At 69.2% G+C, this 47,418-nt stretch carries 38 protein-coding genes, 2 tRNA genes and 3 pseudogenes; 25 read left to right on the top strand and 18 right to left on the bottom strand.

Annotation, left to right across the window (positions count from 1 at the left end; genetic code table 11):
• Positions 1-202 precede the first annotated feature (202 nt).
• Positions 203-334 (top strand): hypothetical protein, encoded by a 132-nt coding sequence (locus tag ACIPEK_RS37515; RefSeq protein ID WP_402005795.1) that lies wholly within the window; start codon positions 203-205, stop codon positions 332-334.
• Between the two features lie 420 nt (positions 335-754).
• Here ACIPEK_RS37515 and ACIPEK_RS37510 read toward each other — a convergent pair.
• Both ACIPEK_RS37510 and ACIPEK_RS37505 read right to left on the bottom strand, forming a co-directional pair.
• Positions 755-827, bottom strand: a tRNA-Arg gene (locus ACIPEK_RS37510).
• Between the two features lie 264 nt (positions 828-1,091).
• A complete protein-coding gene (locus tag ACIPEK_RS37505; protein WP_402005792.1) occupies positions 1,092-3,167 on the bottom strand; it encodes a SpoIIE family protein phosphatase in 2,076 nt (691 codons plus the stop codon).
• 372 nt (positions 3,168-3,539) lie between these two features.
• On the opposite strand from ACIPEK_RS37505, the gene ACIPEK_RS37500 reads away from it, so the two are divergent.
• Positions 3,540-3,800, top strand: a complete 261-nt coding sequence (locus tag ACIPEK_RS37500) for a hypothetical protein (RefSeq protein WP_402005789.1) — start codon at positions 3,540-3,542, stop codon at positions 3,798-3,800.
• An 86-nt stretch (positions 3,801-3,886) separates the two neighbouring features.
• Positions 3,887-5,662 carry a class I adenylate-forming enzyme family protein gene (locus ACIPEK_RS37495; protein WP_402005786.1) on the top strand — a complete coding sequence of 592 codons (1,776 nt, stop codon included), beginning with the start codon at positions 3,887-3,889 and terminating at the stop codon, positions 5,660-5,662.
• A 93-nt stretch (positions 5,663-5,755) separates the two neighbouring features.
• Here the strand turns inward: ACIPEK_RS37495 and ACIPEK_RS37490 are convergent, their stop codons facing one another.
• Positions 5,756-7,033: a M6 family metalloprotease domain-containing protein gene (locus ACIPEK_RS37490; RefSeq protein ID WP_402005783.1), complete on the bottom strand. Its 1,278-nt coding sequence runs from the start codon at positions 7,031-7,033 to the stop codon at positions 5,756-5,758.
• Between the two features lie 320 nt (positions 7,034-7,353).
• Here ACIPEK_RS37490 and ACIPEK_RS37485 point away from each other — a divergent pair, with 320 nt between their 5' ends.
• Positions 7,354-8,016 carry a TetR/AcrR family transcriptional regulator gene (locus tag ACIPEK_RS37485; RefSeq protein ID WP_383067247.1) on the top strand — a complete coding sequence of 221 codons (663 nt, stop codon included), beginning with the start codon at positions 7,354-7,356 and terminating at the stop codon, positions 8,014-8,016.
• 187 nt (positions 8,017-8,203) lie between these two features.
• A complete protein-coding gene (locus tag ACIPEK_RS37480; protein ID WP_402005780.1) occupies positions 8,204-9,736 on the top strand; it encodes an MFS transporter in 1,533 nt (510 codons plus the stop codon).
• A 110-nt stretch (positions 9,737-9,846) separates the two neighbouring features.
• On the opposite strand, the gene ACIPEK_RS37475 is transcribed toward ACIPEK_RS37480, so the two are convergent.
• Positions 9,847-10,359: a MarR family winged helix-turn-helix transcriptional regulator gene (locus tag ACIPEK_RS37475; protein ID WP_402005777.1), complete on the bottom strand. Its 513-nt coding sequence runs from the start codon at positions 10,357-10,359 to the stop codon at positions 9,847-9,849.
• 136 nt (positions 10,360-10,495) lie between these two features.
• On the opposite strand from ACIPEK_RS37475, the gene ACIPEK_RS37470 reads away from it, so the two are divergent.
• Positions 10,496-11,278 (top strand): dioxygenase, encoded by a 783-nt coding sequence (locus ACIPEK_RS37470; RefSeq protein ID WP_382952671.1) that lies wholly within the window; start codon positions 10,496-10,498, stop codon positions 11,276-11,278.
• An 18-nt stretch (positions 11,279-11,296) separates the two neighbouring features.
• Here the strand turns inward: ACIPEK_RS37470 and ACIPEK_RS37465 are convergent, their stop codons facing one another.
• Both ACIPEK_RS37465 and ACIPEK_RS37460 read right to left on the bottom strand, forming a co-directional pair.
• On the bottom strand, positions 11,297-12,379 hold the full coding sequence (locus ACIPEK_RS37465; protein WP_402005774.1) for a questin oxidase family protein: 1,083 nt from the start codon (positions 12,377-12,379) through the stop codon (positions 11,297-11,299).
• Between the two features lie 72 nt (positions 12,380-12,451).
• A complete protein-coding gene (locus ACIPEK_RS37460) occupies positions 12,452-12,991 on the bottom strand; it encodes a GNAT family N-acetyltransferase (protein WP_383067257.1) in 540 nt (179 codons plus the stop codon).
• A 148-nt stretch (positions 12,992-13,139) separates the two neighbouring features.
• On the opposite strand from ACIPEK_RS37460, the gene ACIPEK_RS37455 reads away from it, so the two are divergent.
• On the top strand, positions 13,140-14,138 hold the full coding sequence (locus ACIPEK_RS37455; protein ID WP_402005771.1) for an RNA polymerase sigma factor RpoD/SigA: 999 nt from the start codon (positions 13,140-13,142) through the stop codon (positions 14,136-14,138).
• Between the two features lie 171 nt (positions 14,139-14,309).
• Here the strand turns inward: ACIPEK_RS37455 and ACIPEK_RS37450 are convergent, their stop codons facing one another.
• Positions 14,310-15,272 (bottom strand): helix-turn-helix transcriptional regulator, encoded by a 963-nt coding sequence (locus ACIPEK_RS37450; RefSeq protein WP_402005768.1) that lies wholly within the window; start codon positions 15,270-15,272, stop codon positions 14,310-14,312.
• 92 nt (positions 15,273-15,364) lie between these two features.
• Between ACIPEK_RS37450 and ACIPEK_RS37445 the strand changes: the two genes are divergently transcribed.
• A complete protein-coding gene (locus ACIPEK_RS37445; protein ID WP_402005766.1) occupies positions 15,365-16,918 on the top strand; it encodes an MFS transporter in 1,554 nt (517 codons plus the stop codon).
• A gap of 89 nt (positions 16,919-17,007) precedes the next feature.
• Here the strand turns inward: ACIPEK_RS37445 and ACIPEK_RS37440 are convergent, their stop codons facing one another.
• The 3 genes from ACIPEK_RS37440 to ACIPEK_RS37430 all read right to left on the bottom strand — a co-directional run bounded on the left by ACIPEK_RS37440 (position 17,008) and on the right by ACIPEK_RS37430 (position 20,285).
• The gene (locus tag ACIPEK_RS37440; protein WP_402005765.1) at positions 17,008-17,772 is read right to left on the bottom strand and encodes a DUF6227 family protein; all 765 of its coding nucleotides are present in this window, start codon (positions 17,770-17,772) and stop codon (positions 17,008-17,010) included.
• A gap of 134 nt (positions 17,773-17,906) precedes the next feature.
• The gene (locus tag ACIPEK_RS37435) at positions 17,907-19,067 is read right to left on the bottom strand and encodes a P1 family peptidase (RefSeq protein WP_402005762.1); all 1,161 of its coding nucleotides are present in this window, start codon (positions 19,065-19,067) and stop codon (positions 17,907-17,909) included.
• 69 nt (positions 19,068-19,136) lie between these two features.
• Positions 19,137-20,285, bottom strand: coding sequence for a low temperature requirement protein A (locus ACIPEK_RS37430; protein ID WP_402005804.1), 1,149 nt, complete (start codon positions 20,283-20,285; stop codon positions 19,137-19,139).
• Positions 20,286-20,569: 284 nt separating this feature from the next.
• On the opposite strand from ACIPEK_RS37430, the gene pflB reads away from it, so the two are divergent.
• From pflB to ACIPEK_RS37390, 8 genes and pseudogenes are all read left to right on the top strand, one after another.
• The gene (gene pflB / locus ACIPEK_RS37425; protein WP_402005759.1) at positions 20,570-22,828 is read left to right on the top strand and encodes a formate C-acetyltransferase; all 2,259 of its coding nucleotides are present in this window, start codon (positions 20,570-20,572) and stop codon (positions 22,826-22,828) included.
• 133 nt (positions 22,829-22,961) lie between these two features.
• Complete coding sequence (gene pflA / locus ACIPEK_RS37420) at positions 22,962-23,774, top strand: pyruvate formate-lyase-activating protein (RefSeq protein ID WP_402005756.1); 813 nt, start codon at positions 22,962-22,964, stop codon at positions 23,772-23,774.
• Positions 23,775-23,880: 106 nt separating this feature from the next.
• Positions 23,881-24,362: pseudogene (locus ACIPEK_RS37415) on the top strand (MFS transporter); the annotation flags it as partial.
• Positions 24,361-25,272: pseudogene (locus ACIPEK_RS37410) on the top strand (molybdopterin oxidoreductase family protein); the annotation flags it as partial. The pseudogenes ACIPEK_RS37415 and ACIPEK_RS37410, both read left to right, overlap by 2 nt.
• 7 nt (positions 25,273-25,279) lie before the next feature.
• Positions 25,280-25,882, top strand: a complete 603-nt coding sequence (locus ACIPEK_RS37405; protein WP_114245025.1) for a 4Fe-4S dicluster domain-containing protein — start codon at positions 25,280-25,282, stop codon at positions 25,880-25,882.
• Positions 25,879-26,543 (top strand): annotated as a pseudogene (locus tag ACIPEK_RS37400) (ubiquinol-cytochrome c reductase iron-sulfur subunit). Before ACIPEK_RS37405 ends, ACIPEK_RS37400 begins: the two are co-directional and overlap by 4 nt.
• On the top strand, positions 26,540-26,926 hold the full coding sequence (locus ACIPEK_RS37395; RefSeq protein WP_402005753.1) for a hypothetical protein: 387 nt from the start codon (positions 26,540-26,542) through the stop codon (positions 26,924-26,926). The pseudogene ACIPEK_RS37400 and the gene ACIPEK_RS37395 overlap by 4 nt, the downstream one beginning before the upstream one ends.
• 21 nt (positions 26,927-26,947) lie before the next feature.
• Positions 26,948-27,157: a hypothetical protein gene (locus tag ACIPEK_RS37390; RefSeq protein ID WP_266360861.1), complete on the top strand. Its 210-nt coding sequence runs from the start codon at positions 26,948-26,950 to the stop codon at positions 27,155-27,157.
• A gap of 217 nt (positions 27,158-27,374) precedes the next feature.
• Here ACIPEK_RS37390 and ACIPEK_RS37385 read toward each other — a convergent pair whose 3' ends face one another.
• The 5 genes from ACIPEK_RS37385 to ACIPEK_RS37365 all read right to left on the bottom strand — a co-directional run bounded on the left by ACIPEK_RS37385 (position 27,375) and on the right by ACIPEK_RS37365 (position 32,810).
• Positions 27,375-27,866, bottom strand: a complete 492-nt coding sequence (locus ACIPEK_RS37385) for a hypothetical protein (RefSeq protein ID WP_402005750.1) — start codon at positions 27,864-27,866, stop codon at positions 27,375-27,377.
• A gap of 259 nt (positions 27,867-28,125) precedes the next feature.
• The gene (locus ACIPEK_RS37380) at positions 28,126-28,959 is read right to left on the bottom strand and encodes an S-methyl-5'-thioadenosine phosphorylase (protein WP_383068450.1); all 834 of its coding nucleotides are present in this window, start codon (positions 28,957-28,959) and stop codon (positions 28,126-28,128) included.
• An 81-nt stretch (positions 28,960-29,040) separates the two neighbouring features.
• On the bottom strand, positions 29,041-29,409 hold the full coding sequence (locus tag ACIPEK_RS37375; protein ID WP_402005747.1) for an FmdB family zinc ribbon protein: 369 nt from the start codon (positions 29,407-29,409) through the stop codon (positions 29,041-29,043).
• Positions 29,410-29,637: 228 nt separating this feature from the next.
• Positions 29,638-30,924, bottom strand: a complete 1,287-nt coding sequence (locus tag ACIPEK_RS37370) for an MFS transporter (protein ID WP_402005744.1) — start codon at positions 30,922-30,924, stop codon at positions 29,638-29,640.
• Positions 30,925-31,271: 347 nt separating this feature from the next.
• On the bottom strand, positions 31,272-32,810 hold the full coding sequence (locus ACIPEK_RS37365; protein ID WP_402005801.1) for a potassium/proton antiporter: 1,539 nt from the start codon (positions 32,808-32,810) through the stop codon (positions 31,272-31,274).
• A 289-nt stretch (positions 32,811-33,099) separates the two neighbouring features.
• Here ACIPEK_RS37365 and ACIPEK_RS37360 point away from each other — a divergent pair, with 289 nt between their 5' ends.
• Positions 33,100-35,850, top strand: coding sequence for a penicillin acylase family protein (locus ACIPEK_RS37360; protein WP_402005741.1), 2,751 nt, complete (start codon positions 33,100-33,102; stop codon positions 35,848-35,850).
• Here the strand turns inward: ACIPEK_RS37360 and ACIPEK_RS37355 are convergent.
• Positions 35,840-36,439: a 5-formyltetrahydrofolate cyclo-ligase gene (locus ACIPEK_RS37355; RefSeq protein WP_402005738.1), complete on the bottom strand. Its 600-nt coding sequence runs from the start codon at positions 36,437-36,439 to the stop codon at positions 35,840-35,842. The two genes, ACIPEK_RS37360 and ACIPEK_RS37355, sit on opposite strands and share 11 nt — an antisense overlap.
• 93 nt (positions 36,440-36,532) lie before the next feature.
• Between ACIPEK_RS37355 and galU the strand changes: the two genes are divergently transcribed.
• The 8 genes from galU to ACIPEK_RS37315 all read left to right on the top strand — a co-directional run bounded on the left by galU (position 36,533) and on the right by ACIPEK_RS37315 (position 43,267).
• Positions 36,533-37,435: a UTP--glucose-1-phosphate uridylyltransferase GalU gene (gene galU / locus ACIPEK_RS37350; RefSeq protein WP_402005735.1), complete on the top strand. Its 903-nt coding sequence runs from the start codon at positions 36,533-36,535 to the stop codon at positions 37,433-37,435.
• Positions 37,436-37,439: 4 nt separating this feature from the next.
• Positions 37,440-38,750 (top strand): gephyrin-like molybdotransferase Glp, encoded by a 1,311-nt coding sequence (gene glp, locus ACIPEK_RS37345; RefSeq protein WP_402005732.1) that lies wholly within the window; start codon positions 37,440-37,442, stop codon positions 38,748-38,750.
• Between the two features lie 123 nt (positions 38,751-38,873).
• A complete protein-coding gene (gene moaC, locus ACIPEK_RS37340) occupies positions 38,874-39,374 on the top strand; it encodes a cyclic pyranopterin monophosphate synthase MoaC (RefSeq protein WP_383068435.1) in 501 nt (166 codons plus the stop codon).
• 104 nt (positions 39,375-39,478) lie between these two features.
• Positions 39,479-39,979 (top strand): molybdenum cofactor biosynthesis protein B, encoded by a 501-nt coding sequence (locus ACIPEK_RS37335; RefSeq protein ID WP_402005798.1) that lies wholly within the window; start codon positions 39,479-39,481, stop codon positions 39,977-39,979.
• Positions 39,980-39,996: 17 nt separating this feature from the next.
• Positions 39,997-40,608 carry a GNAT family N-acetyltransferase gene (locus ACIPEK_RS37330; RefSeq protein ID WP_402005729.1) on the top strand — a complete coding sequence of 204 codons (612 nt, stop codon included), beginning with the start codon at positions 39,997-39,999 and terminating at the stop codon, positions 40,606-40,608.
• A 158-nt stretch (positions 40,609-40,766) separates the two neighbouring features.
• Complete coding sequence (gene glpR / locus ACIPEK_RS37325; RefSeq protein WP_402005726.1) at positions 40,767-41,891, top strand: gephyrin-like molybdotransferase receptor GlpR; 1,125 nt, start codon at positions 40,767-40,769, stop codon at positions 41,889-41,891.
• A gap of 97 nt (positions 41,892-41,988) precedes the next feature.
• A tRNA-Ala gene (locus ACIPEK_RS37320) sits at positions 41,989-42,062 on the top strand.
• Between the two features lie 143 nt (positions 42,063-42,205).
• On the top strand, positions 42,206-43,267 hold the full coding sequence (locus ACIPEK_RS37315) for a hypothetical protein (protein WP_402005723.1): 1,062 nt from the start codon (positions 42,206-42,208) through the stop codon (positions 43,265-43,267).
• Positions 43,268-43,483: 216 nt separating this feature from the next.
• On the opposite strand, the gene ACIPEK_RS37310 is transcribed toward ACIPEK_RS37315, so the two are convergent.
• Both ACIPEK_RS37310 and ACIPEK_RS37305 read right to left on the bottom strand, forming a co-directional pair.
• Positions 43,484-43,930 (bottom strand): hypothetical protein, encoded by a 447-nt coding sequence (locus tag ACIPEK_RS37310; RefSeq protein WP_402005720.1) that lies wholly within the window; start codon positions 43,928-43,930, stop codon positions 43,484-43,486.
• A gap of 33 nt (positions 43,931-43,963) precedes the next feature.
• Positions 43,964-47,418, bottom strand: a 3,455-nt coding sequence (locus ACIPEK_RS37305; protein ID WP_402005717.1) for an RHS repeat-associated core domain-containing protein, incomplete at its 5' end; no start/stop codon positions are given.

Here is a 47,418-nt window from a genome sequence, read left to right as displayed (position 1 = left end):
CCCGATCTCCAATCAAGATCAGGTTCGTATGGATGCCACGAAGTGAGTCAGATTTGATCCGCCGCCAGAGGGTCACGGTTCAAACGACGCCGACACACTGACCCGTTCCCCATGAACTGCCGGACCTGCTCGACACCGATGCACCTGCTGCTGACCATCGACAGCTCGGAATGGGACGGCGGCAGCGGCAGCTGGAAGCCACTTGGAAGAGCAGGACCTTCCCACGCACAGGTCCGCTACACCGACCGAGGTCACCGTGGGCCGCTGGGGCGAACTCAACATCTTCGCCTGCCCCGAAGAGCCCAGCCACCCGCACCGCTGGAGCATCCAGTAGGCCGCTCGGTCATGATCAGTGCACGTGTTGGAGGGAGTCCGTTTCCCCGGACCGCGTCGTCCGAGTGGCGCAGCTGTGGCTGACGGCCGAGTGCTGTCGTTTCTCGTGAACATCGAACGTGGCACAGTCCGGGTGCCTCCCAAACCACTGAGCAGCTGCTGCCCAAACCCGTGAACAAAGCCACCGAGGCCGCCGCCCGGCTCGTGCCGCGCGCACGAGCCACCTCTGGACACCGGGCCCGGGACGGACGCCCAGGCCGGCGAGGCCGACGAGTCCGTGCCGGATGATGGTGATCCGTTAGGAGATATTCGGGAGAGCAACTCCCCGTCCGCTCACGCAAACGGCCCCGGACGAGGGGTCTGAGGCCGAATAGAACGCCTCCCTGGGGGAGAAACCCCAGGTCAGCGGCGTAATGCGTTGTGCCCCCGGCAGGATTCGAACCTGCGACACCCGCTTTAGGAGAGCGGTGCTCTATCCCCTGAGCTACGAAGGCTGGGATCTGTCGAAAGATGTGTCTGAAGCCCGGCCCGAATGGGCGGTGGGTTGCAGGTCAGCTAGCCGACAGGGTTGTGGTGGTCCGGCCAGTGAAGGCTGGGCCACCGCGGACAGTGTAGCGGGTGGGATGCGGTTGGTACCTGGGGTTCTTGTTCGGCTGCGTCTGTGGCCGTGAGCCCGGCCCGAGTGGCGGAGGTGGAGCCGGGCAGGGGCGGTGGTGCGTGTGGGAGTCGGCCGGGTGGGCGGTGAGGGGGTGGGGGTGTCAGGGGCTCGGTCGGGGGCGGGCGATGAGTATGGCCACGTCGTCGTGATCGTCCGGGTCGCGCAGCGAGGCCAGGAGGCGGTCGCAGGTTTCTTCCAGGGAGCGGTCGGGGCCGTCGAGTACGCCGAGGAAGACGTTCAGGCGATCGTCGATGGTGTCGCGGCGTGTTTCGACCAAGCCATCGGTGTAGAGGACCAGTTGATCGCCGGGGCGCAGGGGGACGGTGGTCGTCTCGAAGGGGACGCCGCCGACACCGAGGGGTGCGCCGGGGGGCAGGTCGAGCAGTTCGGGGGGTTCGCCGGCGCGTGTCAGCGCGGGGGGCAGGTGTCCGGCCGCGGCGATGCGGCACTGGTTGTTGTGCGGGTCGTATTCGGCGTAGATGCAGGTGGCGATGTAGGGGTCCAGGCCGGCTGTGATCTTGTCGAGGTGTCGCAGCACCTGGGCGGGCGGGAGATCGAGCTCGGCCAGGGTCGCGGTGGCGGTGCGCAGGCGGCCCATCGTGGTGGCCGCATCGATGCCGCTGCCCATCACATCGCCCACCACGAGCGCGGTCCTGTCTCCGGAGAGGGGGATGACGTCGAACCAGTCGCCGCCGACCTCGGTCGAGGTTCCCGCGGGTTGGTAGCGAGTGGCGAGTTCCAGTCCCGCGGGCGGTGTCGGACACGGCAGCAGGCTGCGCTGGAGCTTCACCGCGATGTTGCGGACGCTCTGGTACAGGCGCGCATTGTCGAGGGACACCGCAGTCCGGCCGGCCAGCTCGCAGGCCAGGGTGGCGTCGTCCGCGTCGAAGGGGAGCGGATTGCGGCCGCGCATCAGGGTCAGGAGTCCGAACGTCCCGCGCTGGGCGGTCAGTGGTATCGCGAGATAGGAGTGGATGCCGGCACTGGCCAGGACGGCGGCGGCCCTGGCGTCGTGGGCGATGCGTGCCAGATCCCATTCGTCCACGTGAGCCACCATGATCGGTTGACCGGTACGCACGCATTGGGCGGGCAGCCGGTCGGCGTCATAGCTGACCAGGTGATCGGCCGTGCCGACAGCGGGGGCCACCTCCGTGAAGGAGGCGGTCTTCACAGCGAGGGTGCGAACGAGCGCCGGGCCGCTGCCGGGTGTCGCGGGGCGGCGATCGTCCAGGGCGGAGTCGAGTACGTCCACCACCGCGACGTCGGAGAGCTCGGGCACCACGACGTCGGCCAGCTCGCGGGCCGTCCGCTTGATGTCCAAGGTGGTGCCGATACGGGCAGAGCCCTCGGCGATCAGGGCCAGCCGCTGCCGGGCCTGGGCCGCCGCTGCGATCGCACCGTACCGGTCGGTGACTTCCACCACCGATGTGGCGACCCCCAGGACCTGACCGCCGGGGTCCTCCAGTCGGTAGACGGAAACGGACCAGGCGTGATCGTTGTCGGGGTCGGCCGGGGTGCGGCCGATGGTGTACTTGTCGACCTGGGGGCGTCCGGTCGCAAGCACTTCCCTGACTGCCGCCTCCGACGCGTCGACGCTGACGGAGGGCAGGACCTCGCGGAAACCCCGGCCGAGGTGCTCCTCGGCGGACAGACCATGCATCCGTTCCATCGTCGGATTGACGGCCACGTAACGCAGTTCGGTATCCAGGAGTTCCAGCCCGATCGGCGACTGGACGATCAGCTGCTTGGACAACGCCACGTCCCGTTCCATCTCACGCAGCGTCGACGCGTCTGTGGCGATGCCCAGCGCGTACAAGTCCCCCTGCTCGTCCGGCAGTCGCGTGCAACGGAATTCCACCGGCCGCGTACTGCCGTCCCTGTGCCGGGCGGGAAGGACCCCGGCCCAGCCCTCGCCGGTCTCCCTCATCCGCTCGCATTCGCCGGCCACCAGGTCCATGTACTGCTCAGGGATCAGTAGCCGCGTCGCGTGCCGACCCAGTGCCTCCTGCGCGGCGTGGCCGAACAGCTCCTGTGCCTGCGGGCTCCACAATGCGATCTGCCCGGAGGCGTTCAGCCCCACCACCGCCACGCCGAGTGCGTCCAGCAACCCGCTCGGCCGCTCCGGCAGGGGGCCCGACGAGTCGCTGTCGGCACCGAAAGTTACGGCCTCACTCATCCCGGGCGCCCCTTCCTCCTGCCGACGCGACGCGCTGGTGACGCCGGCCCTGCGAGGCTGGATGATTCCCGTGTCTCCTGGTCCTTCCATGGTCTCCTGCGGTGGCTGGTGACGCATTGCGTCGACTGGGGCAACCGCAATGAAATGGTCAATGAAGGGTGAAGTCGGTGGAGGAGGGCATCGGCTGGAGGGGGTGGGCGAGGGGGACCCCTGCGTGGGGACGATGTTCTCGGCGACATCGCCGCGGGCTCGGCACGCGCTGATGTGGGAGGTCACGTCGTCGGCCGAGCTGCCTGCGAAGGCCCGCGAGCGGGGGGTGCGCATTGCTGTCAGGACTGTGGAAGCGGCACGGCCTGATCTTCGGTGCCGGGGGTGCTGTGCATCCTGGTGAACAAGCAGGGCCTGGGCCCTCTCTGGTACACCGGCGTCGCGCTGCTCGCCATTGGCGGGCTCATGCGCTGGACCCTGGCGCGCAGCCGGCGCCCGTCCGGGGAACGGTCGCCGGTGCCGGCCCAGGTGCCCGTGGCCGGGCGCTGGACGGTGCTCAATGGCCCCGGCACCTTCGGCTCCCCCTCCGACTGGACGAGCGGGCAGGTCACGTGTGCCCCGCGCAACCTCCCCGTGGGCTGGTGAGGCGGGGCGGGACGGTTGTCTTGACGAGGGGCGGGGGCGGGCATACCGTCGCGAATGTACTGAGCAAGCGCTTAGAGAGGTCGTTCGTGCCGCACACCGACCCGACCCCCGCCACCCCCGACCCGGACGCCCAGGCATCGGCCGCTGCCGCAGAGGCCGCGGCCGCGGAGGCTGTCGCTCGTATCGAAGCCGCGCTCACCGGTCCGGGAGCCCCGTTCGCCGTGGTGCGGGTGGAGGACGGGGTGCATGCGGGCTCGCTCGTGTACGCGGACGGGCCCAGGACGCTCCGTGAGTTCGTGGAGACCACCTGGGCCTTCGGGGACCGGCCGTTCCTGATCGCGGGGGAGCGCAGCTGCTCCTACGCCGAGTTCTTCGCCGCCGCGTCCGCGCTGGCGTGCCGGATGGCCGGGGCGTACGGGCTCCGCCGGGGTGACCGGGCCGTTGTCGCGATGCGTAACCACCCGGAGTGGCAGATCGCCTTCTGGGCCGCGCAGCTGGCCGGTCTCGTCGCCGTGCCGCTCAATGCCTGGTGGACCGAGGACGAGTTCACCTACGCACTGGACGACTCCGAGCCGCGGGTGCTCCTGGTGGACGGCGAGAGGCTGCCGAAGGTCGCCGGGTGGGCGGCGGAGAACGGGGCGCGCGTGGTCGTCTTCCACGCGGAGGGGGCGGTTCCGGACGGCGTCGAGCGGTACGAGGACCTGTCCGCGCCCGATCCGCTCGCCGCGCCCCCCGAGGTCGAGATCCGGCCCGAGGACGACGCGACGATCATCTACACCTCCGGCACCACCGGCCGGCCCAAGGGCGCGGTCGCCACGCATCTCGCCCAGGTGGGGGCCGCACTCAACCCGCGCTACCACGCGGCAGCCTCCATGCTCGGGCGCGGGATCATCCCGGGGCAGGGGCCCGCCCCGGTGTCGCTGCTGACGTTCCCGTTCTTCCATGTCGCCGCGTTCACCGGTTTCTACGCGGCCATGGCGGCGGGCGGCACGCTTGTCCTGATGCGGAAGTGGGACGCCGAGGACGCGCTGCGGCTGATCCGTGAGCACCACGTCACGCACTACGCGGGCGTCCCGGCGACCGCGCTCCAGTTGCTCGCCGCGGCCGAGCACGCGGGTGACGGCCTGGAGAGCCTCCAGATGCTGAACACCGGCGGGGCCGCCGCCCCGCCCGACCTCGTCGCGCAGCTGACCGCCCGCCACGGCGACCGGATCGAGCCCCGCAACGGCTACGGCCTGACCGAGACCAGCGGTGGTGTCCTGGCGAACTTCGGCGCCGAATACAGGCTCCATCCCGGCAGCGTCGGCCGTCCGACGCCCACCACCGAGGTGCGGATCGCCGGTCCTGCGGGCGAGGCGCTGCCCGAGGGCGAGGTCGGTGAGCTGTGGCTGCGCGGCCAGTCCCTGGTCCGCGGCTACTGGCGGGACGAGGCGGCGACCGCGCAGGCGTTCACCGACGGCTGGTTCCGGACCGGTGATCTCGCGGTGGTGCACGAGGGGCGGGTCGGTGTCGTCGACCGGATCAAGGACATGGTGATCCGGGGCGGGGAGAACGTGTACTGCGTGGAGGTCGAGGCGGCGCTGCACGACCATCCGGACGTCGAGGACGCGGCGGTGCTGGGGGTGGCGCACCCGGTCCTGGGTGAGGAGGTCGCCGCCGTCGTCCGGCTGCGGTCCGGTGCCACGGTCACGGTCGAGGAGCTGCGGGCGCATGTCGGGCGGAGTCTGGCCGCGTTCAAGGTGCCGGCCCATGTGCTCGTACGCGATGAACCGCTGCCCCGGAATCCGACCGGGAAGATCCTCAAGCGGGAGTTGCGCGGGCCTGTCGAGGCCGAGGTGCGGCGGGCGGTCGGGGGCGAGTGATCGCGGGCGGTCGGACGAATGGACTCCGGTGGGCGGGCGAGGGTGATCACGGGCGGTCGGGGCGAGTGATCATTGCGGTCAGGGGCATTGTGGTCAGGGGCGGGTGATCCGGACGCGGTAGTTCCCCTTGTCGTCTTTGCCGATCACGGATATGCGTATCCCACTGGCCCGGTCGGTGAAGGTCTCGCCCGGCTCGTAGGGGGCGTCGGAGAGCTCGGCGTGCACATTGGGCAGCCGGGTGCAGCCGTTGCTGTCCTTGGTGCTGTCCGCCACGGACACCGGTCCTTGACCGGTGTCGACGTCCGAGCTCACCTTGTAGATCAGCACACCGGGCCGGCAGACCGCCTGGTCGTTCCCCGCCCGGGTCCGTACCTCCACCGCGTAGCCGGACTCACTGCTCAGCGGTATGAACGCCAGCTTCGTGCCGCCCTTGGTGGCCAGCGGTTCCAGGACGTGGTCGCTGGTGCCGGGCTTGGAGGCGCAGCTGATCTGCTTGTTGTCCAGCCAGCCGAGCTTCCATTTGTGCCAGCCCAGCAGATCGTTGTTGACCCCCCAGTCCTCGGACATGATGTCCCAGTGCCCCACCGAGCCGCCTCCGTCCAGGGTGTAGAGGTCGGGAAGCCCGAAGATATGGCCGTTCTCGTGCGGCAGGACGCGGTATCCGGTCTGTGCGTACGACCCGGAGCCGTCGTCCTGGCGGCTGTAGATGAAGGACGCGTTGGTGAGCGGGACGCCGTCCGCGCGCGGGGCGTCGTCATTGCCGGAGAACGTCACGGACAGGACGGTGTCCAGGGCGGAGGGCCCGGCGTTCGGGGTGACCAGGATGTTGACCAGGTCGTACGTGCTGAAGTCGACCTTCGGGTCGGCTGCGGCGACTATGTCCTCGGCGAGGCGGTGGTAGCCCGGCTCGTACGGTGATCCGCGGCCTATCCCGTACTCCGAGAAGGGCAGTGGCATCCGCAGCCAGGACTTCACGGGAGCGTCGGGGATGTAGGTGAGCCGCCCGTACGAAGCGGTCCGGAACCACTTGGTGGTCTGCGGGAAGAATTCGGCGTACCGGTCCATCGCCGGCTCGGGGCCCGGCGCGTCCGGGAAGTCGATCATCAGGTTGAGGGCGTGAATCCTGCCCGTGGAGCGGGCGTAGCCCGCCGGAGTCGGTATGCCTTCCGACATCTGTACGCCCATCGTCACCGGTATCCGGCACGGGACGATCCCCGCCGTACGGGCCGTGGCCACCGGGCCGGCCGAGGCCCGGCCGGGTATCGGGAGATTGCTGCTGGCCGTGGTCGTTGCGGCAATGACCAGTACTGTTGCCGAGCCGAGAGCGATCGGGTGACGGTGCCTGCGTATCCGGTGGCGGGTCTTCTGCATATAGGCGCCTCGGGGTCCGCGGCAGCCGGCCGACCCCGACTGCCCTCTGCGGATCAGCCTGTGACGGGTGGTGCGGCACCGCTCGTTGGGTGCGCCGATCGGTTGGTTTTCCCGTTCTGGGGGTGTGGCTCAGGTCACATTGTGCTGGGAAATAACCGGGGATCCTTTCCCCGTTTAGACCTGTGTCCTCGCGAAAACGGGGAGGCGGTCCCCGGTTATGGGAAGGGGGCGCCATGAAGAACGAAGAGCGTCGCAGTGACCAACAGCGTCGTAATGAGAGCCGGAAGAGCCGCAAGAGCCGGAAGGCAGGGACAGCCGTCGTGGATACCGTCACCCGAACCGCCACGGGAGCAGCGCAGCCCCGGACGACCCGTCCGCGGGCCGACGCGCTGCGCAACCGGGAGCGGATCGTGACGGCCGCACGCGAGATGTTCGTCGAGTTCGGGCCGGATGTGCCGCTCGACGAGGTCGCCCGCCGCGCCGGCGTCGGCAACGCCACGCTCTACCGGAACTTCCCCGACCGGGCCGCGCTGACGCACGAGGTCGTGCTCGCGGTCACCTCCCGCACCACCGACCGTGCGGAGGAGGCGACGGCCGAAGAGGCCGATCCCTTCGCCGCGCTCAGCCGCTTCGTGCACGCGGCGGCCGACGAACGGATCGGGGCGCTGTGTCCGATGCTGTCCGGCGGCTTCGACAAGGACCATCCCGAATTGCTCGCCGAGCGTCGGCGCCTCGAAGAGGCCGTCGAAGGGCTCGTGGCGCGCGCCATGTCCGCGGGGCGCCTGCGTACCGACATCGCCGTCGGTGACGTGCTGGTCGCCCTCTCCCAGCTCACCCGGCCACTGCCCGGCACCGGTTGCCTGGACATCGACCGGTTCACCCACCGTCATCTACAGCTGTTCCTGGACGGGCTGGAGGCTCCGGCCCGGTCGCAACTGCCCGGAACGGCTGCGACCTTGGAGGACCTGCGGCGCCGGCCGTGACGCCCGCACCGGGCCCCTGAACCGGGTGCCCGGTGGCGCGCCCGCCACGCCTTGACCATCCCTTCCCTTTCACCGCGCCCCCTTTCGCCGGCGGTCGTCTCGCCGACCGTCCTCGACCGACTGCCCGTTCACCGACCTCTCGGTTCACGACTTCGCGCGCCGTGCGCGTCCTTAGGTGGATACCTCCATGTCAAAAACAGCTGATATACGACTCCCGGACCCCAGTCGCTGGAAAGCGCTGGCGTTCATCGCCCTTGCGCAGCTGATGGTCGTGCTCGATGCCACGATCGTGAACATCGCGCTGCCGCACGCCCAGACGGCCCTGGGTATTTCCGATGCCAACAAGCAGTGGGTCATCACGGCCTATGCCCTCGCCTTCGGCGGCCTCCTGCTCTTCGGGGGCCGGATCGCCGACCTCTGGGGCCGCAAGCGGACCTTTGTCGTCGGCCTGATCGGCTTCGCACTGGCCTCCGCGCTCGGTGGTGCGGCGCAGAACCAGGGCATGCTCTTCGGTTCGCGCGCGCTCCAGGGTGTCTTCGGCGCGCTGCTCGCCCCCGCGGCCCTGTCGCTGCTCGCCGTGATGTTCACCGATGCCAAGGAGCGCGCCAAGGCGTTCGGTATCTACGGTGCGATCGCCGGTGGCGGTGGCGCGGTCGGCCTGATCCTCGGCGGCTTCCTCACCCAGGCGCTGAACTGGCGCTGGACGTTCTTCGTCAACATCCCGTTCGCGATCGTCGCGGCCGCGGGTGCGTACTTCGTGATCCGTGAGCCGGCCGGCAGCCGTAACCGCTCGTCGCTCGACATCCCGGGCGTCGTCCTGTCCGCGCTGGGTCTGGTCTCCCTGGTGTACGGATTCACCCGCGCCGAGTCCGCCGGCTGGTCGGACGCGCTGACCATCGGCATGTTCGTCGCGTCCGGTGTGCTGCTCCTGGCATTCGTCCTGACCGAGACCCGGGTCAAGTCGCCGCTGCTGCCGCTGCGCGTCGTGCTGGACCGCAACCGCGGTGGCATCTACCTCTCGCTGGGTCTGGCCATCATCGCGATGTTCGGGCTGTTCCTCTTCCTGACGTACTACCTGCAGGTCGTGAAGGGCTACTCGCCGATCAGGACGGGCTTCGCCTTCCTCCCGATGATCGCGGGCATGATCACCGGCTCGACGCAGATCGGTGCCCGGCTGATGACCCGGGTTCCGGCGCGCAAGCTCATGGGCCCCGGCTTCCTGACCGCTGCCGTCGGCATGCTGCTGCTGACGCAGCTGGAGATCGGCTCCTCCTACACCACGCTCATCCTGCCCGCGCAGCTCCTGCTGGGGCTGGGCATGGGTACGGCGTTCATGCCGGCCATGTCGCTGGCCACGCACGGTGTCGAGCCGAGGGACTCGGGTGTCGCCTCCGCGATGGTCAACACCTCGCAGCAGGTGGGCGGCGCGATCGGTACGGCGCTGCTGAACACCATTGCCGCGTCGGCCGCGACGGCGTACGCCACCTCGCACGCCGCACTCGGCGCCACCGACCCGGAGCTGCTGAAGCTCCAGTCGATGGTGCACGGCTTCACCGGTGCCATCTGGTGGGCCGTCGGCATCCTGGTGGTGGCCTCCGCGATCGCGGTGACCTTCATCAACGCCGGGCGTCCCTCGATGACCGCGGCGACCGGAACCTCCGGTTCGGGTGACGCCGACGGTGTCGAGGACGAGGTCAAGGTCCCGGTCGTCGCCCATTGAGGACTGAACACGGACGCGGGTCGCGTAACGCGTGACGTGAAGTGATGTGAACGCGGCTCTGCCCCGGTTCCGTTCGACGGAACCGGGGCAGAGCCGCGTTCGACGACCGCTCAGCGCAGCCAGGGCAGGTCCGCGTCCGTGCCTTCCGGCTGCAGTCCGGTGGCGACGACCTGCATGATCTCGCCGAGCGAGCGCATCTGCTCGGGTGTGAGCCGGTCGAACATCGCCTGGCGCACGGCGCTGACATGGCCCGGCGCGGACCGCCGGAGCATCTCGTAGCCCTCGTCGGTGAGGACCGCGTTCTGGCCGCGCTTGTCGGACGGGCAGTCCTCGCGGCGCACCCAGCCGCTCTTCTCCAGCCGCGCGACGGCATGCGAGAGCCGGGAGCGGGTGATCTTGGCGTCCTTGGCGAGCTCGGTCATCCGCTTCCGGCGACGGGGCGCCTGGGAGAGCTGGACGAGCAGTCCGTAATAGATGTGCGGCATACCGGCATCGCGCTGCAGCTGGCGGTCGAGGTGGTCCTCCATGAGCGTGGTGGCGTGCAGATACGCACGCCAGACGCTCTGCTCTTCGTCGGAGAGCCAGCGGGGCTCGCCAGGGGGTGCCGTGGTCATGTACTCCACTGTACGACCTTTTCTTGAAAGTTTAACTAGATAGAGCTAAGGTCTCCGGAGGTAGGAGCTTGAAGATTAAAGAACCCTTCCTTTTCAAAGAGACCTGTAAAAGACTTACCTCGATCAACAGCGGATGGGGAGTGCCATGACTGTCACCGCGGAGCGCATGCCCGCCCTCTATCTCTCCCACGGCGCACCGCCGCTGGCCGACGACCCGGTCTGGCCCGGCGAACTGGCCGCCTGGTCCGCGCAGTTGCCCCGCCCCCGCGCGATCCTGATGGTCTCCGCGCACTGGGAGGAGGCCCCGCTCGCCCTCGGTGCGACGGAGGCCGTCCCGCTCGTCTACGACTTCTGGGGCTTCCCCGAGCACTACTACCAGGTGCAGTACGCCGCCCCGGGCGCCCCGGCGCTGGCGGAGAACGTACGCAAACTGCTGCGCGGAGCCGGTACGCCGGTCCAGGACATCCCGGACCGCGGGCTCGATCACGGGGCGTACGTCCCGCTGGTCGAGATGTTCCCCGGTGCCGACATCCCCGTACTCCAGATCTCCATGCCGACGCTGGACCCGCAGAAGCTGATGGACATCGGGCGCAAGCTCGCACCGCTGCGCGACGAGGGTGTCCTGATCGTCGGCAGCGGCTTCTTCACCCACAACCTGGCCGCCCTGCGGCATGCGGGCGGCGGTACCCCCGGCTGGTCGGCGGAGTTCGACGACTGGGGGAACCGGGCGCTCCAGGCGCGGGACATCGACGCGCTGCTGGACTTCGAGCGCAAGTCCCCGGCCGGCCGGCTGGCCCACCCGCGCACCGAGCACTTCGCGCCGCTCTTCGTGACGCTCGGCGCCTCGGAGGGCGAGCTGGACCGGGGCCGCAGCGTCATCGACGGTTTCTGGATGGGACTCGCGAAGCGGTCGGTGCAGTTCGGCTGAGCTCTGTCCAAGGTCCTGTCACAGGGCCGGCGGGTTCAGCTCGATCGAGCGGAGTGCGGCGGCGAGGGCCGTCGCGTCGCCGATGTCCAGTGCGGTGTCCGTGAACTTGATGGTGTGATCGTCGCCGTGCGCCGCCGCCCGTGCGAAGAGCTCCTCGGCGGACGCTGTCGCCGGTGTGTAGGGGGCCGGCTCGGCCGGGCCGTACGCGGCGGTGACTGCGGCGCTCGCCGCCCAGGCGGCCTCCAGGCTCGGCACCCACAGCGCGCGGGGGAGCGCGGGCAGCGTGCGCAGCACGGCATTGGGTGCGGTCGCGGCATGCACCAGCATGATCGGTTCGCCGTGCCCGTGCGTGGCATAGCGGTGGGTCGCGGCCCGCACCAGTTCCTGCAGCCGGGCCCGCGCCTCGTCCGGGTCGTCGGTGAACCGCTGCGGCCACACCGGGAACGCGGTGAGCTGTGCCAGCCGGTCCCGGATACCGCCGCTCTGCTCGGGCACCGGCGGTACGGCGTCCAGCGCGGCCGCGGCGCTCGGTGCGGGCGCCAGTGGTGTCAGCGTGGCAAGCGGCTGGTGGCGGGCGGCCCAGTAGCCGAGGCCGTGGGCGAGCTCGGTGATCCGGGGCGCGCTCGCCTCGCCGGCGAGCAGAGTGCGTACGGAGTGGCCGACCCGGATCACGGGGTGGGTGGCGCCCGCCGCGATGCCGGGCAGCAGCCGTGGCCACCACTCGGTCAGGACGTCCCGCCAGGGGCGCCCGGCCGTCTCCCGCTCGAAGTACACAGTCCAGTCCGCGATCCGGCGCGGGTCGCCCAGGGCCTCGCGCCAGTTCTCCGCGGTCACCCGGGACGCGGTGTCCGGCATGTCCTCCAGCTTGTGGCTGTAGTGGTCGAGCCACCGGTGGACGGCCGGTGCCTGACCGTGCCGGACCAGCGCCTCGACGGCCATCGGGCCGTGATTGCTCAGCCAGCCGTTCCGTTCGGGGCCCGCGGTGTGGAGACGTTCCAGCGCCTCGTCGAGCGTGCCCGTGGTGTCGTCGGTGGCGCGGGTGGTGGTGTCAGGTGTGCCATTCGGGCTGGTTGTGCCGTCGCTGCTCGTTGTGTCGCTCATACGGCAGCACGCTAGGCGCGGCGCCCGTGGTGCGTAACGGGCCGTGGACCTAGGCCGCGACCGGGCCGGGCCCTAGGACTGTGGCCCCAGCCGCTTCTCGTACCAGGCCACGTCCCAGTACGTGCCGAACTTCCGGCCCACCTCGGCGTACGTACCGACATGGCGGAAACCGAAGCGCTCGTGCAGCCGGGCCGAGGCGTCGTTGGGCTGGGTGATGCCCGCGTACGCGCGATGCAGGTCCTCGCCGGCGAGCGCCTCGAACAGGGACGAGTAGAGGAGCGTGCCGATGCCTCGGCCGGTGGCCCACGGGGCGCAGTACACGCTCACCTCGACCGAGGTCGCGTATGCCGCCTTGGGACGGAAAGCGCTGCTGGTGGCGTACCCCAGGATCGAGGCGGGGCCGACAATGCGGACATCCTGAGCAACCTGAAGACGGTGCGGGCCGTCTTCAGGATGGGAACGAAGCCACGGCAGCCGCTGTTCGGGTGTAAAGGGGGCCGTATCGAATGTGAGCGCGGTCTCACGTACGTAATGGTTGTAGATGTCCGTGAGCGCCACCAAATCACCTTCGGTGCCCGGCCTGACCTGCACTTCTGTCTGGATGCTCGGCATGTGCAATCCCTTCGCGGCGGCACAGGGTACTGCATGATCACGAAAATGAATGCCAGGCATGGGAATTCTGTCCGGATTCCAGTCGTTGTTTCCATCGGATGCAGGGCACCCGAGAGGGTGTCGCGACCTACTCAGCAAGGGAGCACGCATGGCAACCCGTGCCGTCGCCCGTCGTTCGTCCGCCACCGGCGGGACCAGCCGGGCAAGCAGTGTTCGCGCCTCGGGCGGAGAGATCGCCGATCGCGACCTGGTCGGCATGTACCTGGACGAGATCGCGCGTACGCCGTTGCTCGATGCCGCAAAGGAGGTCGAGCTGTCGCAAACCGTCGAGGCGGGTGTTTACTCACGGCAGATTCTCGACGGCGCGGTGGAGAGCGAAGCCGGTGGAGCCACGCGCGAGGAGCTGGAGGCGCTGGTCGCCGAGGGCGAGCGCGCCAAGGACATATTCATCCGTTCCAACCTCCGGCTCGTCGTTGCCGTCGCCCGCCGCTATCCGCGGGCCGGGCTGCCCCTGCTCGACCTGATCCAGGAGGGCAATGCGGGTCTGGTGCGCGCGGTCGAGAAGTTCGACTACGCCAAGGGCTTCAAGTTCTCCACGTATGCGACGTGGTGGATCCGTCAGGCCATCACCCGGTCCATAGCCGACCAGTCCCGTACGATCCGGCTCCCCGTCCACCTGGTGGAGGAGCTCGGCCGGATCCGGCGGGTGCAGCGTGAGTTCAACCGTGAGCACGGGCGGGAGCCGGAGCACACGGAGATAGCTGCCGAGCTGGACTCCACGCCGGAGCGCGTGGGCGACGTCCTGGACTGGGCCCGTGACCCGGTCAGCCTCAACATGTCCGTGGACGACGAGGGCGAGACGCAGTTCGGTGACCTGCTGGAGGACACCTCCGCGGTGTCGCCCGAGCAGTCGGTGATGACGCTGCTGCGCAGCGAGGAGCTGGAGGACCTGATCGGCAAGCTCGACAACCGCACCGCATCGATCATCCGTATGCGGTACGGCATCGAGGACGGCCGTGAGCGGACCCTCACCGAGGTGGGCAAGCAGCACGGGCTGACCCGTGAGCGGATCCGCCAGATCGAGAAGCACGCGCTGCTCGAACTGAAGCGAATGGCCCACGACACGGGTTTTGACGCTGCGGCGTGAGCCTTCGTCCAGTAACCTCCGAAATAGGTCGCTTCGTGTGACCCCCTGAACCGAGTCCCGGCGCCCACCCCCCCCTGGCGCCGGGGCTCATTCTTTTTGCGCGCTCGGTGGAGGCAGACCTTCTGCGCGTTCGGTGGCGGCCGGGTCGGCCGTCGTTCGGGCGGCGACGTGTCAGTGTGCTGTCGCGCGGGTCAGCCGGGCGCCCAGACGACTCAGGTACTCCACCAGCTGTGGTGGCTCGTGTGCGGTGAACTCGCAGTCCACCAGCGCCAGTCGGAGCGCCACCCACTCCAGCGAGTCCGAAAGGACCGCCCGCAGCCGGCAGCTGTTCTCGCTGGTCCGCTCCAACGGGCCGATCGAGGCCGGCAGCCGCGCGGACACGAAGTCCGCCGGGGCCGCGAAGCTCACATCGACCGCCAGCTCCGGCTGCCGCCGGGCGATGGAGCTGCTGAGGAACTCCGCCGCATCACCCGTAGGCAGCTCGCGCGGTGTGAACCGGGCCCCGGTCGCGAACGGCTCGCTGACCCGGTCGACCCGGAACGTACGCCAGTCCTCGCGCCCCAGGTCGTACGCGACGAGATACCAGCGCCACCCCGTGCTCACCAGCCGGTACGGCTCGGCCTGCCGCTTCGTCTCGGCGCCGTCGCCCGCCCGGTAGGCGAACCGCAGTCGCTCCCGCCCGGTGACCGCCGCCGCCATCACCGTCAGTGTGTGCGGATCGATGGTCGAGCCGTCGCCCCGGGTCAGCGGCATCGTCGCGTTCTGCAGGGTCGACACCCGGTGCCGCAGCCGCGACGGCAGCACCTGCTCCAGCTTCGCCAGCGCCCGTACGGACGCCTCGTCCACCCCCTCGATGGCATGCCCGGCCCCCGCCCGCAGGCCCACCGCGATGGCCACCGCCTCCTCGTCGTCGAGGAGCAGCGGCGGCATCGCGGTGCCCGCGACGAGCCGGTAGCCGCCCACCGATCCGCGCGAGGCCTCGACCGGGTAGCCGAGCTCGCGGAGTCGGTCGATGTCGCGACGGATGGTGCGCGGGCTGACGTCGAGCCGCTCGGCGAGCTCGCTGCCCGGCCACTCGCGGGGCGTCTGGAGGAGCGACAACAGATTCAGCAGTCGTGCCGGGGTGTCGGTCATGGGCTCAGCCTCGTGCCGGGGTGTCGGTCATCTCATCAGGATGCCCGGCCATTGGGTCATGATCTGACCTAGTGGCTGTTTAGCTTCCTCATATGACTTCTTCCTCATCTCTGTCGTCCACGGCATCCGGGCCCACGGTGTCCTCGGACCCGTCGGACCGGCGACGCTGGTTCGCGCTCGCCATCGTGATGACCGCGGCATTCATGGACCTGGTCGACGTCACGATCGTCAATATCGCCATTCCGAGCATCCGCGAGGACACCGGCGCCTCGTTCAGCTCGATCCAGTGGATCACCGCCGGCTACTCCCTGGCCTTCGCGGCCGGTCTGATCACCGGCGGCCGGCTGGGCGACATCTACGGCCGCAAGCGGCTGTTCCTCATAGGTATCGCCGGCTTCACCGTGGCCTCCGCGCTCTGCGGCTTCGCCGCCAACCCGGAAATGCTGGTCGCCTCCCGCATCCTCCAGGGCGGCACCGCCGCGCTGATGGTCCCGCAGGTGCTGTCGATCGTGCACGCCACCTTCCCGGCGCACGAGCGCGGCAAGGTCTTCGGCCTCTTCGGCGCGATCGTCGGTCTCGGTGCCGTGCTGGGGCCGCTGCTGGGCGCGCTGCTCACCGAGTGGAACATCGCCGGTCTCGAATGGCGGCCGATCTTCCTGATCAACCTGCCCGTCGGCATCGCGGGCCTGATCCTCGGCCGGAAGTTCATCACCGAGTCCAAGGCCCCGAAGGCGCTCCGGCTCGACCTGGTCGGCGTCGCCCTGGTGACCCTGGGGATGCTGATGCTGATCTACCCGCTGACCCGTGGGCATGAGCTGGGCTGGCCGCTGTGGGGCCACGTATCGATGGTCGGCAGCCTGCTGGTGTTCCTGGTTCTGGTGTTGTTCGAGCGGGCGAAGGCGCGCAAGGACGGTTCGCCGCTCGTCGAACTGTCGCTGTTCCGGGTCAAGAGCTTCGCGGCGGGCATCGCCGTGCAGCTGACCTTCGGCATCGGGCTCGGCATCTTCTTCCTGGTCTGGACGCTCTACATGCAGATGGGCCTCGGCTGGAGCGCGCTGCGGGCCGGCACGACCGGTATCCCGTTCTCGATCGCCGTGTCGTTCGCCGCCGGGATCTCCGTACAGAAGCTGGTGCCCCGCTTCGGCCGCAAGGTCCTCCAGACGGGCGCGCTGCTGATGATCGTCGGCCTGCTCCTCTACATCTGGGAGTCCGACCGGTACGGCATGGGCATCACGTCCTGGCAGATGGCGCTGCCGCTGGTGGTCATGGGCATCGGGATGGGCCTGATCGTGGCGCCGCTGACGGACGCGGTGCTCTCCGAGGTGCCCAAGGAGCACTCCGGTTCGGCCTCCGGGCTGATCAACACCGTGCAGCAGATGGGCAATGCGCTCGGGCTCGGACTGGTCTCGGTCGTCTTCCTCGGCGCGATCGGTGACCGGCTGGCGCCGCAGGAGGTGGGCCCGGCGTTCGCGGAGGCGTTCCAGCACTCGCTGTGGTGTGTCGCCGGGGTGCTCGCGGTGATCTTCCTGGTGATGTTCGCGCTGCCCGCGCGGCAGCGGCAGCACGTGGAGGGAGGCGACGAGGGTATGGACACCGTTGCCGAGCCCGAGGTCGAGCTCGGCAAGGAGCCCGCGCTGACGCCGTGATGACCTGAAGCGCGACGGTGCCCGCACCCCTCGGGGGTGCGGGCACCTGCGTGTGCGGGGAAGGACATGGGCCCACGCCCTCCCCATGGTCAGCAGATGCGTGTGCGGCTCTCCATGGCTCCGCGCGCGGCGTCCTCGTCGCCGTACACCTCGCACATGTGGCGGCCGTCCGGCGTGGCCGTGTGCTCGACCTCCCACAGGCTCGTCTCGCTGCCGTCGAGGAGCAGGAAGGCGTGCTCGTAGAGCGTGAATCCGGCGTCCCGCCCGTCCACCTGGCACTGCCGGCCGAAGACCTGGGTGATGTGGTGGGCGAAGGCGGCGCGCAGCAGCCGGGCGGTCTCCTCGCCGGGGCCGTCGCTGTTCTCCGCGCGGCGCAGGACGCGGCGGGCGTGGTCGGCGGAATTGTCCGGGGCGTACATCCGGGGCAGCGGGACCGGGGGAGCCGCCATCAGAACCGTGAGTATCTCCAGGTCGGCATGCGGCCCGTCGTCCCCGAACGACGGGACCTCACCGAAGCCGCCGGTCAGCCGGGCAGCGGCGATATGGATATCGGCCTCGTCGTCGTAGAGCTCGTGGTGCCGGAGGTCGGGCTCCGTCCCCGGGCCCCTCGTGCTCCGCGGACCTCCGTGCACCAGCTCCCACAGGGTGAAGGGGGTGCCGTCGGACAGCAGATACGTATGCCGGTAGGTCTCGCGGTGAAGTACGGAACTGTGGTGCGAGGAGTGCAGGGAACTGCTGTGGGCGAGTGCGGTACCGAGTCTCTCGACCGTGCTGTCGGGCAGGTCGAAAGAGTTGAGTGCCCGTCGCAGGAGTCGCTCGAGGTGCTGCTCGGTTGTCTCGTACGGATCGCTCAAGGTGCTGTCTCCAGGCCGTCGCCGCGTGTTACTTGGTGCGTGCTTAACGTAGTCCCTGGGTCCGACATCGTGACCGGGGTTCAGGAAAACGTATGACACACGCAGATGGTTCCTGGCGGTTCGTCCGAACTTCCTTACCCGGGAGGCGAGTCGGGGTCCGGGTGGCTGTGCGGCGACGGTCGTGAGGGGCGCCCGTGTGCGCCGTAGAGATCGCTGTACGCGGGAAAGCTGCCGCCGCCGGGGCGGCCGTTGACGCTCCGAGCGGCGCGGACGGCCTTCACGATGGCACGGGTCAGGGCGTCCGCACCGGCCGCCAGCAGGTCGTTGAGCGCGATCGGGTTCTGCGGATCCAGCGGCCGGGCGCCGGTGGCCAGCGTGAAAACCGTGTCGCCGTCGGTCAGCAGATGCACGGGGCGGACGGCGCGCGCCAGTCCGTCGTGCGCCGTACCCGCGAGCTTCTGCGCCTGGGCCCGGGTGAGACCGGCGTCCGTGGCGACGACGGCGAGCGTGGTGTTGAGCGGGGGGCGCGCGTTCGCCTCCCGTGCCTGGGCCAGGCGCTGCTGCGCCGCCCGGTGGACCTCGGGCGCGGGGTACACCGGCGGTTTTGCGGCGCCGTACTCCCCGTACAGCACTCCGGTACGCGGATCGACGACCGAGCCTGCCGCGTTCACCACGACGAGTGCGCCCACCGTGATTCCGGACGCCAGCCGCACGCTCGCCGTGCCCACCCCGCCCTTGAACTGCCCGGCGACCGCGCCCGTACCGGCGCCGACACCTCCCTCGACGACCGGCGCCCCCGGCTCCGTACCGGCCGCGTCCTCCACTGCCGCGCGGCCGGTCGAGGCGTCCGGGCGGGCCCGCCAGTCACCGCCCCGCCCCAGGTCGAAGATGCATGCGGCGGGGACCACCGGCACCACTTGCGCCGGATCGGGGCCGACCCGCACCCCGCGCCCCTGTTCCTCCAGCCAGGCCATCACGCCGGACGCCGCGTCCAGGCCGTACGCGCTGCCGCCCGTCAGGACGACGGCATCCACGCGCTGCACCAGATTGCGCGGATCGAGCGCGTCCGTCTCCCGGGTGCCGGGGCCGCCGCCGCGTACGTCGACGGCCGCGATCGCACCGCCCTCGGGGGCGAGGACCACGGTGGTGCCGCTCAGTGCGCCCGCGCCCGCCACCTGCGCATGGCCGACGCGCAGCCCGGCGACATCGGTCAGCGCGTCGAGCGGCCCTGACGATAAGGGCGATGTGCGCTGTGGTGCTGAGTACTCTGCCGGCTCCCGTGGTTCTTCCGTCATTGCGTGCTCCTCACTGGATTCACCACTTACGACGTGCCACTCGCCACTCATCGCGTACCGCCCATGTGCTCATCCCGTCACAGCGGGCCGCCGGGACAGTGCCACCCCCACGGCCACCGTCACCGCCGCCACCAGGCCGGCCGCGAGCACCGCCCACTCCCCGGCGAACGTACAGGCCAGGATGGCCAGCGCGGCCACGGGGAGCGGCAGTTGCTCCGCGAGATCGCGTGTGAAGTGGCGGGCGTGCAGCGCCCACACCGTCAGCAGGAAAAGTGCGGAGGGCACGGTCACCGCGGCGGCCGCCACCGTGTCCGAGACATGGGCCTTGCCCACGGCCCCCTCCACCGCGACCTCGAGGCCCGAGCCGATTGCGGCCGCGGAGCCGAAGATCAGGTAGTGCCCGTATCCCCAGACGAACGCTTCCCTGCTGCCGCGGAGGTAGTCATGGATCGGCACGGTGAAATAGATCCACCAGGCGGAGAAGACGATCAGCAGCCCGCCCGCGGCGATCGGCAGCAGCTCGCCGAACGCCTGGTGCTCGTCCACCGCCTTCTGGACCGCGACCGTGGCCGCCGCGATCGTCTCGCCCAGCACGATGATCGTGAACAGGCCGTACCGTTCGCCGATATGGCGCGGATGCCAGCTCGTCGGGCGGTCGCGCTCGGCGATCGCCGGAACGGACATCTCGGCGAGCGCGAGCACGACGAAGACCGCGGCACGCGCTGCGCCCGTGTTGTCGGTCAGCAGCAGCATGCCGATCCAGCCCAGCTGCACCACGGTGATCCCGACGGCGTACCGCAGTGCGACGCGCCGCTCGGCGCCCCGGGTGCAGTACGCGGCGCGCAGCCACTGGCTGGTGAGGGCGAGCCGCATCACGACGTAGCCGACGACGCCGACTGTCCAGTCGCCCGCGTCGAAGGCGCGCGGCACCCCGGAGGCGAAGATGAGTACACCGGTGATCTGGACGAACGTGACCACGCGGTACAGCGGGTCGTCGGTGTCGTAGGCCGAGGCGAACCAGGTGAAGTTGACCCAGGCCCACCAGATCGCGAAGAAGACAGCCGCGTAGCTGACGATTCCGGTGGCGGCGTGGCCCTCGGTGACGGCATGCAGCAGCCGCCCGCCGGCCTGCGCCACGGCGACGACGAAGCAGAGGTCGAAGAAGAGTTCCAGCGGGGTCGAAGCGCGATGTCTCTCGGCGCGGCTGCGGGCAGTCATTCCGGGCATGGGGACCAGCACACCAGACGAGGACCGGCGGCGTCCGGGGGGACGCGCCCCGGACGCGGGTCGGGAAAAACTTGTGAAAGCATTCACAAGCGAACGAGGGTCCAAAGTCCTGGGAGAAACCACAGGTCAGCACGGCTGTGTCGGACCGGGTCCGATATCTGACGGGACCTTGGGCCCTTCGACGGGGACCATTGCGGGCCCGGGACTGCGGAAATCGGGAGTGCAATGGACGCAGCGGCAATGAGGCGCACGGACGATCTCGGAAGGTGCGGGCCATGACGGCGACTGCGGCAGAGGCGACGACGGACAATGGGGCCTGGGACGGCTTCAGGGGCGGGCTGTGGCGCGACGCGATCGACGTCCGTGACTTCGTCCAGCAGAACTACACCCCGTACGAGGGCGACAGCTCCTTCCTCGCCGGCCCCACTGCCCGGACCACCGCGGTCTGGGAGAAGCTCCTTTCGATGTTCCCGGACGAGATCGCCCGCGGCATCCACGACGTGGACGCGAAGACTCCGTCCCGGATCGATGCCTTCGAGCCGGGTTGCATCGACGCCGACCGCGAGCTGATCGTCGGGCTCCAGACCGATGCCCCGCTCAAGCGCGCCATCATGCCGAACGGGGGCTGGCGGATGGTCGAGGGTGCTCTGAGCGCGTACGGCTACGAGGCCGACCCCGAGGTCAGGGAGATCTACACCCGTCTCCGCAAGACCCACAACGAGGGCGTCTTCGACGCGTACACACCCGAGATCCGGGCCTGCCGCTCCTGCGGCATCATCACCGGACTGCCGGACGCCTACGGCCGCGGCCGCATCATCGGCGACTACCGCCGCGTCGCCCTCTACGGCGTCGACCGGCTGATCGCCGCCAAGGAGGCCGACAGGGCCGCCCTCGGTGAGCAGTGGCCGACCGAGCACGTCATCAGGGACCGTGAGGAGACCGCCGAGCAGATCAAGGCCCTGAACGAGCTCAAGACGATGGCGATGTCGTACGGCCACGACATCTCCGGGCCCGCCCGCACCGGTCGTGAGGCCGTGCAGTGGCTGTACTTCGGCTACCTCGGTGCCGTGAAGGAGCAGAACGGCGCGGCCATGTCGATCGGCCGCATCGACAACTTCCTCGACATCTACCTCCAGCGCGACATCGAGCGCGGACTCATCACGGAGGAGCGGGCACAGGAGTTCATCGACGACTTCGTCATCAAGCTCCGTATCGTCCGCTTCCTGCGCACCCCGGAGTACAACGAGCTGTACTCCGGCGACCCGACCTGGGTCACCTGGTCGATGGCCGGCATCGGTGAGGACGGCCGCCCGCTCGTCTCCCGTACGACCTTCCGGGCCCTGCAGACCCTCTACAACCTGGGCCCGGCCCCCGAGCCGAACCTCACGGTCTTCTGGTCGCAGCGACTGCCCGCCGGATTCAAGGAGTTCGCCTCGAAGGTCGCCATCGACACCTCGGCGCTCCAGTTCGAGTCGGACGAGCTGATGCGCCCGAAGTACGGCGACGACACGGCGATCGCCTGTTGCGTCTCCGCGATGGCGGTGGGCAAGCAGATGCAGTTCTTCGGCGCCCGTGTGAACGTCGCCAAGGCGCTGCTGTACGCGATCAACGGCGGCCGTGACGAGAGGACGGGCAAGCTCGTGGTGAGCGGCTTCGAGCCGGTCACCGACGAGTACCTCGACCACGCGACCGTCGCCGAGCGGTACGACGCGATGCTCGACTGGCTGGCCAGGACGTATGTGCACGCGCTCAATGTCATCCACTACATGCATGACAAGTACGCGTACGAGCGCCTGGAGATGGCCCTCCACGACCAGGAGATCCTGCGCACCATGGCCTGCGGCATCGCAGGTCTGTCGGTCGCCGCCGACTCGCTCTCCGCCATCAAGCACGCCCGGGTCAGGGTGATCCGGGACGAGACGGGTCTCGCGACGGACTACGAGATCGAGGGCGACTACCCTGCGTACGGCAACAACGACGACCGTGCCGACGCCATCGCCCGCGGCATCGTCCACGACTTCATGGAGAAGGTCCGCAAGCACCCGACGTACCGGGGCGCGGTGCACACCCAGTCGGTGCTGACCATCACCTCCAACGTCGTCTACGGCAGGAAGACCGGCAATACCCCGGACGGCCGCCGCTCCGGCGCCCCGTTCGCCCCGGGTGCCAACCCGATGAACGGACGCGACGAGCACGGCTACATCGCCTCCGCACTGTCGGTCGCCAAGCTGCCGTACGACGACGCCGAGGACGGCATCTCGCTGACCAACACCATCACGCCGGACGCACTCGGCCGCACCCCCGAGGAGCGGATCCGGAACCTCGCCGGCGTGCTCGACGGATTCATGGCGAGCGGCGGCTTCCATATGAATGTCAACGTGCTCGACAAGGCGACTCTCGAGGACGCCATGGAGCACCCGGAGCACTACCCGCAGCTGACCATCCGGGTCTCCGGATACGCGGTCAACTTCGTGCGGCTGACCCGCGAGCAGCAGCTCGACGTCATCAACCGCACCTTCCACGGCTCGCTCTGATCCTCCCCGATCGTTCCGAGCCCCCTGAACCGCGCGGCGTCGGGAGCCCGTCCCCCGCAGGACCCCGGCGCCGCGCGCTCCGCACCCGTCGCACCCGGCCACCGAACGCCCCGGCCGCACAGGAGGCCCTGCCATGGCCACACTCCTCGACAACATCGACAACATCGACAACATCGGCACCTCCGTCACTCCTGCGGGTGCGGCCACCCGTCGGCCGGTCTCCGGAGCGGTCCACTCCTGGGACCTGTCGACGGGCGTCGACGGCCCCGGCACCCGCTTCGTCACCTTCCTGGCCGGCTGTCCACTGACTTGCCTCTACTGCCACAACGTCGACACCCTGCGGATGCGCAGCGGCACCCGGATGTCGGCGGACGACCTCGTCGCCGAAGCGGGCAAGTACACGACGTTCATCCGGGCTGCGGGCGGCGGTGCCACCATCAGCGGCGGCGAACCACTGCTGCAGCCGGTCTTCGCCGGTGAGCTCTTCCACCGCTTCAAGCACGGGCTGGGGCTGCACACCGCCCTGGACACCTCCGGCTTCCTGGGCGCCCGCGCCACCGACGCCCTGCTGCGCGACGTCGATCTGGTCCTGCTCGACATCAAGTCCTGGGACCGAGCCACGTACCGCAAGGTCACCGGCCGACCGCTGGAGCCGACCCTGGACTTCGCCCGCCGCCTCGCCGACCTCGGTAAAGAGGTGCACGTCCGCTTCGTACTGGTGCCGGGACTGACCGACGACCCGGCCAACGTCGACGGTGTCGCCTCCTTCGCCGCCTCCCTCGGCAATGTCTCCCGTGTCGATGTCCTCCCCTTCCACAAGCTCGGCGAGGCGAAGTGGCAGGCGCTGGGCAAGCCCTTCACCCTGCACGACACCCCGTCACCCACCCCCGAGCAGGCCGCCTCGGCCCGCGAGATCTTCACGTCCCACGGACTGTGGGCCGTCTGACGCACTGCGAGCCGTCCGACGGGTTTCGAGCCGGTCGGACGAACGGGCTCACCCCGCCGAGCCGTAAAACGGGACCAACCACCTCATACAGCCCTACGGTGACGGAGTGACCGAGCCTCCAGATGCCTTTGCCGCGCAGCCCGCCCCGGTGCACACACTGTCTCCGCCGGAGTGCTCGCCGCCCCGACGCCCTCCGGGGCCACCGGGCCCCGGGCTGCCGCGCCCCGGTCCGTCACCGCCCGCGCGACTGCGGTCGGCGCCATCGTCTCCGCCCTTCTGATCCTCGCGATCGTGTTCGGCAGCCGGCTTCTGGAGAACTTCGACTCCGCCCTTCTTCCGTACGCCGTCGCCACCGTCTTCCTCGCCTTCGGCGTCGCCTACCGCTACACGGTCTGGGTCTCCGCGCCCGGTGCCCGGCGCCTGTTCAAGCAGGGGTGGCGGAGCTTCTTCTCCGTGGCCAACTTCCGCCAGGCCCCCACTGCCCTGCCCAGGATGATCGCCACCTATCTGGGCTTCCAGAAATTCCTCGGCGCCCGCTCCTACGCCCGCTGGGCCGCCCACCAACTGATCTTCTGGGGCTGCGTACTTCTTCCTTTCCGAGACCGCTGCCGACGCACATGTCGTCTTCCCCGTCACCACCTGGGCCGAGGACGAAGGGGTGATGGCCAATGCCGAGGCCCGGGTGGTCAAGCACAACAAGGCCCAGGACCCGCCCCCCGGCGTACGGACCGACACCTGGGTGATGTGCGAACTCGCCAAGCGCCTGGGTGCGGGCGACAAATTCGCCTTCGCCGAGTCCCGCGAGGTCTTCGATGAACTGCGGACCGCCTCCGCCGGCACCGGCAACGACTACTACGGCATCACCTACGAACGGCTGGAGGAGACCGGCGGGATCGTCTGGCCCTGCCCCTCCTCCGACCACCCCGGCACCCCCCGGCTCTTCGAGGACGGGAAGACCTACCACCCCGACGGCAAGATCCATCTGCAGGTCGTCGAGTGGCACCCGCCGATGGACCCGTACGACGACGAGCACCCCATGTCGCTGACCACCGGACGCACCGTCGCCCACTTCCTCTCCGGCAACCAGACCCGTCGGCTGGGCGGCCTTGTCGAACAGACCCCGCGCCCCTGGGCCGAGCTGCACCCCTCCCACGGCTTCCGCAACGGCGAACCGGTCCGCGTCGTCACCCGGCGCGGCAGCGAGGTCTTCCCTGCCCTGGTCACCGAGGCGATCCGCCCCGACACCGTCTTCATCCCGTACCACTGGCCCGACCCCACCGCGGCCAACGCCCTGACCATCGACGCCCTCGACCCCCGCTCCAAGATCCCCGAGTACAAGGTGTGCGCCTGCCGTATCGAGCACGCCGAAACGATCGACGAGGTCCCCGCACATCCTGTCGCGCCGGGCCATGTCGCCTACCCGGAGGCCCAGGTCTCCCGTACCGACCCGCTGCCGCCCACGTCCCCCCAGGGCCGTGGCACCTCGGAGAGGGGCTGATCGCCCCATGATGGGCAGAACGATCTTCATCGACCCGGGGCGCTGCATCGGCTGCCAGGCCTGTGTCTCCGCCTGCCGGGAATGCGACTCGCACCGCGGCAAGTCGATGATCCACCTCGACTACACCGACGAGGGCCAGTCCGTGGCCTCCCTTCCCACAGTCTGCATGCACTGTGAGGACCCGGTCGCTCCGTGCGCCGAGGTCTGCCCCGCCGACGCGATCCTGGTGACCGCCGACGGTGTGGTGCAGCAGGCCGACACCACCCGCTGCATCGGCTGCGCCAACTGCGTCAACGCCTGCCCCTTCGGCGTTCCGAAGATCGATCTGCAGGCGAAGCTGCAGATGAAATGCAACCTCTGCTACGACCGCACCGCCTATGGCCTCGCCCCCATGTGCGCGACCGTCTGCCCGACGGGAGCGCTGTTCTACGGGACCGTCGAGGAGCTCCAGGCCGAGCGCCCCGGCGTCCAGGTCGCCGACACCTTCGTCTTCGGCCGGAGCGAGGTCCGCACCGGCGTCGCCATGGTCGTACCCGCCGACAAGGTCCAGTGGCCGGTGCCCGGCGGCCTTCCTGTCGTCGAGATCAACGGGAAGGACGTCCGCCGATGAGCGCCACCGACCAGCCGCCCTCCGGGGATCCGTGTGAAGCCCTGCACGACCGGATCGCCGCCGACTCCCTCACCACCCGGCGCGACTACCTGCGGATCGTCGCGACCGTCTCGGGCGGACTCGCCGTCGGCAGCCTCGGCGTGGCCGGCGGAATCCTGCCGCGTCACGGCGACCCCGACGACGCCAAGGCACCCGCGCCGAAGAAGATCACCGCTCAGCTTCTTCCCGGTGAGTCCATCGCCTTCCGCTACCCGGACGAAGAGGACCGGGCGGTCGCCGTCCGGCTCGACGACGGCACCCTCGTCGGCTACTCCGCGATCTGTACCCATCTCGCCTGTGCCGTGCTCTGGCGCAAGGACAAAGGCTCCGAGGGTGAGCTGTACTGCCCCTGCCACGAGGGCGTCTTCGACGCCCGCACCGGCGAGGTCACCGCCGGGCCACCGCCCCGCGCACTGCCCAAGGTGGTGCTCACCGAGCAGACCGACGGCAGCGTCTGGGGGGTCGGCGCGACCCGCTCGGGCGCATCGAACACGGCCTGTGCCGCCAGCTCAGCACCGACCGCCCGGACCTCGCGTCCCGCATCGGCTGCCCCGCGGTCAGAGGCACAGGCGCGGAGGCGCCCCGGGCCGCCGAGGCCGAGACCCTCGGCAGGCGGCCGTGACCGACGCCCGGCAGCCCCGTGACCAGGAGTCCCCCGACTATCCGGAGTACCGCCCGGGCAGCGCCCGCCCCGAACTGAACCGCCCCGTCCACGAACGCTATCCGCAGATCCGTGCCACCAGCGGCTACGGCGACCCCCGGGTCCGCCACACCGGTCCCGGCCCGGGTGCCGGCACCGACCACGAACCCGAACGCTCCTCGAAACTGACGGCCCGGCTGGCTCTGGCGATGACCGTCGTCATCGGACAGCTCTGGGGCCTGACCGTCATCGTCGACGCGTGGATGGAAGGCAACACCGGCACGGCCTGGTGGGGTGCCGGCTTCCTCTGTCTGTCGTTCCTCGTCGTCCTCGGGCTGTGGGCGCTCGACCCGAAGGATCGCTGACCACGGCCGTACCCTTGAGATATGAGCACCGCCCCCGCCCCCGGCCCGCGCGATTCGAAGCCGACCCAGCCGGAACAGACGAAACCCAAACCGGCTCTGATCTTCGACGATCCGCTGGACCAGCAGTCCGCGGACGATACGGACCGAGGGTGGGGCGAGCGGGCCCCGGCCGGAGGCAGCGCCGCCGATCTGGCGCGCTTTCTCGACGAGAAGCCGCCCCACCACATCTGAGCCCCCGCTCCGTGGTGGTCCGACGACGCTGCTGCCGGTCTTCCTGCGGCGCGTCCCGCTACGGGTCGTGACCTCGGCCCGGGTCCTGCCCGAGGGTCCCGCCTCCCGGGCCGCCGCGCTGCGAGACGAGTGCGTCGCGGATCTCCTTCAGCACTTGGGCCGGTAACTTGACAGCTCAAGCACTTGGGCCGGTGACTTGACAGCTCATCAGTACCCGTCAGCACAGGGTCACCGCCAGCCTGGCCGAGATACCCGCACCGGCCAGCGATGCGGCGGTGTCCCGGGGGACCGACAGCACGATCAGCGCACCGTCCTCCGCGGGACCCTCGGCCGAGGTCTGCGGCACATCTGCCACCCGCGCGCCCTTCGCCAGCACCCGGGCATCGGCTCCGGCACCCTCGGCGGCGATCACGTCGACGCGGTCCCCCGGCCGTAACAGCCGCACCGCCCCCGCATCCGCGATCCGGACCGGCGCGGACACCAAGGGGACCGGCTGCCGCGCCCGCTCCGGTGCCGACCCGGCCGTACCCCCCGCCCCTGCCCCATGCGCCGCATCGCCGCCCGCGCCGCTCCCGCCCAGCCCCGTCGCGGCCAGCGCGGCAGCAGTCAGGGCCAGCCCGGCGGCCAGCGCGCGGCGCTGCCGCCACAGAGCCCGCCGCAGCCGGTGCTCACCACCTCCGCGCACCCGCAACGGCTCGAACGCGGGCACACCACAGGGCGGGGGAGCCGACGCCGGAGGCCCCGGAGCCATGGCCGGAGCGGATCGTTCAGAGGGCACACACGGGGACGGGTACGACGGGGACGGGTACGACGGGAACATGGCCAACACCACCTGCCGTGAGGAGTTTCGGACGAACACCCCTCACGATGCACCGTCCACAAGTTTCCCGCCGACGCCTGTGGACGGCCCCGGCGTTGTGGACAACCCCGTCACCCACCCACGCCGCGACCGTCACCCACCCACCCCGCTAAGGAAGCTCGATCCCCGTCTCGAGCCCGTCCAGCGCATGCGAGCACGGGCAGTCGCGGTCCGCCTCCGCGGGCAGCGCGGCCACCAGATCGAAGAGCACCGCGCGCAGCCGGTCCACGTTGGCCGCGAACACCTTCAGCACCTCCCCGTGCGAGACGCCCTCCCCGGCCTCCGCGCCCGCGTCGAGGTCCGTCACCAGCGTCATCGTCGTGTAGCAGAGGCCCAGTTCACGGGCGAGGACCGCCTCAGGGTGCCCGGTCATCCCGACCACCGACCAGCCCATCGCCGCATGCCAGCGCGATTCGGCCCGGGTCGAGAAGCGCGGCCCCTCGACCACCACCAGCGTCCCGCCGTCCACCGGCTCCCAGCTCTTCGCGCGAGCCGCCGCCAGCGCGGCCCTGCGCCCATCGGGGCAGTACGGATCGGCGAAGCCCAGATGCAGGACGTTCGGCTCCGCGCCATCGGCCCGGATCTCCCCGTCGTAGTACGTCTGCGTCCGGGCCTTGGTGCGGTCCACCAGCTGGTCGGGCACCAGCAGGGTGCCCGGCCCGTACTCCGGACGCAGGCCGCCCACCGCGCACGGGCCGAGCACCTGACGTACACCGACGGAGCGCAGCGCCCAGAGGTTGGCCCGGTAGTTGATGCGGTGCGGCGGTAGATGGTGGCCGCGTCCGTGGCGGGGCAGGAAGGCGACCCGGCGGCCGCCGACCTCGCCGAGGAACAGGGAGTCGCTCGGCTGTCCGTACGGGGTGTCCACACGCACCTCCGTGACATCCTCCAGGAAGGAGTACAAGCCCGAGCCGCCGATGACACCGATCTCTGCGTTCGCCATGCGGTCACACTAGCGGCGCGGGAAAACGCCGAGGACCCCGCCGAACTGATCGGTGGGGTCCTCGGGGAAGTGCGGTTCGGCTCAGGCGGCCGACGTGCCGCTCGTCGAGGACGACGAAGAAGACGCGGCGGACGAAGAAGACGCGGCGGACGAGGAGGAAGCGGACGACTTCGTGTCCGAACCCGAACCCGAACCCGACCCCGTCGACGAATCGGACGAACCGGAACCGGACGCCTTCGCCGAGGCCGACGCCGGCGTGCTGCTCGACGAGGAGCCACGGCTGTCGTTCCGGTAGAAACCGGAACCCTTGAAGACAATGCCGACCGCCGAGAACACCTTCTTCAGGCGTCCTTCGCAGCTCGGGCACACGGTCAGGGCGTCATCGGTGAACTTCTGCACCGCCTCAAGGCCCTCGCCACATTCGGTGCACTGGTACTGATAGGTCGGCACTTGTCTTCCTCCTGGCACTCTCACTCGATGAGTGCTAACAGTCGTCAATGGTATCTGCTACGGGCCGCTGTTTGCAGTAATGTCTGTCACCTGCTGTCTGTCACCTGCCCGGAGAGCAGCGGTCAGGGCTTGGCCGTCATGAGGGCCGCCGGCCTGAGTGAAAAGCTGCCACATCATGTGGCGGAGGAGTCAGACTGACGTGTTCCGCTGATGCGAGCGCATGAATCGTCACTCTCTGACCGCGACAGGATCGCGGTGAACCGCGCCGCGTGCGGCCGTGATGGTCGCGCGGGCCGGTGCCAGTCTCGAACGCAGTGACACCAAGGTGACCAGCGCCAGTACGGTCCCCACCAGCGGCACCACAAAACCGGTGCTCGCGCCGTGGGCGTCGGCGAGCCGACCGGCGACCGTCACCGCGGCCGCCTGGCCGAGGGCGACCGAGCCCGTCAGCCAGGTGAACGCCTCGGTCCGGGCGGACCCCGGAACCAGAGCCTCGACCAGCGTGTAGCCGCTGATCAGGGCCGGGGCGATGGAGAGTCCGACCAGCAGTCCGAGTCCGGCCAGCAGGGGCACGGAGTGCACGGCCCACAGTCCGGACGCGGTCAGGGTCAGGGCCGCGTATCCGACGATCAGACGCCGCCGCGGCCCGCTCCTCCAGGCGATGGCGCCGCAGGCGATCCCGGCCAGCATGTTGCCGGCCGCGAAGACCCCGTACAGCAGACCGTTCGCCCCGGGCCGGCCGATCTCCTCAGCGAAGGCGGTCAGGGAGACCTGCATGCCGCCGAATACCGCGCCGATGCCCAGGAAGGCCACTGCGAGCACCCGTACGCCCGGTACGGACAGGGCGGACGCGTGCCGCTGGGAGGTGCCGGACTCGGTGCTGCGCACCGCGGGCTGCGTGCGGCGCTGCGCGGCGAAGAGCAGTCCGCCGACCAGGGTCAGTCCGGCCTCCGTGATCAGACCGGCCGCCGGGTGTACTCCCGTGCACAGTGCGGTGGCGAGTACCGGTCCGATGACGAAGGTGAACTCGTCCGTCACCGATTCGAAGGCGGCCGCGGTGGACATCAGCGGTGAGGCCTTGCGGCCCGGTGCCGCGCCCAGTACGGCCGCCCAGCGGGCCCGTACCATCGGCCCGATCTGCGGAACGGACGCACCGGTCGGCACGGCCGCCGCGAACAGGGCCCACAGGGGCGCGTCCGCCAACGCCAGCGCCGTCAGCGCCGATACGGACGCCGTGTGCACCAGGACACCGGGCAGCAGCACGGCGCGCTGGCCGAAACGGTCGGCGAGTTTGCCGGTCTGCGGTGCGAACAGGGCCATGGAGACACCCGTCACCGCGGCGACGGAGCCCGCGTTGCCGTAAGAGCCGGTGGTGTGCTGAACCAGTAGCACGATGCCGATCGTCAGCATCGCGAAGGGCTGCCGTGCGGCGAAGCCCGGCAGGAGAAACGTCCACGCACCGGGGGTGCGCAGCAACTGCCCGTAACCGGAGCGGTCGGAGACCGTGGACGCCACGGTCCATGCCTTTCTGCCGCCTGGTGGCCGAGCTCCCGCAGGTCCGGGCCGGCACAGGTGGTGCGGGCTCGTGCGGGTGCTGCCGAGAGCTGTCCTCTTCGCGCGGAACTGCGGTAGATGCCGGGCGCTCAGCAGAGGCGGAGGACGCCACGACCGCCATACGGTCGCGCCAGCTCTGCATCAGGCAGAGTTGGTCGTTCGGGTTGGTCGATCGGGTTGGCCGACCCCACTGCGGAGGCCGATCAGGTTTCCTTCATGATACAGGCGGGCGTCCTTGCGCACCTCTGATTGTGCGCAAGGCCCCCGCCCCCGCCTCGGATCGGCAGTGTGCAGCCTCCGTGGCCCTCTCAGCGGTGCGCTTTCGGCCCGTCGGCCTTCCCCGGCTTCTTCACGGCCTTCAGAGCGTGCGCCACCTCATGTGCCACATGAGGTCCGGCGAGGCTCTTGCCACCGCTGCCGCTCGTCCCCAGCCAGCCCGCGAGCTTGCCGCCCTCGCCGACCGCACGCAGCCGTTCCTCCGCCGCGTCGCGCACCGGGTCGGTGGTGACCACCAGCAGTTCGTCGCCGCGGCGCAGCACGGTCGACGGCGCCGGTACGAAGCTCTTCTCGTCCCGTACGACCAGGGTGACCGCGGCCCCGGCGGGCAGCCGCAGCTCCCCGACCTCCACGCCGTGCATCTTCGACTTCCCGGGGATCGCCACCGACAGCAGATGGCCGCGCAGCCGCTCCAGCGGCGCCGACTCGATGCCCAGGTCGGCGGCCTCGGCCGGGTCGTCGGCGATCTTCAGGGCCTTCGCCATCCAGGGCAGCGTCGGCCCCTGGATGAGGGTGTAGACGACGACGAGCACGAAGACGATGTTGAAGACCCGGGTGGATCCCTCGATTCCGGACACCATCGGAATCGTCGCCAGGATGATGGGTACGGCGCCGCGCAGCCCCGCCCAGGACATGAAGGTCTTCTCCTGCCAGGGCAGCCGGTACGGCACCAGCGAGATGAAGACCTCCAGCGGACGTGCCACCACGGTCAGTACCAGTCCCACGATGACCGCGGGCCAGAAGTCGTCGTACAGATCGTGCGGCGTGACCAGGAGTCCGAGCAGCACGAACATGCCGATCTGGGCCAGCCAGCCGAGTCCGTCGGCGAAGCCGCGGGTGGCGGGCCAGTGCGGCAGTTTGGCGTTGCCGAGGATCATCGCGGCCAGATAGACGGCGAGGAAGCCACTGCCGTGGGCCAGGGCGCCCGCCGCGTACGCGGACACCGCGATCGCCATCACGGCGATCGGATACAGACCGGACGCGGGCAGCGCCACATGACGCAGTCCGAAGGAGCCGAGCCAGCCGACGGCGAGACCGACGGCCGCACCGATCGCGAGCTCCAGTGCTATCTCGCCGACCAGTACGTACCAGCTGTCCACCGGTCCCCTGGTCGAGAAGGCCACCACCAGGATCACGACGGGGGCGTCGTTGAAGCCGGACTCGGCCTCCAGCACACCGGTGACCCGGGCGGGCAGCGGCACCTTGCGCAGCACGGAGAAGACCGCGGCGGCGTCCGTCGACGAGACGACCGCGCCGATGATCAGCGACTGCCGCCAGTCCAGGCCGACCAGGTAGTGCGCCCCGGCCGCGGTGACGCCGACGCTCACCGCGACGCCGACGGTCGAGAGCATCGCGGCGGCCGGCAGCGCGGGCTTGATCTCTTTCCACTTCGTGCCCAGGCCACCCTCGGCGAGGATCACGACCAGTGCGGCATAGCCGATCACCTGGGTCAGTTCCGCATTGTTGAACTTGACGTCGAAGATGCCGTCCTGCCCCATGACGACCCCGATGCCGAGGTACAGGAGCAGGCTGGGGAGCCCGCTGCGGGACGAGACGCGCACCGCCGCCACGGCGACGAGCAGGACGAGTGAGCAGACGAGCAGGAGTTCGTTGAGCGTGTGGACAGTCAGTGGCCGTTCCTTCCCTGCGTACGCCTGCCGAATTCGACCCTCGGCATCGGCCGTTGGCGGCCGGTACTTCATTACCTTACCTAATCTTTAACGCTTTCTTGACGCGGTCGAGCGTTCGTACGATCGCTGCGCAATTCGAACCATGCCGATGCCGCGTCAGAGCCGCCCGGGCGCTGCGCCTATGGTTGCTCCTGCACTCCCAGGACCACCTGCCCCTCGAAGGACAGCGATGCCCGCCAACACAACCGCCTCTTCCGGCACCACCGGTTCCGCCGGTGGGAAGACCGGCAGGAAGAAGGGGCGACGTGCCCGCCTGATCGTGATCGTTCTGGTGCTGGCGCTTGTCGCGGGTATCGGTTACGGCGCGTTCTGGTCCGTATCGACCGTGCGGGCCTCGTACCCGCAGACGACCGGTTCCATCAAGCTCGACGGCCTCGACGGCAACGTCGACGTCAAGCGCGACAGCTACGGAATCCCGCAGCTGTACGCGGACTCCGATGCCGATCTCTTCCGCGCCCAGGGCTTCGTCCAGGCGCAGGACCGCTTCTGGGAGATGGACGTCCGCCGCCACATGACGGCGGGCAGGCTCTCCGAGATGTTCGGCTCCGGACAGGTAGAGACGGACTCCTTCCTGCGCACGCTCGGCTGGCGCAAGGTCGCACAGGAGGAGTACGACAACGTCCTGTCCGCAGACACCAAGAAGAACCTCCAGGCGTACGCGGACGGCGTGAACGCCTACCTCAAGGGGCGCGACGGCAAGGACATCTCCGTCGAGTACGCCGCCCTCGGCTTCACCAACGACTACAAGCCGGCCGAGTGGACCCCGGTCGACTCGGTCGCCTGGCTCAAGGCGATGGCCTGGGATCTGCGCGGCAACATGCAGGATGAGATCGACCGCTCGCTGATGACCAGCAGGCTCGACGCGAAGCAGATCGAGGACCTCTACCCGCCCTATCCGTACGACAAGCACAAGCCGATCGTCGGCGGGGGCGCGATCTCCTCGGTCACCGGAAAGTTCGACCCGGACGCGACACCGTCGACGAGCATCGGCTCGAGCACCATGACGGGCGCCACCGAGGGCCTGAACACCCAGCTCTCCTCGCTCTCCGACACCCTCGACCAGATCCCGGCGCTGCTCGGCCCGAACGGCAACGGCATCGGGTCCAACTCCTGGGTGGTCTCCGGCAAATACACGACGACCGGCAAGCCGCTGCTCGCCAACGACCCGCACCTGGCGCCCCAGCTGCCCTCGCTCTGGTACCAGATGGGGCTGCACTGCCGCGAGATCACGAAGACCTGCCAGTACGACACCGCCGGCTACACCTTCGCCGGAATGCCCGGCGTGATAATCGGTCACAACCAGGACATCGCCTGGGGCTTCACCAACCTCGGTGCGGACGTCACCGACCTCTTCCTGGAGAAGGTCTCCGCCGACGGCTATCTCTACGACGGCAAGGTCAAGCCGTTCACCGTCCGCAAGGAGACCATCAAGGTCGCGGGCGGCAAGAGCCGGGAGATCACCATCCGCGAGACCAACAACGGTCCGCTGGTGTCCGATCGCAGCAGCGAGCTGGAAAAGGTCGGCCAGAAGGCCCCCGTCGCCGGCGAGGCTCCGGACCGGGCCGACGGCTACGCGGTCGCCCTGAAGTGGACCGCGCTGGAACCCGGCAAGTCCATGGACGCGGTCTTCGAGCTCAACCGCGCCAAGGACTTCCCGTCCTTCCGTAAGGCGGCCGAGCACTTCGAGGTTCCCTCGCAGAACCTGATCTACGCCGACACCAAGGGCCACATCGGCTACCAGGCGCCCGGAAAGATCCCGGTTCGCGCCAATGGATACGACGGGTCGGTTCCGGCACCTGGTTGGGACCCGAGGTCCCAGTGGAAGGGGTACATCCCATTCCGTGAGCTGCCGTATGAGGAGGATCCCCAGCAGGGCTACATCGTCACCGCCAACCAGCCCGTCATCGACGAGGAGAAATACCCCCACCTGCTCACCAAGGACTGGGGCTACGGCACTCGCAGCCAGCGGATCAACGACCTCATCCAGTCGAAGATCAAGGGCGGCGGGAAGATCTCGACCGAAGACATGCAGAAGATGCAGATGGACAACACCAGCGAGATCGCCAAGCTGCTGGTGCCCGAGCTGATGAAGATCAATATCTCGGACAAGAGCGTCCGAGAGGCACAGAAGCTCCTGGAGGGCTGGGGCTACACCCAGGAGCCCGACTCGGCCGCGGCCGCGTACTTCAACGCGGTCTGGCGCAACATTTTGAAGCTGGCCTTCGGCGACAAGCTGCCCAAGGAGCTGCGGGTCAAGGGCGAGTGCCTCAATGTGCCCCGGGCCGACAGCTCGGGCCCGGTCGACGAGCAGGGCAAGCTGGTGCGCGAGTGCGGACGGCGCGACGCGGACACGGCGCAGCCGGACGGCGGTGACCGCTGGTACCAGGTGGTCGCCAACCTGATGGACGACCAGAACAGCGACTGGTGGAAGTCGCCGAAGAGCGGCCGGGACGAGGCGACCGGGAACCGGGACGAACTCTTCGCCCGTGCCATGGAGGACGCCCGCTGGGAGCTGACCGCCAAGCTCGGCAAGGACATCACCACCTGGAGCTGGGGCCGGCTGCACCAGCTGACCCTGAAGAACCAGACCCTCGGCACCGAGGGCCCCGGTCTGCTCCAGCGGGTCCTCAACCGCGGCCCGTGGAACATCGGCGGCGGCGAGGCCGCGGTGAACGCCTCCGGCTGGAACGCGGCGGGCGGCTACGAGGTCGTCTGGGTTCCGTCGATGCGGATGGTCCTCAACGTGGGGGACTGGGACAAGTCCCGCTGGATCAACCTCACCGGCGCTTCCGGGCACGCGTTCAGCGCGCACTACACCGATCAGACCGACAAATGGGTCAACGGTGAACTGCTCGACTGGTCCTTCGGGACGAACGCCGTCGCCAAGTCGACGACCGACACCCTGACCCTCAAACCGTAGGGCCCATCCGGCGGGTCACGGCCGGTGTCACCACCACGTCGACGGGGTGGTCGTGCGGTTCCTCAGGGACCTGCGCGACCACCTCGTTGTCGTACAGCAGGACGACCAGCGCCGGATGCGCGCCCGCCGCGGCGAGCCGGGCCAGCACCCGGTCGTAACTGCCGCCGCCACGACCGAGCCGCATGCCGCGCGCGTCCACCGCGAGGCCCGGCAGCAGGACCGCGTCGGCGTCCAGGACCGCGTCGGGGCCGAGGCGCTCCCCGTCCGGCTCCAGCAGCCCGCGGCCGGCCCGGACCAGATGACCGGCTCCTTCGTAAGGCGCCCAGTCCAGATCGTTGTCCGCGAGGAGCACCGGCAGCAGCACCCGTACGCCCCGCTCGCGCAGCGCGTCCAGCAGGGCGCGGGTGCCCGGCTCGCTCCCCACCGAGACGTACGCGGCGACGGTTCGGGCCCCGGACAACTCCGGAAGATTCAATGCGCCCCGGGACAGAACCAACGCGGCGTTTTCCACGTCTTCTCGAGGCAGAAGGCGTCGCGCGGCCAGTAGTTCACGTCTGAGAAGCGCCTTTTGGGGCATATTGTCGTTCATTGGGTACCTTGAATCTCTTGTATGCACATATAGGCGTACAAAGTTAACCGGAGCCTCATCTTCCGCCCATACGCACCGGTTATGGTTCTGCGCATGACTCAGTCGCACACCAGGATCAGCAAGGCTGTCATCCCGGCCGCAGGCCTCGGTACCCGCTTCCTGCCGGCTACCAAGGCCACTCCCAAGGAGATGCTGCCTGTCGTCGACAAGCCTGCGATTCAGTACGTCGTCGAGGAAGCGGTGGCCGCCGGCCTCTCCGACGTCCTGATGATCACCGGCCGCAACAAGCGCCCCCTTGAGGACCACTTCGACCGCAATTACGAACTGGAGTCCGCGCTCACCCGCAAGGGAGATGCCGAACGGCTCCAGAAGGTCCAGGAGTCGAGCGACCTGGCCACCATGCACTACGTCCGGCAGGGCGACCCGCGCGGCCTCGGCCACGCCGTGCTGTGCGCCGCACCGCACGTCGGCGACCAGCCGTTCGCGGTCCTCCTCGGCGACGACCTGATCGACCCGCGCGACCCGCTGCTGGCCCGCATGGTCGAGATCCAGGAGCGCGAGGGCGGCAGTGTCGTCGCGCTGATGGAGGTCGCGCCGGAGCAGATCCACATGTATGGCTGCGCGGCCGTCGAGCCCACCGCCCAGGGCGATGTGGTGCGCGTCACCGGCCTGGTCGAGAAGCCCGACACGGCCGAGGCGCCCAGCAACCTCGCCGTCATCGGCCGCTATGTCCTGGACCCGGCCGTCTTCGACATACTGCGTAAGACCGAGCCGGGCCGCGGCGGCGAGATCCAGCTCACCGACGCCCTTCAACTCCTCGCCGAGGACGAGAAGATCGGCGGACCCGTGCACGGCGTCGTCTTCAAGGGGCGCCGCTATGACACCGGTGACCGGGGCGATTACCTCCGTGCCATTGTCAGACTCGCGTGCGAACGTGAAGACCTGGGCCCGGACTTCCGGACCTGGCTCCGCAGTTACGTCACCGAGGAGATGTAGCACTTTGAGCAGCACGATCTGGTCGGTGGACGAGCACCTGGAAGACATTCTCGGCGCGGTGCGGCCGCTCGAACCCATCGAGCTGCAACTGCACGACGCCCAGGGCTGCGTCCTCGTCGAGGACGTCATCGTGGAGATCGCCCTGCCGCCCTTCGACAACAGCTCGATGGACGGATACGCGGTCCGTGTGGCCGATGTCGAGGGCGCCGACGAGGAGTTCCCCGCGGTGCTCACCGTCATCGGTGATGTCGCGGCGGGCAGTGACGGGCTGCCCGACGGCCGGAGCGTGGGCCCGGGCGAGGCCGCCCGCATCATGACCGGCGCACCGCTGCCGGCCGGTGCCGAGGCCGTGATTCCGGTCGAGTGGACCGACGGCGGTACGGGCGGCGGCCCCGCCGACGCCATGCGCGCCCACCGCGACGCCCCCGAGGGCGCGGGCGGCGAGGTCCGCGTCCACTGCCCCGTCGAGGCCCGCGCCCATGTCAGGGCCCGCGGCAGCGACGTCAAGCCGGGCGATCTGGCCCTGCGCGCCGGATCGGTGATCGGCCCGCCGCAGATCGGGCTGCTCGCCGCGATCGGCCGCCCGACGGTGAAGGTACGGCCCCGGCCGCGCGTTGTCGTCATCTCGACCGGCAGCGAACTGGTGCAGCCCGGCGAGGAGCTGACCGGCGGCCGGATCTACGACTCGAACAGCTTCGCGCTCACGGCCGCCGCCCGGGACGCCGGCGCGATCGCCTACCGGGTCGGCGCCGTCACCGACGACGCCGACACGCTCCGCGCCACGATCGAGGACCAGCTGATCCGCGCCGACATCGTCGTCACCACCGGAGGCGTCAGCGTCGGCGCGTACGACGTCGTCAAGGAAGCCCTGTCGCCGGTGGGCGACGAGGACGAGCCCGGCAGCGGCATCGACTTCCGCAAGCTCGCCATGCAGCCCGGCAAGCCGCAGGGCTTCGGTTCGATCGGCCCCGAACACACGCCGCTGCTGGCGCTCCCGGGCAACCCCGTCTCGTCGTACGTCTCCTTCGAGCTGTTCGTACGCCCCGCGATCCGTGCCCTGATGGGACTTCAGGACGTGAACCGCCCCACCGTCCGGGCCAAGCTGAACACCGACAAGGCACTCACCTCGCCGTCGGGCAGGCGCCAGTTCCTGCGCGGTACGTACGACGCGGAAGCCGGCACCGTCACCCCCGTCGGCGGCTCCGGATCTCATCTGATCGCTGCTCTCGCCCAGGCGGATGCGCTGATCGTGCTGCCCGAGGACGTCATCTCCGCCGAGCCCGGCGCGGACACCGAGGTGATCCTGCTCGGCTGATCCCCGGGCGGTGGCGGTACGGTATCTGCCGCTGTGCCTTCCCGGGGACACCCCCGGGCCCCCGGCCCGCACCCCGGTGCGGGCCGAGCGGGCAACCGGCGCCCTACCGCGAGGCGGAGTTAGTTGAGTACGCAGAACAGGCTGACGCACATCGACGAGGCGGGCGCGGCCCGTATGGTCGACGTCTCGGAGAAGGACGTCACCGCGCGGGTGGCCCGCGCGAGCGGCCGGGTCCTCGTCTCGCCGCGCGTCGTCGAGCTGCTCCGCGGCGAAGGAGTCCCCAAGGGCGACGCCCTGGCCACCGCCCGTATCGCCGGGATCATGGGCGCCAAACGCACCCCCGACCTGATCCCGCTCTGCCACCCGCTCGCCGTCTCCGGCGTCGAGGTCGGCCTGAGCGTTGCCGACGACGCGGTGGAGATCACCGCCACGGTGAAGACCACCGACCGCACCGGCGTCGAGATGGAGGCCCTGACCGCCGTCTCGGTCGCCGCGCTCACCGTGATCGACATGATCAAGGCGGTCGACAAGGCGGCAGTCATCACGGACGTACGGGTCGAGTCGAAGTCGGGCGGCAAGTCCGGCGAGTACCGGCGCACCGCATCGGACGGGGCGGACACGTGACCGCGCCCGGCGCGGTGGCCCCCGGCGGGCCGGACGAGAACGCGGCGTCCGGAACCGGGCAGTCCGGTGACGCCCGGCAGGCCGAGCCTCCGCTCGGCGGCGCACTGACCGCCCCGTACGCCGCTCTCGTCGTCACCGCATCGAACCGGGCCTCCGCCGGGGTCTACTCGGACAAGGGCGGCCCCCTGATCTCCGAGGCGCTCACGCAGCTCGGCTTTGCCGTCGACGGCCCCCGGGTCGTGCCTGACGGCGACCCGGTGGAACAGGCGCTGCGCGACGGGGTGGCCGCCGGGTACGACGTCGTCGTCACGACCGGCGGTACGGGCATCTCGCCCACCGACCGCACCCCCGAGGCCACCCGCCGCGTCCTCGACCACGAGATCCCCGGCATCCCCGAGGCGATCCGCGCCGAGGGCCGCGACAAGGTGCCCACCGCCGCGCTCTCCCGCGGCCTCGCGGGCGTCGCCGGCCGCACACTCATCGTGAACCTGCCGGGCTCCACCGGCGGGGTGCGCGACGGCCTGGCCGTCCTCGCACGTCTTCTGGTGCACGCCGTCGACCAGCTTCGCGGCGGCGATCACCCCCGACCCGGGAGCCCGAGCTGAACGTCCCGACCTGGCCGGTGGTCCTCAACGACGGCGAGATCACCCTCCGTCCGGTAAAGATGCGCGACCAGCGCATCTGGCGCGAGGTCAACCGGCGCAACCGTGAATGGCTGCGCCCCTGGGAGGCGACCGTGCCGCCGCCCGCTCCGGGCGGCCCGGTGGCCCAGCGCCCCACCTACCGCCAGATGGTCCGTCATCTGCGCTCCGAGGCCGCCGCGGGCCGGATGCTGCCCTTCGCCATCGAGTACGAGGGCCGTCTGGTCGGTCAGCTGACGGTCGCCGGGATCACCTGGGGCTCGATGTGCTCGGGTCACATCGGCTACTGGGTCGACCAGGACGTGGCGGGCCGCGGCGTGATGCCGACCGCGGTCGCCCTCGCTGTCGACCACTGCTTCGGCAGGGTCGGACTGCACCGCATCGAGGTGTGCATTCGGCCGGAGAACGGGCCCAGCAGAAGGGTCGTCGAGAAACTGGGATTCCGTGAGGAAGGTCTGCGTCCGCGCTATCTCCACATCGACGGGGCCTGGCGGGACCATCTGATCTACGCGCTCACCGCGGAGGAAGTACCCGACGGTCTGCTCCGGCGCTGGCACCAGGCACGACCCGGAACGCCACGGGAAATAAAATAAGTGTTCGATATTGATCGGCGTGGGGCCGCAAACGGACGTGCAAACACCCACTGCCGATCTGAACAATCACAAAAAAAGTCCTTGATATCAGCCGGATCGTGCGACACACCGGGCCAATTGGCGGATGCCCCCGCGCAAACCCCTCTACGGTGTGAGATGTGAGCAGCAGCGGCCTCATCTACGCAGTCATCGTCGGGGCCTGGGCCGCCTACTTGGTGCCGATGTGGCTCCGCAGGCAGGACGAGCTCAATGAAGCCCGTCCGACGGAACGCTTCAGCACGGCCATCCGGCTACTGTCCGGACGGGCGGCCATGGAGCGCCGGTATGCCAAGGAGCTGCGGGAGCGCACCATCGAGGAGGCGGGGCCCGACGCCGACCCGGACGTCGTCACGGACCGAATGGATTCCGTGGACGTCCGGGCCTTCGCCGCGCCTCCGGCGCATACCGAAGCCCGGGTGTACGACCCGGCGCGCACGCCCGAGCGCCCGGACCGGGAACGCCCCGAACCTGGACCCGCGCGGCGCGCGCGCCCGCGCACCGGCGGGACGGACGCCGAGCGTGTCCGGCGTGCCCAGCGACTCCAGGTCCTCGCGCGCCGTCGGCGTACCACCGTCGTCCTCTTCCTCGCCTTCACCCTCGGCGCGGTCGTCGCGGCGGTCGGTGGCCTCGGCTTCCTCTGGGCACCCGCGGTTCCGGCGGTGCTGCTGAGCACGTACATCGTGCATCTGCGCGCCCAGGAGCGACGCCGGTTCGCCTTCACCATGGACCGGCGCCGGGCCGAAGTGGCGGCGCAGCATCTGCGCGAGAGCCGTCCCCGCAGGCACCAGCCGGCCGCGGCGGCCCCCGCCGAGGCCGACGAGGAGCCCGAAGCGCGCCGCCCCGAGCCCGAGCCCGCACCGGCGGTCTCCCCGCAGGAGGCCGGCCGCCGCGCCCTGGTCGAGCAGACGGACCATGCGGAATGGGTCGACCAGCAGCGCGAACGCGGCCGGGTCCAGGGCGATAGCTGGGAGCCGGTCCCGGTCCCCCTGCCGACGTACGTCACCGCGCCGGTCGCCCCGCGCGCCACGGGCGGCGTCGAGGTCGGCAACCCGGAGACCTGGAGCGCGGCCCGCTCCAGCACCGCCGAGCCCACCCAGACGGGTACCTCGCACCCCGTGGCACCCTCCGTCGACCCGGCGCCGCGCCAGCGCACCAACCAGTCCCGCCGCACCCGCGACCGCGGCCGGACCCCGCTCTTCGACCAGTACGAGGACGGGGAACGCCCCCGTGCCGCCAACGAGTGAGCCCCTTCGGGCCCCGCTGCGACACCGACTCGGCTGACCAGCACGGACCGGATTTCCGAGCACCCCCGTGGGGGTGCTAAAGTTTCACTCGTTGCAAGGGCCTGTGGCGCAGTCTGGTAGCGCACCTCGTTCGCATCGAGGGGGTCTGGGGTTCAAATCCCCACAGGTCCACCGCACACACAAGATCCCGGTTCGACGATTTCGTCGGACCGGGATCTTGTCGTTTCAGGCGTGGTTGGTACGCAAGTCTGCTCACCCACTCACTGGGGCGATGCTCGTGGAGCCGGCTTCTTCGTCCCGCTTGCGGGCCCCGGGTGACGGTGCTGCGGGAACTCCGCGCGGTCGATCCACCCGAGGGCGTGATCCCGCTGGCCGACACCCGGCTCGTCGACCTGGCTGCTGCCATGGCACGGGGCGTCGGTGTCTCTCCGCGACTGGAGCTCTACCCGCTGGGCCTGGATCTGGTCCAGGCGCTGCGCATCTCGCAGGCCGCCGCAGGGGTGCGGCCCGACACCGGGATCGGCACCGACGACCTGCCGGCCCGGGTCCGTGCCCGTTTCCCCGCGCTGGCGGTGCTCGCCGACACCACGTACGTGGAGTTGGAAGAGGCCCTGGACCGGGCCGGCTTCCCGCTCGCCTACGACCAGCAGCGCAAGCGTTTCCTGCCGCGCGCCCGGGAGACCGTCACCTGGCACACCGAGCAGACGGTCTCCGCGCTGGCCAGTACTCGGACGCTGATCGAGGACGCGCAGAGCGAACTGGCGCTCGGCCGCGATCCTCAACGGGTCCGGGCTGCCCGCCTCCAGGCGGCACGCCGACGGGGCGGATTCGTCGCTCTCACGGTCAAGGGGCCCGAACTCCCCGGTGTGGCAGAACGCTTGGCGGAGCGCTTAGATGTGACGCCGCTCGCCCTGGACGAGCTCCTCCTCACGATGCTGCGGGAGCTGACTCAGGAGCAGCGGGCGCCCTGGCAGGCGCTACTGAAGGCGGATGCCGCGCTCGCCGCCTCGGGAACCATCGGCGCGGGCCTCGCCTCCTACACGCGGCTGGCGTTGAAGCGGGTCGTGGCCCGTGTCGCGGAGCTGGCGGCGGCTTCGGGCCCGCGCACCGTGCTGCTCGCTCACCGGGCCGGGCTGGTCGCCCGCTACTGGGAGGTGGGGGGACGGGAGTTGCTGGTCGCGTTGCAGAACGCCGCAGGGCGCCCAGCCGCTCCCCCGCACGGCCTGTGGCTCCTCGTCCCCATGGGGGACCCCGAGGCCTCGCCCGCCCTGGACGGCCGGACGGTGGACGTGGTGGACCGGGAGGCCCAGCGGGTGGTGCTTGACGGGTTGTTTCTGAAGGAGCTGAAGTCGGGGACGTGGGAGAAGACGGACTGACAGGGTTTCCTGGTCTGGCAGCCCCGTGCCGGATGTGAAGCGCCCCGGGTTCGGCAGAGACCTTACAGGTCGTGTTTGGACCTGGGGTTTCGCGGTGGCGAGATAGTAGTTGGTCTCGTATTCGGAGGATGGGATGCGCCCTTCACAACTCCTCTTGGGTCTCCTCGATTTACTTCAGATGCCAATTTCGGAAACGGTTGATGAGGCTCAGTGTAATCATGTCGCAAGCCGGCGGACGACGATCCAGTACTCGTCGTCCTCCTCGGAAACCGCAAACAGGTATTTTCCGTCTGCTGACAAGCTCAGGAACTCCGGTGAACCAGTTGCTGCGGCGATGCGGGAGGGGAGGTTTACTCCGTTGGTGTCTCTCACCCGAACCCAGCCGATAGAGGCGCCCCCGCCTCCAGGTGGCAGGATAATGAATTCACCGGATCCTGAAGGATCGAGTCGATCGGAAGTCTGAATTTGCCATTGGTGGTCGACCTCACCGAGGACGGAGGGTCGCGCCTGTGCAATGGTATTTGTCGGCTCTACATCTACTCCTGCCACGAAACGAATGGCTGTTACGGGAGAGGGTGCCGAAGCGGGCACTTCTCCCTCGATTACTGTCAAACTGCAAGCGTGCAGGATGTGTAGCCAATCCGGGGCCGTATCTTTGGGCATCCCCGAGCCTTCTTCCTGAAATGATAGATGTGCTCAGTTTCCTTCGTAAAAGAAGTGGTGATCCCCTCCGGGCTTATTTATTTTTCCGTACCGCTCCATATCTTCAGGATACCCGAAACTTCCATCGGAACGCTGGACCCTGCTGTTGTCCCAGCCGAAGTTCACCAAGCTGCGAGTGTCGTCGATCTTAGGCTTCCCAGCATGAAGATGCGTACCCGCCGGATCAAAAAGATGTTCCACGACGACGCGAGATCCCTGAGGTGTTTCAAATTGCCGAAAATGTCCCCAGTGGCTCTCGTCCTTCGAGTACGTGTACCCGGGAGCGTGTTTCAGGTTCTTGTCCCCGGTCACTGTCCACTCGGCAATCGGCGTCTCGCCGTAGGGCACGCCCGCGGCTTCGAATGCAGCTTTTTCTGCGTCCTCCCTCTTCTTGAACGGGTTGCTCCGCTCTCCCTTCGGCGGGCAAGGCGACAGTCCTAGGGGGTCCGTCGAAGTACGCGGATCAGAGACATACGTGGTCGGATTGGGAGCGGGTGCGAGCCCCAGTGGGTCGGCGGTGAGGAACCGCGCTGTTGTGGGGTCGTAATGCCGGAAGTAGTTGTAGTGCAGGCCTGTTTCGGGGTCGAAATACTGACCGGGGAAGCGGAGCGGTGTATAGGTGGTGCTGGAAGTGGCCCAGGTGGTGGTGCCCCACAGGGTGCTGCGGGTGTGCCAGGCCAGGGTTCCCGATTCGTCGACGAGTTGGGTAGGAGTACCGATGAGATCAGTGATGACGGCAAAGAAGCGTTCGTCGAACGCTTCACTATCGGTCGAAAGAATCCGTTCCGTCTGTGTCAGAGGCCGGAAGCCGTCGTGATCCCAGGTGAGGGCGACTTTGTGGGGCAGCGACTCAGCGCTGGTGATCTGTTCGCACAGGGTGGTCCCGTCCCAGGTGAACGAGGTTTCCTCCACCACTTCCCCACCCTCGGCCGACACCCGCTGTTTGGCGACGCGGCGGCCGAGTGGGTCGTACACGTAGCGCCAGCAGGTGCCGTCAGGAGTGATGACTGACGTGAGCCGGTCTTCGGAGTTCCAGGTGTATCGCCAGGTTTCCGGTGCCTGTGACAGGCGGGTCTTCTGACGCAGGGCGACGCGGCCCTGAGCGTCGTGTTCGTAGCGCACGCGACCGGCACGAGTGATGCGGGTGCCGGTGTAGGTGCGTTGCCCTGTGGCTTCGTGGCCGGGGTGACTGGTGGGCCAGTCCGCTTGGGTCTGGTTGCCCGCTTCGTCGTAGGCGTAGGTTTCGGTCCAGCCCGCACCGCTGACCCGGGTGACCCGCCCTGCGGAGTCCAGGCTGAACCGGCGGTTGCCGGATAGGGCGTCCTGGATCCCGACGAGGCTGCCATCCGCCCGGTAGGTGTAAGCACGGTGCTGGAGGCCTTGGCCTCGTACGGATACGTGTTCATCCACGAGGCGGCCCACGATGTTGTACTCGTGCCGGACGCTGATTGCCTCATTGATGTGCCGGGCGGTCTCCTGCCCGGCTGAGTCATGGGTGAAGGCCAGGGTCCGGCCCGAGCTGGTGAGTGTGCTGCGGCGCCCGGCGGCGTCATAGGTCCAGGTACTTCTTGTGCCCGTGGGGGTTGTGCGGGAGATGCGTCGGCCCAGAACGTCATGGTCGTAAGTGAGTGTGCGTCCGTTCACGCTCTCGGATCGCAGAAGACCCCGCCGGTCGCGCATGCGGGTAAGCGCGACATCAGGGCCGACCGCTTGTGCGAGCTGGTCGAAAATGTCGTATTCGAAAGTGGTTACTGCGCCATCCGCGCTTTTTCGTAGCAGCTGCCCGAGTTCATTGTGCTCGTAATGGACTGTTTGACCGAGGCCATTGGTACGTGCTGTCAGTCGCCCCGCCGCGTCATGGTCGTAGACGAGTGTGCGCCCATCAAAGTCGGTCTCCGTAGTCAGGCGACCGTTGTGATCATACGTGTAGTCCCAGGTCAAGCCCTTGGGGTTTGTTACCCGAGTTAGGCGCAAGTTGGTGTCATGACTGAACTCGTAACGCGCTCCGTCCGGGCCGGTGCGCGCCACAAGCAAGTCGAAATCCGTGTACTCGAAATGACTGACGAGCCCCAAGGCGTTGGTATGTGAGAGGCAGTTTCCTTCGCCGTCGTAGGTCCAGTTCTCCGTGCTGCCATCCGGATCGGTACGCCGGGCCGTCAGGCCCTCGATGGTCCATTGGTAACGGGTGATCGCTCCTAGCGCATCGGTGACCACGGCAGGGCGACCGAACGCATCACGCCTGCAACCAGCAGTCGCCCCAAGCGGGTTGGTGATCTCGACAGGCAGTCCTGCCCTGTCGTTGCGCAGGTGTGTGGTGTGACCAAGAGCATCGATCACCGAGGTGAGATGGCCGTCCTCGTCGTACAGGAACCGGGTGGTCGCGTGTGATCCATCGATGACCGAGGTGCGATTGCCGTGCTCGTCGTAGGTCTGGCGTACGACCGTTCCGTCCGTACCCGTAACCTTCACAGGCAGGCCGAGATCGTTGTATTCGGCGGTGGACCGCCTGCCGTCCGGGCGGACAGCAACGATCAACCGGCCGGCTTCGTCGTACGTGTACCGGCTGGTGTGCCCCAGCGGATCCGTTTGTGACAGTAGTCGGTTGTAGCGGTCGTACTCGAAGTGGGTGGTCTGACCAAGAGCATCGGTCTCGGCGACGACCTGGCAAATGTCGTTGATCAGGAACCGACTGGTGTGGCCGAGTGGGTTGGTGAGCGTAGTGATGCACAGGCCTGCGCGCGGGTCGATGCCGTTGTAGGTGAACGTCGAGTTCAGATGACCGTTGGTCCCGGACTGGGAGATGCAGCGGTCATCATTGTCATAGACGTAGTCGAAATGGCTGCCGTTGGTGTCGGTCCAGGAAGTGATTCGGCCGTGTGCGTCGCAGCCGAACCGGAGCGGGCGCCCGGAGGAGTTGGTGACTTCGGTGAGGTGGCCGCCGGTGTAGCCGTAGCGGAGGATCTCCTGGTCGGTGCCGTCCGGTGCGGCGCCCGCCAGGTGCAGGGCGGTAACCCTTCCGCCGTTCGTGGTGAGCTTCAGGTGGTAGCCGCCGTGGTGCACGATCGACGTCGGGGCACCGGTCTCGTCGTACTCGAAGGTGATCCAGCGGCCGTTGCGGTCGTCGATCTGAGCCAGGAGCGCCAGCTCCCCCTTGGGGTGGTCGACGAAGTGCCGGACCCGGCCGGTTTCCGGGTCGGTGACGGTGTAGCCGTCGTCCACCCGGTCCAGGGGCCAGCGCCGACCATGCGTCGGCATGACGGGAACGCCGGGCGCGGGATGCGGATAGGCGAGCAGGCTGCCTTCGTCGCAGCTGAACACCACGCCTTCCGCGTCAATCTCGAGGCGCTGGTCGATCGTGCTTGACCAGCCGGATCCGAACCAGCGGCCGGCTCGGTAGGAGGAGTCGAAGACGCGCTCGAAGACAAGGGGCAGCGACCCGGGAAGCGCGA

It is taken from the genome of Streptomyces sp. NPDC088246, assembly GCF_044741025.1.
Taxonomy (GTDB): domain Bacteria; phylum Actinomycetota; class Actinomycetes; order Streptomycetales; family Streptomycetaceae; genus Streptomyces.
This window is presented reverse-complemented; position numbering and strand designations above follow the sequence as displayed.

Coding starts and splice junctions, on each gene's coding strand:
- ACIPEK_RS37505 (WP_402005792.1), bottom strand. CDS start 3,167: ATGAGTGAGGCCGTAACTTTCGGTGCCGACAGCGACTCGTCGGGCCCC.
- ACIPEK_RS37490 (WP_402005783.1), bottom strand. CDS start 7,033: ATGCAGAAGACCCGCCACCGGATACGCAGGCACCGTCACCCGATCGCT.
- ACIPEK_RS37480 (WP_402005780.1), top strand. CDS start 8,204: ATGTCAAAAACAGCTGATATACGACTCCCGGACCCCAGTCGCTGGAAA.
- ACIPEK_RS37470 (WP_382952671.1), top strand. CDS start 10,496: ATGACTGTCACCGCGGAGCGCATGCCCGCCCTCTATCTCTCCCACGGC.
- ACIPEK_RS37465 (WP_402005774.1), bottom strand. CDS start 12,379: ATGAGCGACACAACGAGCAGCGACGGCACAACCAGCCCGAATGGCACA.
- ACIPEK_RS37460 (WP_383067257.1), bottom strand. CDS start 12,991: ATGCCGAGCATCCAGACAGAAGTGCAGGTCAGGCCGGGCACCGAAGGT.
- ACIPEK_RS37455 (WP_402005771.1), top strand. CDS start 13,140: ATGGCAACCCGTGCCGTCGCCCGTCGTTCGTCCGCCACCGGCGGGACC.
- ACIPEK_RS37450 (WP_402005768.1), bottom strand. CDS start 15,272: ATGACCGACACCCCGGCACGACTGCTGAATCTGTTGTCGCTCCTCCAG.
- ACIPEK_RS37445 (WP_402005766.1), top strand. CDS start 15,365: ATGACTTCTTCCTCATCTCTGTCGTCCACGGCATCCGGGCCCACGGTG.
- ACIPEK_RS37435 (WP_402005762.1), bottom strand. CDS start 19,067: ATGACGGAAGAACCACGGGAGCCGGCAGAGTACTCAGCACCACAGCGC.
- ACIPEK_RS37430 (WP_402005804.1), bottom strand. CDS start 20,285: ATGACTGCCCGCAGCCGCGCCGAGAGACATCGCGCTTCGACCCCGCTG.
- pflB (WP_402005759.1), top strand. CDS start 20,570: ATGACGGCGACTGCGGCAGAGGCGACGACGGACAATGGGGCCTGGGAC.
- pflA (WP_402005756.1), top strand. CDS start 22,962: ATGGCCACACTCCTCGACAACATCGACAACATCGACAACATCGGCACC.
- ACIPEK_RS37405 (WP_114245025.1), top strand. CDS start 25,280: ATGATGGGCAGAACGATCTTCATCGACCCGGGGCGCTGCATCGGCTGC.
- ACIPEK_RS37390 (WP_266360861.1), top strand. CDS start 26,948: ATGAGCACCGCCCCCGCCCCCGGCCCGCGCGATTCGAAGCCGACCCAG.
- ACIPEK_RS37380 (WP_383068450.1), bottom strand. CDS start 28,959: ATGGCGAACGCAGAGATCGGTGTCATCGGCGGCTCGGGCTTGTACTCC.
- ACIPEK_RS37360 (WP_402005741.1), top strand. CDS start 33,100: ATGCCCGCCAACACAACCGCCTCTTCCGGCACCACCGGTTCCGCCGGT.
- ACIPEK_RS37355 (WP_402005738.1), bottom strand. CDS start 36,439: ATGAACGACAATATGCCCCAAAAGGCGCTTCTCAGACGTGAACTACTG.
- galU (WP_402005735.1), top strand. CDS start 36,533: ATGACTCAGTCGCACACCAGGATCAGCAAGGCTGTCATCCCGGCCGCA.
- ACIPEK_RS37310 (WP_402005720.1), bottom strand. CDS start 43,930: ATGCCCAAAGATACGGCCCCGGATTGGCTACACATCCTGCACGCTTGC.